This is a genomic window from Aquimarina sp. MAR_2010_214, assembly GCF_002846555.1.
In the GTDB taxonomy this organism is placed as follows: Bacteria; Bacteroidota; Bacteroidia; order Flavobacteriales; family Flavobacteriaceae; genus Aquimarina.
Genome location: NZ_PJMS01000001.1, coordinates 1,960,832 through 2,018,502 on the forward strand (window position 1 = coordinate 1,960,832; position 57,671 = coordinate 2,018,502).

Below are 57,671 nucleotides of genomic sequence, written 5' to 3' on the forward strand. Positions count from 1 at the left end.
TGGATTCTACGCTTACTAAAAATGCTAATGCTATTGTGAGATCTGAAGAAGTAGTTATTGAAATTAGTTCGATTCGATCAGTGACCGTAAAAACTAAAAGGATAGTTACGGTTCTTAATAAATTAGGTAATAAGCATGCGGATTTTTATGAACCCTATGATCCTGATACTAAAATCAAGCATGTTCAGGCTGTAGTATATGATGCTTCTGGAACAGAAATTAAGAAATATAAAAAGAAAGATTTTAGTGACAGAAGTATGTATGATGGTTTTTCATTGATAGGAGATAATAGATATATTTATTATGATCATACCCCAATAAGTTACCCATATACATTGGTATATGAAAGTGAAGTTGAATCTGCAAGCACTGTATTTATAGAACCTTGGTTTCCGATTAAAAACTACCGTCTTAGTATAGAAAAAGCATCTTATAAAGTGGTGAATCCTAAAAAGATTTCATTAAGAAGCAAAGAGAAATCGTTGGATAAATATTCAGTTTCTATAGAAAAAGAAGATCAGGAAGTATCCTATAGCTTGTCTAATGTACCGGCGTTAGAAAAAGAATATGGAAGCCCTTCTTTAACAGAATTGGTTCCATATGTAAGAGTTGCATTAGGAGAATTTTCCTTAGTTAATGTAGATGGTGTCGCACAGGATTGGAAATCTATGGGGAAATGGCAGTACCATAACTTAGTTTTTGGACGTGATGAATTACCAGAAGAGACCATTCAAAAAATAGGAGCTTTAGTTGCAGATGCAGCTACCAAAAAAGAAAAGGCGAAACGTATTTATGAATATGTGCAAAATAAAACACGATATATAAGCGTACAGCTTGGTATAGGTGGATGGATGCCAATGAAGGCCGCAGATGTTGATCGATTGGGATATGGAGATTGTAAAGCACTTACTAATTATACCAAAGCATTATTAGAAAGTCAAGAAGTATTGTCATATTATACAGTAGTATATGGGGATCGAAACAAAAAAAATATTGATCCTGAATTTGCATCTATGGAAGGTAACCATGTAATCTTAAATATTCCAGATGAAGAAGAGGATATATGGCTAGAATGTACCAGCCAGACGATGCCATTTAATTTTATTGGCGATTTCACAGATGATAGAAATGTTTTGGTAATAAAACCTGAAGGAGGCGAAATCAAAAGAACTAAAAAATATAAACCGGAAGAAAATAAACTTCATACAACAGCAACAGTGAATCTGGGAGAAGATAAATCTATGTCGGCAATTGTTAAAAGAATATCTCATGGATTAGAGTATGATTGGAATTATGGTGTTCAGTTTGAAACACCAAAAGATCAAAAACTGTATTATAAAAAAAACTGGGGGTACATTAATGGTTTAGAAATCAATAATATAAAATTGAGTGATGATAAAGATATAGTTGAATTTGTAGAAAATATAGATGTTTCGAGTGTATCTTATACTAAAAAAATTGGAAAACGATTATTGATATCTCCTAATCTTTTTAGTTGTGATCAAAGTAACTTACCTAAATATCAAGATAGAGAAACAGCATTGGTTATACCAAGAGGTTATGTCAATACAGACGAATATATAATTAATATACCAACAGGGTATATAATAGGTAATTTGCCAGAAAAAAAATCAATAGAAACTGAATTTGGTAGGTATTCCTGTCAATTAGAAAAATTGAATGATACACAACTCAAATTTACACGGTTTTTAAAAATTACTGATGGTACTTTTCCTAAAGAAAAATATGAGAACTATAGAATATTTAGATCTGAAATTAAAAAAACAGATAAATCGAAAATAGTACTAAAACAATCATGAAATCTTCACCAATAAGCTAATATGAAAAATAATAATAAATTGATAATATGTCTTGCTTTTATAGTGTCAATGACTTGTTATGCGCAAGAATATAAATTTGGGAAAGTTTCTAAAGAAGAACTTTTAGAAACCGTATACGATAAAGATAGCTCAGCAAATGCTGTAGTACTTTATGAAAAGAAAAATATACATTTTGAATATAATAAAAGTAATGGCTTTGAAGTAATAACAGAAGTTTTTAAAAGAATAAAACTATACAATAAAGAAGGTTATGAAAATGCTACTGAAGAAATTTATTTATACAAAAATAATAGTGATAAAGAAAGAGTAAGTAACCTGAAGGGAGTAACCTATAGTTTGACTGGAGGTAATGTAACAGAAACAAAACTTAAAAAGGATGGGATATTTGAAGAAGAATTTTCTGAAAACAGAGATTTGGTAAAATTTACGATGCCATCATTGCAGGAAGGATCTGTTATCGAATATAAGTATAAAATAATATCACCTTTCAATTATTATATCGATAGAATTTATTTACAATACAATATTCCTATAAAGAAAATATCGGTGAAAGTTGAAACTCCGGAGTATTTTAATTTTAAAAAGAGAACCGTTGGATATTTACCGATAAATTTAAAAGAATCTAATAGTAACGGAGAAATAAACTTTGTGTCTAAATATAGATCTACGGGAAGAACTAGTTCAACTTCATATTCAAATAGTACAGTAGATTATGTAATTAATGTAAATGCAGTTGGTAATACTAATGTTCCTGCATTTAAAAAAGAACCTTTTGACGGTAATTCGGATAACTATATTTCTTCACTAGTGTATGAACTACAATCTACAAAATTTCCAAATAGCACAGTGAAAAATTATTCTACCACTTGGGAAGATGTTGCAAAAAAAATATACAGTAGCTCTAAGTTTGGAGGTGAGTTAAAGAAAGTGAATTATTTTAAAGAAGATATTGATCAGTTAATTAGCGGAGTTAGTGACCCTAAAAAGAAAGCCGGACTGATTTATACATTTGTAAAAAAGAAGATGGTATGGAACAAGAAAAATAGAGTTTATGCCAATGGTGGAGTCAAGAAAGCATATAAAGAAGGTACAGGTAATGCAGCAGAGATTAATTTGATGTTAATGGCAATGCTTAAATATGCTAAAGTCGATACAAATCCGATATTAGTAAGTACTAGTGATAGGCTTATTTCTTTATTTCCAACCTTAAATGGTTTTAATTATGTAATAGCTCGTGTAAAATTACCAGATGGAAATATTTTATATTTGGATGCTACTGATAAACATGGGTTACCAAACATTCTTCCTAATAGAGTAATACAAGGTGCAGCAAGAATTATAGCTAAGAATGGTACATCGCAGTACCTGAACCTTAGACCTAAAAAAGCATCTGCTAATCAGTATAGTATGCAGTATGATATCGATGATCAAGGAACGGTAGTGGGAAAATTAAATATGCGCCATAAAGATTACCTTGCTCATAGTTTTAGAGTAAATAATAGTGAGAAAGATATTGAATCTAATACTAAGAGATTACAGAAGAGATACGAGATTACTGAGGTGAATCAATATACACAAAAAGGTGTTAAAGAATATGGGAAAGGTGTTAACGAACGATTTAGCTTTTCTTTGGATAATCAAGTCGAAGCTATAGATGGTGAAATGTTCTTTACGCCACTATTGTTTCTAAGAGATAAAGAAAATATATTTAAATCAGATGAGCGTAAGTATCCTATAGATTTTGCTTTTGGATATTCAAACGCTTATGTGGTAAATATAAAAATCCCCGAAGGTTATGAAATAGTAGAGTTTCCTAAGTCTGAAAAAATTAAAATGCCAGAAGGACTAGGAGAGTTTTCTTTTATATCTTCGGCAGGAAATGGATTTTTACAACTAAGAATAACTGAAACCATAAATTCGCCATTAATTCTGGCAGAACATTATCCGGTTTTGAAACAGTTCTATAATAAGCTTGTAGAAAAAGAAAATGAACAGGTGGTTCTTAAAAAAATATAGTGATGAATATTGTAAATGCACAACAGGCCGTTGATGATTGGATCAAGAATCATGGAGTTCGGTATTTTAATGAGCTAACCAATATGGCGCAGCTTACAGAAGAAGTGGGAGAAGTAGCTAGAATTATAGCACGACGTTATGGTGAGCAAAGTGAAAAAGAAAGTGATAAAAATAAAGATCTTGGAGAAGAATTGGCTGATGTTTTGTTTGTAGTGTTATGCCTGGCTAATCAAACAGGGATTAACCTTCAGGAAGCTTTTGATAAAAAGCTGGATATCAAAACAAAAAGAGACCATAATCGTCACCATAATAACGAAAAATTAAAATAATGTTTGCATCAATTCTTTCGTCAAAAAGATACTGGTCTACCGTGTTTTTTGTAGGATTTAGTTTTATAATTATTTTTAGTGTTATTGAGTATTTTATGCAATATAGTAGTGCTGCTTGGGATACTTTTATAGAAGAAAGAATCAATGATCAACAATGGGTTAGGTATATGATATCTCGAATCGTAGGAGGATTAGTATACGGGATGATCATGGGATATTATTTTGAATTAAGAAAACGGAAATCAAATCGATAAAATGAATTTGAAATTAGAACATATTCCGAATATTGAAAGCAATACACTGCAGATTACGGGATCAAAAAGTGAAACAAATAGACTGCTAATACTCCAGGCATTATATCCTAGTATAAGTATCGAAAATGTATCTAATAGTGATGATTCTGAGTTAATGCAAAAAGCATTGCAAAGTGATGAACTCATTGTGGATATCCATCATGCAGGTACAGCAATGCGTTTTCTTACGGCGTATTTTGCAATTAACGAAGGTAGAGAAACTGTACTCACAGGAAGTAAAAGAATGAAAGAAAGACCAATTAAAATATTGGTCGAAGCATTGCAACAACTAGGGTGTGAGATTAGTTATGAAAACGAACAGGGGTATCCTCCGATACGTATTCATGGCAAGCAACCCAAAACAAATTCTGTTTCTTTACAAGCAAATGTGAGTAGTCAGTACATTTCGGCATTAATGCTAATTGCTTCCTCTTTGCCCAGTGGATTAGAAATTTTATTAGAAGGAAAAGTAACTTCTGTGCCTTATATTAATATGACATTAAGTTTGTTAAATGATGCTGGTATTAAGGGTGTTTTTAAAGACAATAAAATTACTATTAATCCTTGTAAAGAAATTTCTCCTAAAAATATTGTAGTAGAATCAGATTGGAGTTCTGCCTCCTATTTTTATAGTATTGTTGCTTTATCTGATAATAAATCTGTCACTATTGGAAGTTATAAAGAACAGAGCTATCAAGGAGATGCTAAGCTTGCAGAAATCTACAAAAACCTAGGAGTAGAAACGACTTTTGATCAAAATACAATTACCTTAAAAAAGATATCGGGTAAACCCCAGGAGCTTCAGGATGGATTAGATTTGTCTAATTCTCCCGATATTGCTCAAACAATAGCAGTAACTTGTTTTGGATTAGGTATTGGATGCTACCTTACTGGATTGCATACATTAAAAATAAAAGAAACGGATCGTCTTGAGGCCTTAAAAAATGAAATTGAAAAATTAGGAGGGCAAATTCATATTACTGAGAATTCTCTTCGTTTAGAGCCTTCTGCATTAATGAAAAAAGATAAAACTGTTGCAACGTATCATGATCATCGTATGGCTATGGCATTTGCTCCTCTTGCACTTAAAACGTCATTATATGTCGAAGATGCTAATGTTGTTTCTAAATCCTACCCCGATTTTTGGTTAGATTTAGAGAAATTAGGATTTAAAATTTCAGAAGCATAAAGAGGGTTAAAGCTGGTTAGTAGGTGCTAGCTAAGGTGTTTTGAAGGCGAATTTTTATAGGATAATTAAAAAACAGTACCTCTGGATATGTAAATATATTCTAATTTACTTGACAACCCCTATCGCAAGATTGTATATTTGCACCTTCAAAAAATAAATACGAATGAAGCTATCACATTTCAATTTTAATCTTCCACAAGATTTATTGGCTGAGTATCCAGCTGAAAACAGAGATGAATCTCGCCTAATGGTTCTTAATAGAAAGGATCAAACCATAGAGCATAAACAGTTTAAAGATCTTATAGATTATTTTGAGCCAAATGATGTGATGGTTGTTAATAATACTAAAGTTTTTCCGGCCAGATTGTACGGTAATAAAGAGAAGACAGGAGCTAGAATTGAAGTATTCTTATTACGAGAATTAAATTCTGAAACAAGACTTTGGGATGTACTCGTTGATCCAGCTAGAAAAATACGTATTGGTAATAAACTGTATTTTGGAGATGATGAGAGTTTGGTGGCAGAGGTAATAGATAATACAACATCTAGAGGACGTACATTACGTTTTCTGTATGACGGTTCCTATGATGAATTTAGACAAAAACTTAATGATTTGGGAGAAACACCTCTGCCAAAATACATTAAAAGAGATGCAGAACCCGAAGATGAAGAAAGATATCAAACTATATATGCTAAAAATGAAGGTGCTGTTGCTGCACCGACTGCCGGACTTCATTTTTCTAAACATTTAATGAAAAGACTAGAAATCAAAGGAGTTGATTTTGCAGAAATTACATTACATGTAGGTTTAGGAACATTTAACCCTGTTGAGGTTGAAGATTTATCTAAACATAAGATGGATAGCGAAGAAGCATATGTAACAGCTAAAGCTGCGCATACTATTAATAATGGGATAGAAAATAAAAGAAGAATTTGTGCTGTAGGAACCACAGTAATGAGAGCTCTCGAAAGCTCGGTGTCATCTGACAGAACCTTAAATGAGTTTAGAGGATGGACCAATAAATTTATTTTTCCTCCTTATGATTTTAGTATTGCAAATTGTATGATTACAAATTTTCACACGCCTAAATCTACTTTATTAATGATGGTGTCGGCATTTGCAGGACATGATTTTATTAAAGAAGCATATGAAGAAGCAGTGAAAGAAAAATATAAATTTTATTCTTATGGTGATGCTATGCTAATCATCTAAAAGTATAAAATGAATAATATTAAAAACCTTGCTAAACCATAAAACCAGCAAGGTTTTTTTGTATGTTTCTAGAAATTAGTCTATTAAATTGCATTTTTCGCAAAAAAAATACTATTTTCGAGCCCTCAATAAATTACGGTAAAACCGTAATTTATTGAGGGTCAGAAAGCAGTTAATATAGATTTTTGACGAAATACATGCTAGATGAGGCTTATAAACGTACTTTTTATAAATTTGTATCGTTTTTTTGTATGTTCCAATTATGAAAAAAGAACTAAACCTAATTATAGAATGAAAGAAGTAATTTATTACGTAGCATTTTTTAGTATTGTTTTTTCTTATGCCCAAACTAAGGTTGGTAGTGTTAGCTTTAATGATGTTGATGTTTTTAATGAATCAGAGTTAATGCTTAATGGTGCTGGGTCGACAGAAAAATTATATGCTATGGCATTATATTTGGACTTTGAAGTGGATGGAGTAGAAGATGGGGTTATGGTAGCAGAAAAGGATGTTACTATGGCTATTACAATTAAGATTATTTCTTCAATTACTGATAGTGAGTTTAAAGGTATTATAAGAAATGGTCTAGAAAGAGCTACAGATGGTAATAGTTACTTGTTAGAAAACCAAATAAGAGATTTTTTAAATCTTCTTCCTAATGAGATAAATAGATTTGATATTTACAAAATTTTGTATGTCAAAGGCGGAAAATTAACTCTTTATAAAAACAAGGAATTGCTAGGAACAATAAATAGTAAGGAATTCAAAAAAGCCTTGTTCAAAATTTGGTTAGGAGAAAACCCTATTGATCTAAAATTAAAAGAAGATTTACTTGCTTCTTATGAGCCTAACCCTATACTAGGAAGGTGGAAAACATATGATAAAAAAACAGGGGTTGCTATTAGTATTGTTCAATTATATGTTATAGACAAAAAAGTGTATGGGGCAATACAGAGGATGATGCGTATATCAGAAAGAGACGCGATCTGTTATGAATGCCAGGGTGCTGATAAAAATCAAAATGTAGAAGGGTTGGTAATTTTGAAAGGGTTAAGGTTAAAAGGAAATAGATACGTAAATGGAAAATTTACAGATATAAAAAACGGTAAAGTTTCAGAATGCCAAATATGGATTGATGAGGATGAATCAAATATACTTAAAGTTAAGTATAAAGGTGGAGGTGGAGTCCATGAATGGAAAAGAATAAAAAAATAAGATAATCATTATAATATACTACTAAAATTCCCTGGATACTTTTTCCGGGGTTTTTTGATCGCTATAATAAAGAACGAAGATGTAGGCTACGGTACCATTTATCTTTATACTTTTGCAGAAGTTATGAATGTGAAGAAAAAAGACATAAGAACCTTAACCAAAGATCAGTTACGGCTTTTTTTTGAAGAAAATGGAGATAAATCTTTTAGAGGAAATCAGGTTTATGAATGGCTATGGAGTAAAGGGGCTCATAGTTTTAATGATATGACCAATATTTCTAAAGCTACTCGAAAAATACTTGAGGAAAACTTTGTGATCAATCATATTCGGGTTGACCAAATGCAACGAAGTACAGATGGTACGATTAAAAATGCAGTAAAATTACATGATGGATTAATAGTAGAATCAGTGCTAATTCCTACCCCAACCAGAACTACAGCTTGTGTGTCGTCTCAAGTTGGATGTAGCTTGGATTGTAAATTTTGTGCAACAGCTCGACTAAAAAGAATGAGAAACCTAAATCCTGATGAAATTTATGATCAGGTAATGGCGATTGATAAAGAAAGTCGATTATATCATGATCGTCCCTTGTCAAATATTGTGTTTATGGGTATGGGAGAGCCTTTAATGAACTATACTAATGTATTAAAAGCTATTGATAAAATTACTTCTCCAGAAGGATTAGCAATGTCCCCAAAAAGAATCACATTATCTACTTCTGGTGTGCCAAAAATGATTAAAAAAATGGCAGATGATGAAGTGAAATTTAAATTAGCAGTCTCATTGCATTCTGCAATAGATGAAGTAAGGACATCAATAATGCCTTTTAATGAAACATTTCCACTTATAGATCTTAAAGAAGCATTAGAATATTGGTATGAAAAAACAAAGAGTAGAATCACTTATGAGTATGTTGTTTGGAAAGGGATAAATGATAGAAAAGAAGATATAGATGCTTTGATACGATTCTGTTCTTATGTTCCATGTAAAGTAAACCTGATAGAATATAATCCAATTGATGATGGAGCATTTCAACAGGCATCAAACAAAACAATAGATAATTATATTAATGCACTAGAATCTCATGGTATTGTTATAAATGTTCGCCGCAGTCGTGGAAAAGATATAGACGCAGCTTGTGGTCAGTTAGCTAACAAATCCTAGCTATATTTTTAAATTAGGGTGATATTCTTGATATATAGCAGTATCAGTTTCAAAGAAAAACTATTTACATTATCTTCGCATTACTATAGAAAACAGAATCAAGTACAGCATATTGAAAGTTGTAGAACAAATAAAATTACCAATCATTGATGAAATGGAGCTTTTTGAACAAAAGTTTTCAGAATCAATGACATCTAAGGTAGCCTTACTCAATAGAATTACACATTATATTGTAAATAGAAAAGGTAAGCAAATGCGACCTATGTTTGTTTTTCTGGTTTCTAAAATGGTATCTGGAGGAGACGTAAACGAACGAACATATCGTGGAGCTTCGGTAATCGAATTGATCCATACCGCAACCTTGGTTCATGACGATGTTGTTGATGATTCTAATCAAAGACGAGGCTTTTTCTCTATTAATGCCTTATGGAAAAACAAAATAGCAGTTTTAGTAGGAGATTACCTATTGTCAAAAGGATTGTTACTCTCTATTGATTCTGGAGATTTTGATCTTTTAAAAATTATTTCGGTAGCAGTCAGAGAAATGAGTGAAGGAGAACTGTTACAAATCGAAAAAGCTAGAAATCTTGATATCACAGAAGAGATATATTATGAAATTATCCGCCAGAAGACAGCAACTCTAATAGCAGCATGTTGTAGCTTGGGAGCATGTTCTGTAGCCCCTGATTCTGATGATGTTGAAAAAATGAGAAAATTTGGAGAACTCATCGGAATGGCTTTTCAGATTAAAGATGATTTATTTGATTATGGTGATACAGCTATAGGAAAACCTACCGGGATTGATATTAAAGAACAAAAAATGACACTCCCTCTTATCTACACACTAAATCACTGCACTAAAGAAAAAAAGAAGTGGCTTATTAACTCGGTAAAAAATCATAATAAAGATAAAAAAAGAGTTAAAGAAGTTATAGACTTTGTAAAAATAAGTGGAGGATTAGAGTACGCTATTAAAATAATGCATCAATTTAAAAATGAAGCACTTTCCATCTTATCAGAATATCCAGATTCAGACTATAAATCTTCTCTAGAACTTATGGTTGATTATGTTATCGACCGAAAAAAATGATTAGAAACTTTTTAGTATTAAAAAAATGGAACGCAATGAGCGTACAATGAGTTTGTTAAGAAAAAAAGATTTCAATTACCTCTAGATATTTATAATGCAACACGAATTATTTTAAATACGAGGCAACCTTTTTATTTTTATTCTCGTCTATGTAAATAGAAGATCTAATTAATTGACTTTATATTGAAAGTTATTCAATTTTATAAAAGCGAAACCCAGCTCATTAAAAGGGCGGCAAAGCAATATCGCGATGCACAGCATCAGTTATATAATCAATATGCACCCAAAATGCTTAGTGTGTGCAGACGATATATTAAGGATATTCATTTTGCCGAAGAAGTAATGCTTGGAGGGTTTTTAAAAGTTTTTATGAATCTGAATAAATTTAAATTCGAAGGAAGTTTTGAAGGATGGGTACGAAGAATTATGGTTAATGAATCTATCTCTTTTTTAAGAAAAGAAAAACAGGTTCTTTTTACAGAAGAAATAACAAGCTATACTGAAGAATCCTGGAACAATATTAATACAGAATTGGAAGTAGAACAAATTCAGGAACTGATAGATAGTTTGCCAGAAGGGTATAGGATGGTATTTGTGTTATACGCTATAGAAGGATACAAACATAATGAGATAGCAAAGATGTTAGAGATTTCTGAAAATACTTCAAAGTCTCAACTGTTTAAAGCAAGGAGAACGTTACAGCAAAAGTTAAACCAACAAAATAAGATAAGTAATGGCGCCATTGAAATTTGAGGAAAAGATGAAAGAAAAGCTGGAGCAACGCCCTATAAAGCCTTCGAGTGATTCTTGGGAGCGATTAACAACGCAGTTAGACAGCGCAAGAAAACAAAAAAAAGAAAGTAAAAAAATCCAATGGTATAGTATTGCAGCAATCTTTGTTGGAGTTTTAATTCTGACTTCAATACTGGTGAACCAAAATCCAGTTTCAGAACAAGATAACACTCAATTTGTTGATAATAATAATGAGGTTATAAAAAAAGAAAGTACAGAGGTAGTCGAAAATAAGGAAACAGAACAAAAAGTTATAGAGAAAAGTGATTCTAAAGCTTTTGAAGAAAATCCAATATCGAATAATATTGTGACATCCTCTCTTAAAAAAGAAAAAGAAAGTCTTAAAAAGAAAAATGTTCCCTCAGAACTAATAATGCATGAGGATAAGACTGCAAAAAAGGTATTAGGAAATAGGAATTATGATACTGAGTTAGTAGAAAATCATAAAAATGCCAATACGATTAAAAACAAAATTTTACCGGTAGATTCTTTGATAATTGAAGATAAAGTAGCAGGAGTAGTGGCACAAATTCAAGAGCTTCAAAAAAACAATACTCAAGTAACCGATGATGAAATTAATAGGTTATTACTTGAAGCTCAACGGGAAATTTCAGTAGAAAAAATATTAAAATCTACTACAGTGAGTGCATCAAATCTTCTACAGGATGTAGAAGCAGAACTTGATGAAACTTTTAAACAACGTGTTTATGAAGCGCTTAAAACAGGTTTTCAGAAAGTTAAGACAGCAGTAGTAGAAAGAGATAATTAAAATCATTCATCAATCAAATAACCCGTAATCTCCCTATTATAATAGGGAGATTACAAATAAAATTCAAAAAAATGAAGACGATAGTTACAATAGCTACATTTGTGGCCATGGCACTTTTTGCCCAATTGTCAAGAGGGCAGGAAGTAAGTGATAATAAAGTAATAGAGCAATTGAAACAGCAGAAAGAGCGCGTTATCAATGCGGAAAAAGAAGCATTAAAAAGGGAAGTAGAAGAAATTAATGAAAAGTTTGTAAATAACGAAATAACCAAAGAAGCTGCACAAAAACTTAAAGAAGAAGTTGCTAAGACGCATGCTCTTAATATTGAAAATAGATTAGCTATTATTGATAATAAGATTGCATTATTAGAACGTAATGGATTAGAGAATGTAAATACCGAAGATCCTAAAATCTTTTTAGGTTTAAATACACAAGAAGAAAATGCAGATGTGATATTGGGATTAAAGATAAATACGGGAAAGGAAAGAAAAATAAAATATGATAGGCGTACATCATCAAATTTGGTAATTGCTTTTGGACTTAACAATGCAATTGTAGATGGGCAATCATTGGATGATTCTGATTATAAAATTTCTGGAAGTAGGTTCTTTGAAATTGGATGGGCCTGGAAAACAAGAGTATTTAGAAATACCAACTTCCTAAGAGTTAAATACGGAATTTCATATACTTCTAATGGTTTAAAACCTACAGATAATAGATATTTTGTAGAAAATGGTAATCAAACAACATTAGAAGAATTTAGAGTAGAATTGGATAAATCCAAATTTAGAATGGATAATCTTGTGATTCCTGTACATTTTGAATTTGGTCCGTCAAAAGTAACAGAGACAGAAAAAAGTATACGATATTCTACAAAAAAAAGATTTAGAATAGGTCTAGGGGGATATGCCGGAGTAAATATAAGTACTCGCCAAAAATTAAAATATAAAGAAAACGGCGATCGGGTTAAAGATAAAATTAAAAGAGATTATAATACTAGTGATTTGATATATGGATTAAGTGGATATATTGGTTTTGGGGATATATCTATATATGCCAAATATGATCTGTCTCCAATTTTTAAAAATGCAGAGGTTGAACAAAACAATGTGTCGTTGGGATTGCGTTTTGACTTTTAATCGATAAATAAATAGGTATACTTACCCGTATATTTTATAAAATTAATAAACTTTTATAGATGAAATAGTTTTTCTTTAATGAAGTAGAAATGAGTAATAATTATTTTAAAAGAGCGATATCATGATATCGCTCTTTTAGTTTTTAAGTTTTATTGGTTATTTGAGTTATGATTCTCATACCTTTATTTGAAGGCTACCCCATCAGGTCTATATGCTAAACATGTATGTTTTGTCGTTGAATAATTTACTAAAAATGATTTTTTGTTAAATATTTATATAAAAGCGCAACCCCTAATTTGATTATGGTTTTAACGTAATCATTTGATTGTAAGTATTTTATGACAATTTATTTTTTTGTTTCTGGATGAAATATTTTATATTTATCCAAAGTCATAGTTGAAATAATTCTTTCCAAATTAAATAACGATTCTATATTTTTTGCCTCAAAATGTAGACGTTGCTACTTATGTTGAGATTGGTGCAAAATTGAACAATTAACCAAATTTCACTCATATGAAAACTAAATTTTTTTATCTAGTATTGTTTGCGTTTTGCAGCTTCGGGCTGCTTGCTCAAAAGGGAACTCCTGTAAAAGCTAATTCTGTAAGTACAGCAGCTTATAAAAGAGATATCCCGGCATTTTCTAAAATGAAAAATATTATTTCTGCTAAAGGGCTTGATCATGTTGCCCCCAAAAAACGTAGAGGAAGTAATACTTTTGTTCCAGGAAAAGGATTCCCTAAAGGAAATGATCCACTTATCGAGCAACAAAAAAGCGCTCGTAAAATGGCAATTCGAGCTCCGTTAGCATCTTTTGATGCCCATGTTGGAACTGTATTAAATGATGCAACAGGGGCTATTGGCCCTAATCATTATGTGTATGCATTTAACTCTGGTTTTGGTATCCTCGATAGAGCGGGTAACGTTCTATTGGCTGAAGCCTCTTTAGGAACCTTGTTCCCTGGAGAAACATTAGGAGATCCTGTAGTGGTATACGATAACTTCGCCGATAGATTTATTATCATGGAGTTTAGTAACTCACCAAATGGATTTTTAATAGCAGTCTGTAAAGGACCAGATCCGGTAAATGATGGATGGTCTACCTATAGATTTAATACAGGAACATTTCCTGATTATGAAAAATTATCTATTTGGAGTGATGGGTACTACATTACTGCAAATAAGGATCAAAATGCTCCAGATACTAATGATGTAGTATTTGTAGTAGAACGAGATAAGATGATTGCAGGAGATGCATCGGCTCAAATGGTAAATTTTCCATTACCAGGAGCAAAAACCAATGGGTTTTATAGTCCAGGTGGATTTAATGCTACAGGTACAACACTTCCTCCGGCAGGTGTAGGTTGTTCTATCGTGTATATGCAAGATGATAGTTGGACTGGTATTTCAACAGATCACCTAAAAGTATGGACAACCAGTGTAAATTGGACGACTCCTGCGAATTCAACAATCTCACAACCGCAAGAGATTGCTACTGCACCATTTGATAGTGTATTTGATAATGGATCTTTTCAAAACCTTGACGAACCAGGTAGTGGACCAGACATAGATGCATTGCAGGCAACTATGATGTATATGACAAATTACAGACGTTTTGGAACTCATAACTCTGTGGTAATGAACTTTGTGGTAGACTTAAATGGTAATGATAGTCTAGCAGGTATTCGTTGGTATGAACTTAGACAAACGGCAGATGGGCAACCTTGGACTATTTATCAAGAAGGTACATATACACAACCAGATGGACTTAGTGCTTTTTGCGGAAGTATTGCTCAGGATTCACAAGGTAATATAGGGCTTGCATATACAGTAGTAAGCACTAGTGTGTATACTTCATTACGATACACAGGTCGATTAGCTAATGACCCAGTAGGAACGATGACTGTTGCAGAACAGGTTTCTGCAGACGGAGATAGCCAGAATAACAGAAGTGATGGCCGTTATGGAGATTATGGGCAAATGACTATTGATCCATTAGATGATAAAACTTTCTGGCATATTAGTGAGTATATGAAAGGACCATCTCCTAATGTAAGAAAGAGTCATGTTGTTGCTTTTAAAATTGAACCAGATATTCCGGATACAGAAGCTCCTACAGTTCCTGCTAATCTAACTGCATCTAATACTACTGATGTTTCTACTTCACTGAGTTGGGATGCATCTACTGATAATGTGGGAGTTACTGCATATGATGTATATCAAGGTGCTACAGTAGTAGCAACTGTAGCTACAACTACAGCGGATATTACAGGGTTAACAGCAAGTACATCTTATGATTTCTCTGTAAAGGCAAAAGATGCTGCAGGAAATGAATCTGCTGCAAGTGCAACACTTACTGTTACTACAGTTGCGCCAGATACTCAGGCACCAACTGTACCTGCAAATTTAACAGCATCTAATACTTCAGCAGGTCAGACGACCTTAAACTGGGATGCATCTACTGATAATGTGGGTGTTGCAGGATATGATGTATTACAAGATGGAGCGGTAGTTGCAACAGTAGCTACTACAACTACTGTAGTAACAGGACTTTCTCCTGAGACTACATATGAGTTTAAGGTATCAGCTAAAGATGCTGCAGGAAACGAATCAGCTGCCAGTACACCAATAAGTGTAACTACCCTAGCTGCAACAGGATGTTTAAATGGAGTTGCTGTTCCATATAGTGAAAGTTTTGAAACTAATTTAGGTGCTTGGACTCAGGATTCAGGAGATGATTTGGATTGGGCAAGAGATTCTGGTGGTACACCTTCTAATAATACAGGACCTTCAAGTGCAGATGATGGATCAACTTATATTTACGTAGAAGCATCTGGAAATAATACAGGATACCCAAACAAAAGAGCTATTCTTAATTCTCCTTGTATTGACCTTAGCGGTTCTACAGCAGCGGTATTTTCATTTAGTTATCATATGTATGGTGCTACCAATTTTGGATCACTAGATGTTGAAGCAAGTAATGATGATGGAGTTACCTGGACAAGCATTTGGAATAAAAGCGGAAATCAAGGGAACTCATGGCAGTCGGCTACAATAGATTTGGCAGCTTATCTTGGGGTTGGACTACGATTACGATTTAATCGTGTAACTGGGAATACTTGGCAAGCTGATGCAGCAATAGATAAAATATCACTTACTAGTGATGCTACCGGAAATTGCGCTACGGGTGATTTATCCCTAAGTATAACATTTGATAACTATCCAGAGGAGACTTCTTGGACATTAACAGATGCAGGAGGTACAACAGTAGCTTCAAAAAGTTACTCTACAGCAAATCCAGATGGATCTACTGTTACAGAAACTATTAGTGCACCAGCTTCAGGAAGCTATACCTTTACAATGTCTGATGCTTTTGGAGACGGGATTTGCTGTTCATATGGTAATGGTTCTTATACCTTGTCAAGCAGTGCAGGTACTATTGCATCAGGAGGAGAGTTTACAAGTTCTGATGCTACAGAGTTCTGTGTTCAGGGAACAAGTTTAAGATTAGACACTTATGAATTAACAGATGTTGATTCGAATGATAAACGATTTATGTTATATCCAAACCCAACTAAAGGTATTTTAAATATATCAGTTGGTAAGACACCAATCCAAAAACTAGAGATTTTCTCTATGTTTGGCCAAAAGGTTCGTAGCATTGATGATCAGGGAATTAAGCAAATCGATGTAAGTAACCTTACTGCAGGAACTTATTTTGCGAGAATTACTGCTAAAGAAACTATTATTACAAGAAGTTTTATTGTAACAAAATAATTTCTAAACAAATAAAAACTGATGTTAAGAGGTTGTCTTTTTAGACAGCCTCTTTTTTTATTAAATCAAGAAGAGGACGGTGTCTCAGGAATTATATTATTTTTGCGTTGAACTTGTTGATATAGATAAAAACAAATTTTTGTAGTAGGGTTCACAATAGAGTGTTTACTACCACATATTAATTATATAATACCAGATAATGATCCATAAGTCTACTATAGATGCTGTATTCGAAACTGCTCGGTTAGAAGAAGTAATAGGTGACTTTGTACAATTGAAAAAAGCAGGGAGTAATTTTAAAGGATTAAGCCCATTTAGTGATGAAAGAACCCCTTCTTTTATGGTGTCACCTGTAAAGCAGATTTGGAAGGATTTTTCTAGTGGAAAAGGAGGTAATGTGGTCGCTTTTTTGATGGAACATGAGCATTTTACATATCCAGAAGCCATAAAATATTTGGCCAAAAAATATAATATAGAATTTGAAGAAACCGAGCAAACAGATGAACAAAAACAGCAGGCAGATGAAAGAGAAAGTATGTACTTGGTTAGTGAGTTTGCTAATACTTTTTTTCAGAATTCTTTACTTAAAACAGAGCAAGGTAAAGCCATTGGTTTAACCTATTTTAGAGAACGTGGATTTACCGAAGAAACTATAAAAAAGTTTGGATTGGGGTATTCTCCTGATGTTTGGGATGCATTTACTGCAGCGGCTATTAAAAAAGGATATCAATTAAACTATCTGGAGAAAACTGGTCTTACCATAGTAAAAGAAGAAAAACAATTTGATCGCTTCAAAGGAAGAGTGATGTTTCCTATTCAATCAATGTCTGGTCGAGTTTTGGGCTTTGGAGGGAGAATTTTAACCAATGAGAAAAAAGCAGCAAAATATCTTAACTCCCCAGAGAGTGATATTTACCATAAAAGTAAGGTGCTTTATGGAATTTATCATGCAAAACAAACTATTGCCAAAGAAGATAACTGTTATCTTGTAGAAGGGTACACAGATGTTATTCAATTTAATCAAACAGGAGTGACTAATGTGGTTTCTTCATCAGGTACAGCATTAACATCAGATCAAATTCGCTTAATTAGCAGGCTAACCAAGAATATCACAGTACTGTTTGATAGTGATGCTGCTGGAATGAGAGCATCTATACGGGGGATTGATTTGATTCTTGAGCAAGGAATGAATGTTAAAGTCTGTAGTTTTCCTGATGGGGAAGATCCAGATAGTTTTGCCAAGCAAAATACACTAGAAGAACTAACCGAATATCTCGAAGAGAACGTTCAGGATTTTATTAGTTTTAAAGCGTCACTATTGCAACAAGAATCTAAGAACGATCCTATTAAGAGGGCAGAATTGATTAGAGATATGGTAACTAGTATTTCTAAAATCCCGGATGTGATCAAACGAGAAATTTATGTCAAAGAATGTTCTCGAATAATGGATGTTTCTGAAGATGTGTTGTTTGATACTTTGGCACAAATTCGTAATGTTGATGTAAAAGAAGATCGTAAACAGCAAAAACAACACCAGAAGTCACTAGAAGTTGTAAAAACAGAAGCTGTAAAGTCTCCAAAGGTCGATGAACAATATGAACTGGAGCGAAAGATAATAGAGATATTATTACTTTACGGAAACCGTGAAGAAGAGTTTGAAGATCTTGTCTTAAAAGAAAATGATGAAGGAGATCTTGTTTTAGAACCAGAAGTGCATACCACAAAAGTGTTTGAGAAAATATATCTCGATCTCCAGGATGATGAAGTAGAATTTACCAACAATAGTTTTAAAGATATATATGCTGTTTTGATTGAACAATTACATCAAAATGAGGAATTTAAAATCGAAAGCTTCATTAATCATATAGCCCCAGAAATAGCCTCAGAAATTACTGCTATCTTGATGAATGAGGAACGATATACATTGCATAGATGGGTAGATATGGAAATTCATGTAAAACAAAAGGATTTTACGATAGCTCAGTATGTAAGTGATATTATTTTAAATCTACGAAGATTCCTGATTAGTCAAAAAGTAGAAGAGCTCTCACAAGAAGTGAAAGCTCCAAATACCGATGCCGATAATAATCAAGAAACCATACAGGATATCATGGATTATCTGTCATTAAAAAGAATATTATCTGAGAAGCTAAATCGTGTAGTTTAGCTAATATGTAATAATCTGGATTGATGAATTAGATCAGCAAGATTATCCACTTTTAGTTTTTTGAGTAGTCGCGTCTTATACGTACTTACCGTTTTTTCATTAATAGATAATGTAGAAGCTATATCTTTATTGCGTTTTCCAGAAGATAATAGGTTGAGTACTTCTATTTCTCGGGAGGATAGTTTCTTATATTTAACGACCATATTGTTTTCATTAGCATTTCCATTTGCTAACTGTTGTGTAAGGTTGTCATTTAAATATATACCACCTCTAGCAACGCGTTCGATTGCTTTTTTAAGTGTTTTTGTTGGTACTGTTTTGGATAAGTATGCAGAAGCTCCTGCTTTAATAGCACTTAGAGCATACATTTCTTCAGGATGAGAACTAAAAATAATTACTTTGATTCTAGGAAATTCTTTTTTAATTGTTCTCAATGCCATAATTCCATTGATTTGAGGTAAATCTAACTCCATAATGAGGACATCTGGAGTACTAGCTTTCAAAACATCATACATCTCGTTTCCGTTACTTACTTTGCCAATGATCTCATAATCTTCTGAGTTGCGAAATAAAGAAACGATCCCCTTCCTTGTAATTGGATGATGATCTGCGATTAATACGGTTGTCATTCTTGTTTACGATTGTTTGTTAGTTTAATTTTAAGAGTTTAACATCTTAGGCTAGGGGTAATTTTTAAATCTTTGTGCAAAATTACTAAGAACTAGTCCTCGTAAACTTTTTTTTATGCGTTTATCGATAAAATGTTAATTATAATAGATTAACGGGTATTTTACACACCGGAATAGGGGTCATTTTGTGTTGGTTTACGGTATTTAGACGGATGAAAATTTTAAAAACCTCTTGCTCTCTTCCTTCAAAATCATCAATATCTTTGCCTTCATCTTTCATTTTCATAGCCCATTCTAATTCATCATAACTTGCTCCAATTTGATCTTCATCACTTCTGCTATCCCCAAATAAACCATCGGTTGGAGAGGCAATTTGTATAGAATTTGGAACTCCTAGAGCTTCTCCTATTGTGTAGACTTCACTTTTTAACAAATTTGCAATTGGACTTAAATCCACCCCGCCATCTCCATATTTGGTGTAAAAACCAACTCCAAAATCTTCAACTTTATTACCTGTTCCTGCAACTAGATATTTGTATAAACCAGCGAAGTAATATAATGTAGACATTCTTAATCGTGCTCTGGTATTTGCTAATGACAGATCAAGCTGTGCACTAGGAGTTGTTTCAGGAACAACAGATTTAAATTCTTCAAAAACAGGAGTTAGATCAACTCTAGTGTCAGAAACATTAGGAAACTTTTCTTTTAAATAAGCAATGTGCTCTTGTGCTCTGGTTACCTGACTCTGTGCTTGATGAATGGGCATTTCTACACAAAGTGTTTTTAATCCTGTTTTTGCGCATAAAGAAGAAGTAACAGCACTATCAATTCCTCCGCTTACACCAATAACAAAACCTTCTATGTTAGCATTAGTAGCATACTCTTTTAACCAGTTTACAATATGATCAATTACTTTTTCTGTTTGCATTCTCTGTTGTTTGTTAATGTTAATTTAAATCTGAATACTAAAATTATTTCAATTTTATACTTCGTATTTCGATCTTTGCCTGTGGTAATTTGATATCTTACCTTTGCGAATATAAAATTAATAAAAAAAGATGGCGTTTTGGAATAGTAGAAATTATTTAGAGAGATATTATAATTTTGGAATGAATAGTATTAAGTATTTAAAGTTTGCCATTGTTTTTTGTGTATTATTTTCTTGCTCAAGCGAAAGTAAAGTAGATAAAGAAGTTGCTGAAATCCCGGTAGAGATTAAAATTGAACGTTTTGATCGATTATTTGCTGAAGTAACGCAAGAAAACTTACCTGATCTTAAAAAAGAATATCCTTTTTTATTTTCAGAAAAGTATGCGGATAGTGTGTGGGTCAAAAGATCTCGAGATACAATACAGCAAGAAGTGAACAAAGAAGTAGAAAAAACTTTTTCTGATTTTTCTTCAGAGGAAAATGAATTGCATTCACTTTTTCAGCGTATTAAATATTATTTCCCAGAAATTAAAGAACCTAGAGTGGTTACAATTACCAATGATGTAGATTATCATAATAAGGTGGTACTTTCAAAAGGATTACTTATTATTTCATTGGATACCTATTTAGGTAAGGATCATCATTTCTATGAAGGAATTCAAAAATATTTAAGACAGCATTTTGATAGGCAATATATAGTGCCAGATGTAGCTTCTATGTATGCCAAAAATCAGATAGGACCGATCAGAGATAGAACATTTTTGGGTAATCTTGTATCCTTTGGAAAAGAACTGTATCTAAAAAATTTGCTTTTACCCGGTTTTAGCGATGCCAGAAAAATAGGATATACCGAAGAACAGTATGCCTGGGCAAAAGCTAATGAAGAACAAATCTGGAGGTATTTCATAGATCGCCAATTATTATATAGTACAGATAGTACTCTTATGCCTAGATTTTTATACCCTGGGCCTTTTTCAAAATTTTATTTAGAAGAAATTGATAAAGAAGCGCCAGATAGAATAGGGCAATTTATAGGATGGAGGATTGTAACTTCGTATATGAAAAATAACAATGTATCTTTGCGGCAATTAATAGTGGCAGATGCCGAAACGATTTTTAACAGATCAAAATATAAACCCAAAAAATAATGGCGAACAATCATAAATCAGAAATAAAAATAGATATAGAGTTAGATGAAAATAGAATTCCAGAAAAATTAAAGTGGACAGCACAAGATGGAGGTGTAGAGAACGAAGAGACCAAAGCAATGCTGCTATCTGTATGGAATAGCGAGAATAAAGAAAGTCTTCGTATTGATTTATGGACCAAAGATATGCCCGTAGACGAAATGAAGATCTTTTTTCATCAAACATTAGTCGCTATGAGCGATACTTTTTATCGAGCTACCCAAGACGAAAAAATGTCGGCAACTATGAAAGATTTTTGTGATTACTTTGCTGAAAAACTAGAGCTTAAGCAAAAATAATGATTTGTTTTTTTTTGAAATGTTTCATCAACTTTGTTGACTAAATGTCCAAAATCGAAACGTTGAAAAAAACTTTGTTTTTTGTGTATAATGCCAAGTCAGATATTTGGAATAAGTATCTTGATATTTTTCATAAAACTATGAGTCCGACTACATATTCATGTGACCTTTGTAGTCTTACTCATGGTAATTTTTCAGAAAAAAAAGTATGGAAAGATTTTAGAGAAAATTCTGATCATGAATTCGTGTTTATGTATAAAGATGAGTTTTTAGGCACGATTTCAAGCCTAGAACGCAAAAATCTTATTTTTCCAATCATTTTTCAAAAACATGGAGAAAATATTGATTTATTATTTGATTCTGAAAAGTTATCGTCTTTAAATTCTGTAGAGGAATTAATAGAATCTTTAAAAAAGAAAATAAGCTAAGATTTTTTTAGCTGCGAATTAATTTCTGCTATGTAGTTAAGTACATCTTCTTTCCCCAACCCAGAAGAAGATGAGGTGATAAAATAATTAGGCATTTCTTCCCAGTATTTGAGCATTTCTTCAGTATACGCACTTATTTGATTGGGTAACTTATTTTTTGAAAGCTTATCAGCTTTTGTGAAAATAATAGAAAATGGTATTTGATTTTCACCCAGCCATTGCATAAACTCAAGATCTATTTTTTGTGGTTCATGACGACAATCTACTAATACAAAGGCATTAACTAATTGTACTCGTTTTGAGAAGTACGCCGTAATAAATTTCTGAAATACTTTTTTTGAAGATTTTGATACTCTGGCATATCCATACCCTGGTAAATCAACTAAAAACCAAGTTTTATTAATGATAAAATGATTAATTAGTTGTGTTTTTCCTGGTCTTCCAGAGGTTTTAGCAAGGCTCTTCCGGCTGGTAAGCATATTGATCAATGAGGATTTGCCAACATTAGATCTGCCTATAAATGCATATTCAGGGAGTTTGTCCTTAGGGCATTTAGCAACATCACTATTGCTCATTACAAATTCAGCGCTACTAATCTTCATTGTATCAATTATGATTAGAAGTTACGTTCTTGTAACCAATTGTATAGTAATTGGTTAAATTCTTCTGGATGTTCCATCATAGCAGCATGACCACATTTGTCAATCCAATACAAGTCAGAGTCAGGTAATAAACGATTAAAATCATCTGCAACTTCTGGAGGGGTGACATTGTCATTTTTTCCCCAAATAATACAAGTTGGAGTATTCATTTTTGGTAAGTCTTTTGCCATGTTATGTCGAATAGCGCTCTTGGCAATAGCAAGAGTTCTGATTAACTTATTTCGATCATTAACAGTAGCGTATACTTCATCTACAATTTCTTTGGTAGCAATTTCGGCATCATAAAATACATTTTCAGCTTTAGCTTTGATATATTCATAATCACCTCGTTTAGGGTAGCTTTCACCCATGGCACTTTCATAAAGGCCAGAACTTCCGGTTATAATCAGACCTTTTACTTTTTCAGGAAACATTTTGGTGCATAAAAGAGCAATATGTCCTCCTAGAGAGTTCCCTAAAAGTATAACTTCTTTATCACCATATCCTAAGTGGTCTATAAAATCTTTAAGGTACCTGGCATAAGTACTAACTTTTGTTTTTAGCAAAGGTAAAGTGTATACAGGGAGTTCTGGAATCAGTACCTTATACCCATGTTCAGGGAAGTAAGAACCAACACCTTCAAAATTACTCAAACCACCCATCAGTCCATGTAAAATAATGATTGGTGTGCCTTTTCCTAAATCTAGATAACTAAATTTTCCGTCTTTTTTTAATTCGTGCTTCATTAATACTTCTTACAAGAATTAAAAGCAAATATAGCATTTTCATAATTAGTTTTGGGTTTTTTTATTAATACTACAGAATGAATTTTTATATTTTTTTTTTAGATCGATTATTTCTATCTCAAATTAGGTCAGAGCAAGAATTTACAAGTGTTTCCGTAGTGTGCTGATAAACAAAATCTTAAAGTTTTTGGCCGTTACGAGTTTACTGTTTAGAAGACAACTTATTAACAATGTGGTAAATTGTGGTAAAAAGTGGTAATTTTTTCAATATATTTGACTAATTAAACGTTTAGGGAAGTAAAAGTGGTAAATCTAATCGGTACATACGAGTGTAAGGCAGACGCTAAGGGACGTCTAATGATGCCTGTGGCTTTTAAGAAGCAACTCTCGCCTGTGTTACAAGATGGATTTGTATTAAAAAGAGCCGTTTTTCAATCTTGTTTGGAGTTGTATCCGATGGAAGAGTGGAATCTTTTAATGCAAAAAATGAATAAACTCAACCGCTTTAAAAAGAAAAACAATGATTTTATCAGAAAGTTTACTGCAGGTGTAAAAGTAGTAGAAATTGATGCAGCTGGTCGTCTTTTGATTCCAAAAGATCTAGTTGATTTTGCTGGAATTACTAAAGACTTAGTGTTGTCATCTGCTGTGAATATTATAGAGATTTGGGACAAAGATCAATATGAAAAGGCAATTGATGATGCAGCTGTAGATTTTGCAGATTTGGCAGAAGAAGTAATGGGGTTTGATGACGAAATAGATAATGATTAATAGAGGTTAAAACGCTTATTCTAATAAAGAGTAGTAGACGTTTAACTTTTGTTTAAGCTATTAGAAACTAGAAAAGAAGAGATGGAAGAGATGGAATATCATAACCCGGTTTTACTTAAAGAAACTGTAGATGGTCTGGCGGTAAAGCCAAATGGAATCTATGTCGATGTGACATTTGGGGGAGGAGGTCATTCTAGTGAAATTCTGAAACGATTAGGACCAGAAGGGAAATTATTTGCTTTTGATCAGGATCAGGATGCTTTGGGAAATGCAATTGATGATGATCGATTTACTTTAATAAATGAAAACTTTAGATTCATTAAACGATTCCTTCGATTCTACGGAGTTAAAAAAGTAGATGGGATTTTGGGGGATTTTGGGGTTTCTTCACATCAATTTGATGTAGCAGATAGGGGCTTTTCTACTAGGTTTGAAGCAGATCTGGATATGAGGATGAATCAAAGTGGAGAAATATCAGCTTATCATGTAATCAATGAATATGATGAATCTGACCTAAGAGTAATGTTTCTACAATATGGAGAATTGCGAAATGCTCCTAAGTTAGCAAGAGCAATAGTTGGAGCTAGAAAAGAAGGGAACTTAAAAACCAGCGTAGAGCTAAAAGAAGTTCTAAAGCCGTTTTTGCCAAAGCATAAAGAACATAAAATACTAGCTCAGATATATCAAGCGATTAGAATCGAAGTAAATCAAGAGATTGAAGCTCTTAAGGAATTTTTAATACAAACAACAGAGCTTTTGGACCCTAAAGGAAGGGTTAGTTTGATTTCGTATCATTCTCTAGAAGATAGATTGGTAAAGAGATTTATACGTGGCGGGATGTTTGAAGGAGAGCCAGAAAAAGATCTGTATGGGAATGTATCGGTGCCTTTTAAAAAAGTAGGAGGATTGATAGTTCCGGGAGAAGAAGAAATTAAGGAAAATAATAGGGCACGAAGTGCAAAACTGAGAATAGCTGAAAGAATTTGAAGCAAACAATTTATGACATATTAAAAGGTAAGTTTCTTATTGCAGATGATGCAATGAAGAATTGGAGGATGTTATTGTTTCTTTCTTTTTTGGCAATAATAATGATTGCAAGTTCTCATAATGCAGAGAGTAAAGTGCATGAGATTGCTAGATTGAATAATGAAGTTAGAGAGTTAAGAACACATTTTGTAGATGGAAAGACCGAATTAATGAGATTGAAGATGGAGTCATCAATAATAAAAAAGATGACACAAAAAGGATTAAAACGTCCTGAAAGACCTCCTAGAAAAATAATAGTAAAAAACTAAACTGTTGGCAATAAAAGAAAAAAACATATTAAACCGGTTGTATTTCATAGCAGCGTGTATGTTCGTCTTTGCAATAGCAGTATTGGCCAAGTTAGTGAATATACAGTTTGTAGAAGGAGATATGTATCGCCAGAAAGCTCAGGAGCGAGTTTTTAAAACTTTTGATATACCTGCAAATCGAGGTAATTTGTATGATAGCAAAGGGAACCTTTTGGCAACATCTGTCCCTAAATATGATATACGATTTGATGCACTGGCAGTAAATGATAAAGATTTTAGAGCGCATATTAAGCCACTTTGTACAGCATTATCCAAAGAATTTGGGAAACCAGTTTCATATTATGATAAGATTATAAGAACAGCAAGAGCTAATAAGAATAGATACTTGTTGCTACGAAGAAATTTAGGGTATTCTCAGTATATGAGGGTCAAAAAGTTTCCTTTGTTCGAATTTGGAGCCAATCGAGGAGGGTTAATAGTAGAACAACGCACAGTAAGAGAGCATCCTATAGGAAAGATAGCTGAACGTACTGTAGGGTATGAAAGAAGAGATGAGCAAGGGTATTATACCAGAGTAGGTTTAGAAGGAGCTTATGGGCCATTTTTAAGAGGGAAAGAAGGAAAACGAAAAAAACAAAAGATAGCAAAGAATCAATGGAAACCCATAGGGGATGCAAATGAAGTAGAGCCGCAAGATGGGTATGATGTTGTTTCTACCATTGATGTAAATATACAAGATATAGCGCATCACGCATTACTAGCTCAACTTGAAATATTTGAAGCAGAGCATGGTACTGTAGTCGTTATGGAAACTAAAACGGGAGAAATAAAAGCCATCTCTAATCTAGGACGTACTAATGCAGGAAAATATTATGAAAAACTAAATTATGCTGTTGGAGAATCTCATGAACCGGGGTCTACATTTAAATTGATGACAATGGTTGCAGCTTTAGAGGATAGAGTAATTGATTCAAGTTATGTAGTAGATACAGAAAATGGTCGTGTAAAATTTTATGATAGAATTGTGAAAGATTCAAAATGGGGAGGATACGGAAAAATATCTGTAGCAAAAGCATTTGAGTTATCATCGAATACTGCTTTCGCTAAAATGATTAATGAAAACTATAAAGATAATCCGAGAAAATTTGTAGATCGGTTAATTAATATGGGGCTTGGAGAAACACTTGGATTGGCAATTAAAGGAGAAGGGAAGCCTAAAATCCCTTATCCAGGAGATAAAGATTGGTATGGGACTACATTGCCATGGATGGCACATGGTTATGGTGTTGCAATTACTCCATTACAAACATTAGTTTTTTATAACGCAATCGCTAATGATGGCGAAATGGTAAAGCCCAGATTTATTAAAGAAGTGAAAACTTGGGATAAAACCAGAGAGCGATTTGATAAAGAAATTCTTAATCCAACAATATGTTCTAAAGAAACCGCAAAAATTGTTCAGGAGATGATGGAAAATGTGGTTAAGAGAGGAACAGCAGACAATATTCGTACTGAGAATTTTGGTATTGCAGGCAAGACAGGTACATGTTGGGGGAATTACGGAAGAGATAAAGAACGTGAATATATATCATCTTTTGCTGGCTATTTTCCTTCTGATAAACCTATATACTCTTGTATTGTAGTGATTCATAAACCAAATAAGAAAAAAGGATATTATGGTAGCGAGGTTGCTGCTCCAGTCTTTAAAACCATTGCCACAAAAATATATAATGATATACCAGTGATTGATGAGGTGTCTTATGCTGTTGTAGAGAGTAATTCAGTGGTTAATAGTTATGAAAAGTATTATCAGAATGCTCAAAAATACAAAACTATAATGCCTAATGTAACTGGTATGCCGGCAATGGATGTAATCTCTCTTTTAGAAAATATGGGGCTGAAAGTCGAATTAAAAGGATCGGGAAGAGTGAAAAAACAATCTATAAAGCCAGGAACTAAAGTGAAGATAAACCAAACAGTGAGATTAGAATTATCGTGATAGAGTTAAAAGACATTCTATATAAGGTAGCGATTAACGCCGTAGTTGGTAATACAACAATGAGCGTTAATAAGATTGAATTCGACTCAAGGAAAGTTGAACAGGATGATGTGTTCGTAGCTATCAGGGGTTCTATTTCTGATGGTCATGATTATATAGGAAAAGCTGTTGATCAGGGAGCCTTGGTTGTGATCTGCGAAAAGGCACCAAGTATTGTAGTTAGTGGTGTAACCTATGTAGAGGTTGAAGATACACAATCTGCATTGGCAATCATGGCATCTAATTATTATGATTCTCCTTCGGGAAATTTAAAATTAGTTGGGGTGACTGGTACCAATGGTAAAACAACGATAGCAACTTTACTATATCAACTTTTTAAGAAAGCTGGATTTAAAGTGGGGTTGTTGTCTACAGTAAAAGTTGTAGTAGATACCAAAGTGTATAATGCGACACATACTACTCCGGATTCTTTAGCTATCAACTACTACCTCAATGAAATGAATATTGCAGGAGTAGAATACTGTTTTATGGAGGTTAGCTCCCATGGAATACACCAAAAACGTACTGAAGGATTAGAGTTTGCTGGAGGGGTTTTTACAAACCTATCTCATGATCATTTAGATTACCATAATACATTCAAAGAATATCGTGATGTAAAGAAAGTGTTTTTTGATAATCTACCATCAAAAGCATTTGCACTAGTAAATAAGGATGATAAGAACGGAAGTTTTATGGTTCAAAATACTAAAGCAAAACAACATAGCTATGCCCTAAAATCCTATGCAGACTATAGAGGTCAAATTTTAGAGAGTAGTCTAGAAGGATTATTGCTAAAGTTAAATGACCATGAAGTTTGGGCAAAACTAATAGGTAGCTTTAATGCGTATAATCTACTGGCAATTTTTGGTACAGCCGAATTATTAGGGCTCGAAACCTTAGAGACTCTTCAACTGCTAAGTGATTTGCAAAGTGTAAGCGGTAGGTTTCAATATTTGATCTCTGATAAAAAAATTACTGCAATAGTTGATTATGCACATACACCTGATGCATTGAAAAATGTGTTAGAGACCATTAATGATATTCGAACCAATAATGAAACACTGATTACAGTTGTAGGATGTGGTGGAGATAGGGATAAAATGAAACGTCCTGTGATGGGGAACATTGCAGCAAAACTTAGTAATAAAACAATTTTTACGAGTGATAATCCCAGAACAGAAAATCCAGATCAAATTATAGAAGATATTGAGAAAGGAGTAGAACCTCAGGATTATAAAAAAACACTGGCAATTACAGATAGAAAACAAGCTATTAAAACAGCATGCCAATTAGCGAATAAAGATGATATCATTCTAATTGCGGGTAAAGGGCATGAAACCTATCAGGAAATTAATGGAGAGCGGACTGATTTTAATGATTTTGAAATTGTCAAACAAGAACTAAAGAAACTAAATAAATAAATCCTTTGCTCTCTTAAAAAAGAGTAAAAGGTAGTAACCTATGCTATACTATCTATTCGAATATTTGGAAAGCGAATACCAGTTCCCCGGGGCGACGTTGTTTCAGTTTATCACTTTTAGGGCAGCAATGGCAATTATTTTATCGCTATTGATCTCTACAATTTATGGTAAACGAATCATAAATTTTCTTAGAAAGAAACAGATGGGAGAAAGTATTCGCGAACTTGGTCTTGATGGTCAGGCTGAAAAAGCTGGTACGCCAACCATGGGAGGAATCATTATTATTTTGGCAACTCTGGTTCCTGTATTGTTGTTTGCTAAACTGGATAATATATATGTGATCTTATTGATCATTACCACATTGTGGATGGGGGTTATAGGTTTTACAGATGATTACCTAAAAATAAAAAGAAAAGATAAAGAAGGACTGGCAGGAAAATTCAAGATAATAGGACAAGTCGGACTTGGACTTATTGTAGGATGTACAATGTACTTTCATAATGATATTACTATCAAAGAAGAAAAAGTAAAATCAGAAACAGAGCAAATTGTAAATGCAGGAGAAGAGGTGTCAGATTTTAATCCGGCTATAAAATCTACAAAAACTACGATACCTTTTTTTAAGAACAATGAGTTTGACTATTCAGATTTGATAACATGGATTAGTCCCGAAATGGAAAAATATGCTTGGTTAATTTTTATACCTATTGTTATTTTTATTGTTACAGCGGTATCAAATGGAGCGAATCTCACAGATGGGATTGATGGTCTTGCAGCAGGTTCATCTGCAATAATGGTATTAACATTAGCTCTTTTTGCATGGGTGTCGGGTAATATTATTTTTTCAGATTATCTCAATGTGATGTATATCCCAAATTCTGGAGAAATGACCATCTATATTACTGCATTTGCAGGGGCATTAGTAGGGTTTCTATGGTATAATACGTATCCGGCTCAAGTGTTTATGGGGGATACAGGCAGCCTTACTATAGGAGGGATAATAGCAGTAATAGCAATCGCAATACGTAAAGAGTTTTTGATACCAGTTGTATGTGGCATCTTTTTTATTGAAACCGTATCAGTAATGATGCAGGTGAGTTGGTTTAAATATACCAAAAAGAGGCATGGAGAAGGAAGAAGAATTTTTCTAATGTCCCCATTGCACCATCACTATCAAAAAAAGGGGATTCATGAAAGTAAGATTGTTACTAGATTTTGGATTGTCGGCATTTTTTTGGCGATCATAGCAGTGATCACGCTTAAAGTGAGATAAGTAGATTGAAGATATGCGATTTTGGATTAACGATTTATGAAAGAAGTATTAAAAAATAGAACAAAAGCATTTGCAATTGATTGTTGGAATTTATGTAGAAAGTTTCCTGTAACAAGAGAATATGATGCCTATTGTAGACAATTAATTAGGTGTTCTAGTTCTGTTGGGGCAAATTATAGAGCGGCTTGTCGGGCAAAATCAAATGCTGATTTCATAAACAAATTGAAAATAGTTGAAGAAGAGGCTGATGAGAGTATGTATTTTTTGGAAATCTTTTTAGAAATATCTGAAAAAGAACATCAGGGAATAAAAAGATTGTTAAAAGAAGCTGACGAGTTATTATCAATAGTTGTTGCTTCAATCAAAACAATGAGAAATCGTAAATCGTGAATCGTAATTCAAAAATAAAAAAACGACTTGTCGTTTTAGGAGCAGGAGAAAGTGGAGTAGGAACTGCTATTCTGGGTAAAAAAGAAGGATTCGATGTCTTTGTTTCAGATAAGGGAACAATTACAGATCAATATAAAGAAGTTCTTAGAAATTTTGAAATTGAATGGGAAGAACAACAGCATACAGAAGTTAAAATTCTGAATGCAGATATCGTTATGAAAAGCCCCGGAATTCCTGATAAAGTAGCATTAATAGCGAAACTACATGAAAAAGGAATTCGTGTAGTGTCTGAGATAGAATTCGCTGTAAAGTACACAGCCGCTCAGATTGTGGGTATTACCGGGAGTAATGGAAAAACTACAACTACAATGCTTACACATTATGTGCTTCAGCATGGTGGTTTAGAAGTTAATATGGCTGGTAATATAGGAGATAGTTTTGCAAAACAAGTAGCAGAAAATGATGCTCCTTTTTATGTGCTTGAGCTAAGTAGTTTTCAGCTAGATGGAATAGAGGATTTTGCTCCGCATATTGCTGTTCTTACTAATATTACTCCGGATCATTTGGATCGATATGAACACCAATTTGAGAACTATATAGCGTCAAAATTCAGAATTGCAATGAATCAAAATGAAAATGATTATTTCATCTATGATGCAGACGATACAGTAATAACAGAATATTTAAAACAACATCCCGTTCGTTCAAGATTGTTGCCTTTTTCATTGACCAAAAAGGTAGAAAATGGAGCGTATTTAGAAGAAGAAAACATAACAATAATAATAGATAACAACAAAGTAATCATGCCAACAACAAATTTAGCATTAAAAGGAAATCACAATGTGAAAAACGCTATGGCCGCCGCTACAGTATCACAATTGTTAAAAATTAGAAAAGCAACCATTAGAGAATGCCTGGAAAACTTTCATGGAGTAGAGCATAGACTAGAAAGCGTATTGAAAATTAATAATGTACAATACATTAATGATTCTAAGGCGACAAATGTAAATGCTACGTTTTATGCTTTAGACGCTATGAAATCAGCAACTGTTTGGATTGTTGGTGGAGTAGATAAAGGAAATGACTACACAGAATTGTATTCGCTGGTTAATGAAAAAGTAAAAGCTATTATTTGTTTAGGAGTAGATAACTCCAAGATTATTAATGCATTTGGAAATTGTGTTGATAATATTGTGGAAACACAATCAATGAAAGAAGCTGTAAATATAGCATATAAAATAGCTGAGAGAAACGAAAACGTACTGTTGTCTCCAGCATGTGCAAGTTTTGATTTATTTAAAAACTACGAAGAAAGAGGAAGGCAATTTAAAGAAGCAGTAAGAGAATTGTAATAAAAAACACAAGAAATTAATAGTAAGAATGACTAAAGTATTAGCAAATATAAAAGGGGATAAGGCGATCTGGGCGGTAGCAGCTTTGTTGGCATTGTTTTCGTTTTTACCCGTATATAGTGCTAGTAGTAATTTGGCATATTTGTATGGAGGTGATGGAGATACTTTTAGTTTTTTGGTTAAACATTTTGCACATCTCGTTTTAGGTTTTTTGATCATGTATGGTGTACATAAGATACCTCACCATTATTTTAAAGGACTTTCTATTATTATGATACCAATGGTGATTATATTATTATTAATCACATTGGCACAGAATACGACGGGTGGAGGGACGAACGCAAGCAGATGGATTCGTTTGCCATTTGTTGGTGTAGGTTTTCAGCCTTCTACTCTAGCAGCGGTAGTTTTAATGGCTTATGTAGCTAGATATCTTTCAAAAATTAAAGATAAAGCCGTTACTTTTAAAGAAACATTATTGCCATTGTGGCTACCTGTGTTTTTGGTATTAATGTTGATTCTGCCTGCTAATTTTTCTACTGCGGCGATCATATTTTCTATGGTTATTGTTTTAGTATTTCTGGGGGGATACCCGCTAAAATATATTTCGGTGATCTTGGGGACTGGATTTTTGATACTTACTTTTTTCATTTTGTTTGCAAAAGCATTTCCGGGAGTTTTTCCAAACAGAGTAGATACCTGGGTGAGTAGAATAGAAAACTTTGCCGATGATAAAGATACACAAGAAGATTATCAGATAGAACGCGCAAAAATTGCAATTGCCAGAGGAGGAGTAATTGGTACTGGCCCTGGTAAAAGTGTACAGAGGAACTTTTTGCCACAATCATCATCAGATTTTATTTATGCAATTATTATTGAAGAATGGGGTTTTGTTGGAGGAGTTTTTCTAATGTTATTATACATATTGTTGTTGCTCAGATTAGTGATTGTAGCTCATAAAAGCGCAGATGTTTTTGGTAAGTTGTTGGTTATGGGGGTTGGACTGCCTATTGTTTTTCAAGCATTTATAAATATGGCTGTTGCTGTAGAGTTATTTCCTGTAACAGGACAAACACTCCCACTTATTAGTAGTGGTGGAACATCAATATGGATGACTTGCCTGGCAATTGGTATTGTATTAAGTGTAAGTAGTAAAAGAGAAACTAGTATAGAAGAAGAACGAATAAAAGAAAAAGAAGAAAACCCTTTAGAGGTTTTGAGTGAAGTTTTATGAGCAAAAAGCTAAGAGTCATATTATCAGGAGGAGGCACAGGAGGACATATTTATCCTGCAATAGCTATTGCTAATGAAATAATGGATAGATATCCAGATGCTTCTATTTTGTTTGTAGGAGCAAAGGATCGCATGGAGATGCAAAAAGTGCCACAAGCTGGATATGAAATTGTGGGATTGTGGATTAGTGGTATTCAGAGAAAATTAACGTGGAGTAATTTGTTATTTCCTATAAAGCTGTTAAGTAGTCTGTGGAGATCCAGAAAAATCATAAAAAAAATTAACCCTGATATAGTTATAGGAACCGGAGGATTTGCAAGCGGACCATTATTAAAAATGGCAAATTCAAAAAAGATTCCAACGGTGCTTCAAGAGCAAAATTCGTTTCCAGGAATTACCAATAAATGGTTATCGAAAGGAGCGCATAAGATTTGTGTTGCTTATGACAATATGGAAAAGTTTTTTCCGAAAAGTAAAATCATAAAAACAGGAAATCCTGTCCGTCAGGATTTACTAAAAACCAAAGAAAAGAGAGGTCAGGCAATTGTAAAATATAATCTTGATCCGGAAAAGAAAACGGTTTTGATTATTGGTGGGAGTCTAGGGGCAAGAAGAATTAATCAATTAATCGAAAAAGAACTTGGTTTTTTTGCAGGAAAAGAGGTACAGTTACTCTGGCAGTGTGGTAAACTATATTATTCAGATTATAAAGGATATACTGATCAAAAAGATGTGCAAGTGCATGAGTTTTTGGATACCATGGATTTGGCATATGCAGCTGCAGATGTTATTATATCAAGAGCAGGTGCAAGTTCGGTTTCAGAACTATGTATTGTCGCTAAACCAACATTGTTTATCCCTTCGCCAAATGTAGCCGAAGATCACCAAACTAAAAATGCTAAGGCAATTGTAGATAAAGGCGGAGCTGTAATGTTAAAGGAGAATGAATTAGATAAGAAGTTTCAGGATACCATTTTAGAATTATTGGATTCTGAAGATGTGCAAATAAAACTTTCTGAAGGAATAAAAAAATTGGCGTTGCCCAATGCTACCTCAGATATAGTAGATGAGATTGAAAAATTAATGCAAAATAAAGCAGCAAGAAATTAGAAGTATATAATGAACAAAGGTTTAGAGAACATACAGAATATATATTTTATCGGTATCGGTGGTATCGGTATGAGTGCTCTTGCCAGATATTTTAAATTCCTAGGCAAAAATGTGGCGGGATATGATAGGACTCCTAGTCAAATTACTTCTGATTTAATAGCATTAGAAATTCCGATTCATTTTGAAGATAACGTTGATAGTATTCCTAAGGCATTTTTGAATACTGAGAATACGTTAATCGTATATACTCCTGCTATTCCAAAAGATCATAAAGAATATGTGTATGTGCAGAACAATGGGTTTTTGATCAAGAAGAGAGCAGAAGTTTTAGGGATTATTACAAAAGATGTATACACACTTGCGGTAGCAGGAACACATGGTAAGACCACGACCACTGCAATTCTTGCACATTTGCTTAAAGAAAGTGGAGCAAAAGTGACTGCTTTTTTGGGAGGGATAAGTGAAAATTATAATTCTAACCTTGTGTTAGAAGGAAATGAAGTAGTTGTAGTAGAAGCTGATGAATTTGATAGATCATTTTTACAATTATATCCAGATATAGCAGGAATTACTTCGATGGATGCAGATCATCTGGATATTTATGAAAAAGCCAATGCATTAGAAGAATCTTTTGTCGAATTTTCTTCAAGAGCAAAGGATCATCTTTTGGTTCGTAATGGATTACCTCTTTCGGGCATCACTTTTGGGATAGAAGATGATTCAGATTATTGCGCTCAAAATATAAAAATAGATAATGGGACATATGTTTTTGATTTAAAAACACCACATGAACGTATTACAGATTTGCATTTAGACCTGCCAGGTAGACACAACTTGTTAAATGCTATTACAGCCTTTGCCATAGCGATGCTTTACGGCTCCCCGACCGGACCTTTGGCAAAGGCTTTATTTTCTTTTAAAGGGGTACAAAGAAGATTTAGTTACCAGATTAAAACAGATGATCTGGTGTATGTAGATGATTATGCGCATCACCCCACAGAGATTAATGCGCTGCATCAGGCGGTAAGAGAGATGCATCCTGGGAAAAAGATACTAGCTGTTTTTCAACCACATTTATATAGCAGAACAAGGGATTTTGCTTCAGATTTTGCACAAAGTCTTAGTCAATTTGACCAATTACTGCTTTTGGATATCTATCCGGCGAGAGAATTACCTATAGCAGGTATAACCTCGGATTGGTTGTTAAATATGGTAGATGCTAAAGATAAAAAACTGATACAAAAAGATAATTTGGTAGAAGCAATAGTAGATAGTAATGCCGAAGTAGTGTTAACTATTGGAGCAGGAGATATTGGAGAAGAAGTATATCGTATAAAGGAAGCTTTGTTAGTATGAAAAGAAGGATGTTGACATATTTAAAATTTAGCGGTCTGCTCATTTTAATGGTAGTTCTTTTTGCTTTTGCCAGTAAGCGTAATGAGCAACGAAAGATTAATGAAGTACTTATAGAATTTGTTGAAGAACAAGATCCTTACGTGAATGAAGTAACGGTTAATAAATTGTTAATACAAAATCAAGGTAGAGTTACGAACGTGGGTAAAGAAATTTTAGTTTTGAATACTGTAGAGCAAAAGCTCGATGCGCATAAAATGATTGAGCATTCTGATGTGTATCTTACTGTAAATGGAGAACTTAGGGCGAGAATCAAGCAACGCACCCCAATTGCTAGGGTTAATGCGGTTACTCCTTTTTATGTTGATGTTACGGGAAATACGATGCCTTTGTCTGATAGTTATTCGGCACATGTGCCAATAGTACATAATGTATCAGAACGAGAAGTTATTCAAGTTTTTCCTTTATTAAAAAAAATTCAGGAAGATGAATTTTTAAAAAAACATGTTGTAGGGGTTTATCTTAATGTTGAAGGAAATTATGAACTAGAGTTACGAGTGTACTCGTTTAAATTGGTTTTTGGGAAAATAGAAAATTTAGAGAATAAGATTAAAAACTTTAAGGCATTTTATCAAAAAGCATTAAGAGATAAAAGTCTTGAAAAATATAAAAAAGTCAGTTTGCAATTTAGTAATCAAGTGGTGTGTACAATAAAATAATACCAATATGGAAAGAGAAGTAAATGAAATAGCGGTAGGACTAGACATAGGAACAACTAAGATTGTTGCCATGGTAGGGAAATATAATGAGTACGGAAAGATGGAGGTATTGGGAATTGGCAAATCCAAAAGTTTGGGTGTACACCGTGGTGTAGTCAATAACATAACACAAACAATTCAGTCAATACAACAGGCAATTCAGGAAGCAGAAAGTGTTTCAGGATTAAAAATTAATGATGTAACGGTTGGGATAGCAGGTCAGCACATACGTAGTTTGCAACATAGCGATTATATCACTAGACCAAATGCAGATGCTGTAATAGATGAAGATGATATTGAAAAATTATGCAATCAGGTACATAAATTAGTGATGTTACCTGGCGAAGAGATATTACATGTATTACCTCAGGAATATAAAGTAGACGGGCAAGCTGAAATAAAAGAACCAGTGGGGATGTATGGAGGAAGATTAGAAGCTAATTTTCATGTAGTAGTTGGGCAGGTGACTTCAATTCGTAATATAGGGCGATGTGTAAAAAGCTCAGGGTTAGAATTATCAGATGTCACTTTAGAACCATTAGCATCGGCCAATGCAGTGTTAAGTCAGGAAGAAAAAGAAGCAGGAGTAGCATTAATTGATATAGGAGGAGGTACTACAGATTTAGCCATTTTTAAAGATGGAATTATTCGTCATACTGCAGTAATTCCCTTCGGTGGTAATGTGATCACAGAAGATATTAAAGAAGGGTGCTCAATTATCGAAAAACAAGCAGAATTACTAAAAATAAAATTTGGATCTGCGTGGCCAGGTGAAAATAAAGATAATGAGATCGTTTCAATCCCAGGACTAAGAGGAAGAGAGCCTAAAGAGATCACTTTAAAAAACCTTTCTAAGATTATTCATGCACGAGTGGTCGAAATTGTAGAGCAGGTTTTTTTAGAAATTAAAAATTACGGACATGAATCCCCAAAGAAGAAGTTAATTGCAGGAATTGTATTAACAGGAGGAGGATCACAGCTTAATCACCTTAAGCAGCTTGTCGAATATATAACAGGTATGGATACACGAATAGGATATCCTAATGAACACCTGGCAGGGAATAGCGATTCAGAAACTACAAGTCCTATGTATGCTACGGCGGTAGGATTAGTAATGGATGGATTAATACATATTAAGAAACAAAAGAAAATAAGTAAAAAAGAAGCGGTTGCAAGTGCTCAATCAAAACAAAAACACGAAACAACAGCTATAGATGATGATATTAATATTGAAGAAGAAGACCCAAGAGTTGATCTAAAACCAAGGAAGAATATTCTAGAGAAGTGGACAGAGAAATTCAAAGAATTCTTGGATAATGCAGAATAGTTAGAAGATCAAGTAATGTTCGTTTTTTTGAACAGTGAAAACATATAAAGATACAGTAGGAGAACCAGAAAATTAGCAATTATGAGTAAAAATGAGGAGTTCGAAAACATTTCGTTTGATTTACCAAAAAATCAATCTAATGTAATTAAAGTTATTGGAGTAGGAGGAGGAGGTAGTAATGCCATTAATCACATGTTCCAGCAAGGAATCAAAGGGGTTGATTTTGTCATTTGTAATACGGATGCTCAAGCATTAGAAAACAGCCCAATTCCTAATAAAATTCAGTTAGGAGTTTCACTAACCGAAGGGTTGGGTGCAGGAGCAAACCCAGAAGTGGGTGAGCAATCAGCAGTAGAAAGCTATGAGGAGATAAAAACAATGTTGGATACCAATACCAAAATGATTTTTATCACGGCAGGTATGGGTGGAGGAACCGGTACTGGAGCTGCTCCTATTATTGCCAAAATGGCGAAGGAGCTAGATATTTTGACTGTTGGGATTGTTACAATTCCTTTTCAGTTTGAAGGCCGTATGCGTAATGAACAAGCACAATTGGGAGTAGAAAAACTTCGTGCTCATGTAGATTCTTTAGTTGTTATTAACAATAATAAACTAAGAGAAGTTTATGGTAATTTAGGATTTAAAGCTGGTTTTTCTAAAGCAGATGAAGTTCTTGCCACCGCATCTCGAGGTATAGCAGAAGTAATTACACATCACTATACACAAAATATAGATTTACGAGATGCAAAAACAGTACTAAGCAATAGTGGTACAGCTATTATGGGGTCTGCTAATGCCTCAGGTAATAAACGTGCTCATGATGCTATTGTTAAAGCGTTAGATTCTCCTTTGCTTAATGATAATAAAATTACCGGTGCTAAAAATGTACTCCTGTTAATTGTATCTGGTAAAGAAGAGATTACTATTGATGAGATTGGTGAAATTAATGATCATATCCAGCAAGAAGCTGGTCATGGTGCTAATATCATTATGGGAGTTGGTGAAGATGAATCTCTAGAAGATGCAATCTCTGTAACTGTTATTGCTACTGGATTTGATGTAGAACAGCAAGATGAAATTGTTAATACAGAAACAAAAAAAATAATTCATACTCTAGAGGACGAACAACGTTCAGCAATACAAGACTTATCTCCTAAGTCTACAGGTAATGTTACTCCTATGCGTTCTCCTTTACCAAAGAAAAAAGAAGTAGAAGAACCATCAATTATAAAGCACGAATTAATTGAAGATGAAGACGTAGATGAGGATGCCTTATTGATACCGACAACAGATCTGCTAAAAAATATTGATGTATCCTACGAAGTGGTAGATTCATTTTCTTCAGATAATGATTTTGTGATTATTAATGCGCAGGATATTATTAAACAAATAGAAGTTAATGATGAAAAAGAAGTAAGTGCTGAAGAAGAGAAAGAAGATCAGTTTGCCCTAGCATTTGATATGCCTGTAGGAGGGAACGAAGAAGAATCTGTACAGATGCCAACAGCTTCTATCGATGAGCAGAAAATAGAAGAAGAGGAACAACCAATTGTTTTTGATCTTAGTGATGATATTCTTGATTTAGAAGTTAATGACGCAATAGAAGTGGTTCCTGTTGATGAAACTACATCCGGAGGAGTGCGTAAGTATAGCTTAGAGGATTATATGGAGGAAGAAAAACGATTAACTGAAGCACAACCCGCAGAAGTTATGGAAGAAGAAGATGAAGAGATCATTTTAGAAAAGAAAACTGTTGCTCCAGCTCCAGAAACAGAAAAAGCAGAAGATGTAGATCCTGTTAATCAACCTATTTCTGAAACCTTAAAAGCTAGAGCAGCAGAGCGAAGAGCTAAAATGAAAGAATTTAATTATAAATTTAGAAATAGCTCTTCTAAAATTGAAGATATCGAAAAAGAACCAGCTTATAAAAGAGCAGGGATTGATGTGGATTCTAAACCAGATGATTCTGGACTCTCAAGAACTTCTTTGGGAACCGATAGTAATGATGATATACAATTGCGCAAAAACAATTCCTTTTTGCACGATAATGTAGACTAATTTACATGATAATTAAAGCAATAGTATTGTATTAGGAATAAACCCGTAATTCTAGTACTTTGTTTAGATTCAGTGTAGACTCGACTAGAATTTATAAATAGATATAGTATTTAAACTAAACCGATAATCTACTGCTAGATTATCGGTTTATTTTTTATCTTCGCAATCCAAAGATAAAAATAGATTATCATGAGTTTAGAGCAAAAAGTAATGACTGCAATGAAAGAGGCTATGAAAGCCAAAGATACTAATGCATTGACATCATTGCGTGCTGTAAAGTCAGCTATTTTATTAGCTAAGACAGAGAGTGGAGTAAAGGAAGAACTTACCGAAGATCAGGAATTAAAATTATTGCAAAAACAAGTTAAGCAACGTAAAGATAGTGCTGCAATTTTTGCAGAACAAGGGCGTGATGATCTGGCAGATCCCGAACTGGCACAAGCAAAAGTGATTGAGCAATTTTTGCCAGAGCAATTAGGCGAAGCAGAGGTTGAAAAAATAGTAGTAGATATTATTGCTAAAACTGGTGCAGAGGGAATGAAAGATATGGGTAAAGTTATGGGGATGGCAAATGCTGCATTGACAGGAAAAGCAGATGGAAAAACGATTTCTACAATAGTAAAAAGTAAATTATCTTAATATAAGAAAATGGCCGCGTGGCGCAACTGAATAGCGCATCAGATTTCGGCTCTGAGGGTTGGGGGTTTGAATCCCTCCGCGGTCACGAATGAATCACAAAAAAGTGAATCATGAAGCGAGTTTCAAAAATGAGACTCGCTTCTTTTTTTGAAAATTGTGAAGTGATTCTTTTTGTGATTTTCAACGCGTAGCGTTGTAGGGATCAACTTTAGTTAATCCCTCCGCGGTTACTACAAGCAGAAAACCACGTCATTGATGTGGTTCTTTTTTTGGAGAAATCTGAAGCCAAAAGCTTCAAGGTTTCTGAAGAAAATAAAGAACTAGAGCATACTCCAAAACAGAGCATGGTTTCATTTATATCAATTATTGCTAAAGTCAATACCTTAATTTCGCTTCCGACTTAATTTTCAAACTGTATTTGGGAACATTTCGTAGCACTTGAATACAGACAATAAAATAAAACATCAGGATTTGTTTTAGAAGTTTGGACTCGATTATTTTCATAATCATAGCCATAAGTTGCAATTTCTTGAACTGGCAAAGAGCACATAAATATGGGGTATTTACCCTTTGTAATTTAAGAAAAGTGTTTCTAGATTTGATATCATATCGTTTTGTATATAAAAACAAATAATAATTAGCTTAATTATTGTTAGTTATTCTCTTCATTTAACCGGTTTATCGTATAAACCTAATAATTAATAAAACTAAATGAAATGGATCAATATATTTTCAGTATTTAGTGCGCTTTTTTTGATGCATTGTTCAGGAGTTTTTTCTCAAGAGCAAAATTCATACTATGTAAGACACTATGATATTTTTAATGGTTTGTCAAATAACTGGATATCAGAAATTTTTCAGGATCAAGATGGTTTCATTTGGTGTGCCACACAGAACGGATTAAATCGATTTGATGGTAAAGATTTTACAACCTATACCTATCGCCCAGGAGATACTATGAGTCTTGGGGCTAATTGGGTGAGGTCAGTCATTCAACTTAAAAACAAACAATTTTTTTTAGGTACTCATGGTAATGGCTTAAATCAAATGGATCCGTATTTAGAACTGTTTTCCAATCCATTATCTCAATCTAAAAACGAAAAAGAAATTGTTGTCATTAATAAATTAGCTAAAGATGAATGGGAAAATCTTTGGATTTCTTCTTCAAGCGGTGCTTTTTGTTATAATACTGAATCTAAAGATCTAAAACAGTTGTATAAACACAGAGTCTCGGATATTTCTGTGTTTAGCGGTGCTACTCCTTTGCTGACAACACCAAAAGGAATATTCATTGTAGAAAAAGACAGCACATATCAATTACCATTGTTAAAAGATAAAAATGTTACAACTGTTTTCAGGATACAAAAAGATAGTATTCTCGCTTTTGCAGATCATGCTTTATATCTTCTCAAAGAAATAGAGAATACCTGGTGTCAAGAGAATTTATCATTTAAAACCACATTTGCCCCAACAACATATAACAGACCATTTATCTTTCAGGATAAAGCTGATCAGATATGGATTAATGGAGGGCAATGGATATGGAGATTTTCTCATGACCTTCAATTACAAGAATCCTTTGAAGTATCTTCTTTATTACAATTTAATCTTTCAGATAGGTTAAATGCTCATTGTATGTTTCAGGATAGGGAAGATAATTACTGGATAGGGACTAATCTTGGAGTTTTTCAGCTTATTCCACATAAAACCTTTAGGCATCCAATTTTAGAGAAATTAGGAACCACTCTAGGAGGGGTTCGAGAAATTGTGGAGTGTAATGAGCAAGTTTGGTTTGCAACTTCAGAAGGTTTATATGTATGGAAAAAAGAAACTATGGAGCAACCGCAATTGGTCTACAAAGACAAAATAATAGCGATGCATTGTACTAGCGATGATTTTCTTTATGCAATTCCTACTGAAAATGCTAAGATAATATCGGTGCTGAAAATAGATACGATTACTAAATCTGTTGAAAAGATTCCTATAATATTACCATCTATTAGCTGTTGGCGAATCGTAGAAGATAAAAATAAACGGCTATGGATTGCCGAATGGAATTATATGGTTGCCTATGATCTAAAAGATCAGAGTTATTTTCCAGTCTCTCTAAAAAAGAACGGTGTTGATCTTGATCTTCGTATTATAGATATGCTAATAGATAATGATGATAACTTATGGATAGGGACAATGAGCGAAGGGCTTATCAAGATCCCAAATATTAGTACTCTCGATAAAAACAGATCTCCTATATATCAACAGTTTCTTTATGACAAAGACGATCCTTATAGTATAAGTTCCAATTTGATACAATCCATTCATCAGAGTAATGATGAAAAACTATGGATAGGAACAGATGGAGGATTAAATTGTTTTAATTCCCAGAGAGAGCAATTTCAACGTTTTATAAGAAATGATCAAATGCCAGATGATAAAATTCTAAATGTAACCAGTGATAAAAGTGGAACTCTTTGGTTAAGCACCGTCAGTAATGGAATTACCTCTTTTGAGCCGGGTAACAACAAATATTGCACCTATACTACAAGAGATGGTTTGTATGATAATTCTATGTTATTAAGTTCTGTTTTTCAGAATGAAAAAGGGTATATTTGGATGGGAAGTACCAGTGGATTGCAATATTTTCATCCGGATCAAGTGACACAACGGTCTACAATTAGACCTAATTTAAAGTGGTTGTCCTATACCAGGCATCAATCCGATACACTAGAAGTTTTTCGTTTTCCTTCAGAAGGAACTTCAAAAGAAAACCCTATTAGGGTTACATCAAAAGATCAAAGTATTACATATCAATTTTCTGCACTAACATACAAAGAACCAGAAAATGTTCGATATCGGTTTCAGCTAGAGGGATATCATAAAGATTGGTTGCCTATTCAAAAAAACGGGGTATTTATTATATCTAATGTGCCTAAAGGTACCTACAAGCTACTCGTAGAAGCATTTGATGTCAGTGATAATTGGCATAGCACCCATCGCCCAATTCATGTTCGGGTAATTCCTCCTTGGTATCAAACAAATTTGAGCTACTCATTATATGTATTATGTATAGTCATATTACTATTTATAGGATATCGTTTGCAATTACGAAAAAAAATAGCGGTTTCCGAAAAAATACATTTTAAAGAACTATCACAAACGAAAACACGATGGTTTACTCAGATTGCACACGAGTTTAGAACTCCTTTAACTGTTATACTGGGGGCCATAGATCAAATGAAACATAAATTATCTGGTCGACTCAATAATCAACTTGATACACATTTTACTCAAATACAAAATCAAACCAATCACTTATCAAAACAGGTGAGCCAGATTCTGGAAATTGCTCAAATGAATGAGAATCGACTAACAATACAAAATACTGTTGGAGATTTTATCGCTTTTCAACGTTATATATTAAAATCTTTTTCTTCGCTGGCTGCATCTAATGAAGTACAACTTCAGTTTTCTACATCCAAAGATATTTTATATGCTTCCTATGACGAAGATAAATGGCAGAAAATTACAGCAAACTTGATATCTAATGCCATTAAGTATACAAAAAAAGGAGGAAATGTAATGGTAACTGTTGATTTTATAGATGCTACACCACAACCCATGATTCAACTTTGTGTAAGTGATACAGGAATAGGGATATCCTCTGCATTCATACCCCATCTATTTGATTCTTTTACCCAAGAACGAACAGGAAGAATTAAAGGAATAGGTTTAGGGTTGGCATTAACCAAGGAGTTGGTGGAACTCATGGCTGGAGAAATTACCGTAAAAAGTAAAGAAGGAAAAGGAAGCAGCTTTAAGGTACTGATTCCGGGAACAAAAATAGCTTCTGAACCAAAAGTTATAGCAAAAACGAGTGTTCAGGTTTTAGAAGAAATGTCTAAATCCTTAATCCTTATTGCCGAGGATCATCATGAGGTTAGGGAATATATTAGGTTTTGTTTAGAGCCGGCCTACCGATTGCTTACTGCAACCAATGGCCGTGATGCTTGGCAATTATGCAAGAAACATATCCCCGACTTAGTTATTTCTGATGTAATGATGCCGGAATGGAGTGGATTGCAATTCGGGGTTGCAATTCGAGAACATATAGCTACTAACCATATCCCTCTTATCCTATTAACTGCAAAAACAAGTCATGATAACCAATTGGAAGGGCTAAAAATTGGTGCAGATGCTTACCTTACTAAACCATTTGATCGAGAAGAATTGTTGATACGAGTAAATCATTTGATTGATACCCAAAATAAATTACGAGAAAAATATCAACAAGGAGATTTTAGCCCAAATTCTAATCATAAAAACATTGATGCCTTTATACAATCAGTTATTAAGATAGTGCATAAAAATATGGATAATGATGATTTTAGTGTTCCTCAGTTAGCTGATCAATTAAATATTAGTAGGGTACATTTATTCAGAAAAGTTAGAAACATAACTGGTATGTCTCCTACCAAACTTATTAGAAGTGTACGATTACATGAAGCTAAGAGGTTATTGAGTAAAAAAGAACTAACCATTGCAGAAATTTCTTACCAAACTGGTTTTAAAGATCCTGCATACTTTACCAGAGTATATGGAAAGGAATTCGGAAAAACCCCTTCAGAGTACAGAAATTAATTCTCTTACGCCCTTATTTTATTATACTTTCCCTTACATGTAACTACAGTACAGGTTTTGGTAACCAGAGTACAATACACTACACCTCTTATTCACTAGCTTGCATACATTATTTATATAGAAGTTGAGATTTCTTTTTTTGAAATAATCCATACTCATCAGTTTTATTAAATAGTGACTTTTTAAAATTTAGTATTATGAGAAAAATGTTTGTACTATTAGTTTATGTTAGTTTGTTATTCTGTTCTTGTAATAAAGATGATGAAACTACATTTGATGAATCTTCAAAATTTAAATACGTCTTTACGGATAACCTGTTAAATAAAGAGAAAACCATTGAATACAAGTTTATTAATGGGGTAGACCCAAATCTTTTAAGCTTGGATATCTATTATACTAAAGAGACAGATAAGAAAAAACCAATTGTCATTTATGTTCATGGTGGTGGTTGGTGTTTAGGTGATAAAAAAAATAATATCGAGAAGAAAGTATCTTTGTTTCAATCACAAAATTGGCTTTTTATAAGCCTTAATTATAGACTTAGCCCATTCCCCTATCAATTATTTAATACAAACAGAGTAAAATATCCTGACCACAATAATGATGTGGCGGATGCCATAGAATGGATTCATGATAATATTGATCAATATGGCGGGAATTCAGAAAAAATAGTGCTTTTGGGGCATAGCGCTGGTGCTCATTTGGTATCGCTAACAGGAACAAATAAAAGTTTTTTAGAAAAACGAGGGGTATCATCTTCTGTTATTAAAGGAGTAGCTTCTATAGACACAGAAGGGTATGATATTTTAGAACAAATAATGAATACCAAATATAAAAACAGGTTATATATTAACTCGTTTGGAGTAAATCAACCTCAATATATAGATGCCTCACCCATACATAATCTTATAGATGATGCTTCTTATCCAAATTTCTTCATTGCTAAAAGAGGGTCTGTTGAGAGAAAAGCAATTGCAAATCAGTTTATTGAAGCATTGAAAAATATTTCTATTTCGGTTTTTCAAGTTGATGGAAGTGTTTATTCACACTCCGAAATTAATGGTGCTATTGGTGAAAAAAATGAAATGGTCATTACCCCACCTTTAATTGAATTTATTAAAGATTGTGTGGAATGAAGGTGTAGTTACAACAGAGTCATAATGAATATCCCTATTTATTAAAGATTAGAATGCTGTATAACCAAGCTATCACACTACATAAATAAAAATTGGATAGACTTCTTTCTAAACAGAAATTACTTATCAATCAGTTTCGTTAAATCAGAACTTTTAAGAATATAATAAAATGAAAAAAATAACTCTAATACTAATGCTATTATGCAGATGTATCACATTTGCCAATGCATATAATACAGAAACCATCAAGTGTCTTGATAATGATACAAAAGAGATTGAAACAGTGCCTTTTGTATTCAATGACGCTTTATTTAAGGAAGTAATTCATCAGAAATTATTCAATAAAGTAAAAGGATATTCTCTAGTTGTAGGCAATAAGAAAGGGATTCAAACCAAAGTATCTGGCGGCTGGGCAAAAATGCCAGGAGATGGAAATTTATCTATGAAAACGGATGTTGCCTCAGGAATAGGTTCTGTTTTTAAAACCATATCTGCCGTAGCCTTGCTAAATATTTTTAGCCGTCATATTCATTCTTCTAAAACGGTACAAGAACAATTAGATATGAAAATGATTCACCAACTTCCTGATCGATGGAAAACTAAATTTATAGGTACTGGGATTGAAAAAATTTCTTACCGGAACCTGCTCACTCACAAATCAGGAATCAGTAAAAACAAAGAGACAATAGAAAAAGTAGGGCAAATTGGACTTGCCTATGAAAAAGGGTTTTACCATTACTTAAATATGTCTTACGGTTTTAAAGAATCAAATGTTGGGGTTAAAAGAAAGTATGAAAACACAAATATAGGGCTCTTAGTGTGGTTAATTCCCTCGTTAGCCTATCCACAAAAAGTAAAGAATATTCAGAATACTTATAATCACATCAATGATCCCAAAAAGCATTCTCAAAAGATGATAAAAGAGTATGCAGTGCTTTATGAAAAATATATAAGAGAACATATTTTTAGCAAAGTAACACCCAAAATGAAACCTATTTATAAGCCAACAAATAATATGAAATATGCTAAAAATTATCAGGCAAATGGTTCGTCAGGAGTTATCGATAATTCACATGCACATGCGCAAGGAGGTTGGATGGTTTCTGCACAGGATTATGCCAATTTTGTTAGAACCTTTTACCATACCAATACATTTTTTGGTTCCGTTACCAGAAATTCACTTTATGTAGACGACACAGAACAAACCCGTGATAATATGATCGTATTTTCGGGACAGCTTTTTGATGATAAATTTGCAGATAGTACAAACTATTACCCTTCTCATAATGGAGCTGAAGATCAATATAGAGCTGTGTTTACAATACTTCCAAATGATTATTATGCTATCATTATGGTTAATAGTACCATATTGAAAAACATCAATGATAAAGAAACGGATATCACTAATAAAGTTATAAAGGATATAGTTTTTGATGCCTTTTATGAGGCAACCAGAGGAAAACCTATACATCTAAATAGACATGGTATTCCAGAGGCCGAATACTACAGGATTTTAAGGGTAATGGATAAAAATGGCTCTGCAGTAGTGTGGGCAGATTTTTACACTGTTAACGGAAAAACATATGTCAATGCCATTTTTAAACCTACTACAAAAAAATGGTTGTCCAGACACGATCTTTCAACTTCTGCCTATCAAAGCGTATATGATGAATATTGGGATCAGGGATACCGACCACTACATATTGATACCTATACAAAAAGAAGTCAGATTAAGTATTCTGTTATTATGAAAAAAACGAATACTAAAAACTATAAAGCTTTTCATAATAAAACCCTTACCGTATTTAAACAAAAAATGAACATCTATAAAAACGAGGGATATGTCCCAATGAATATCACATGTAGTTCTAATGGTGAGGATGAAATATTTACAGCCTCATTTAAGAAAATACCAAATTCTAATTGGAAAGTGAAATATTCTTTACCTATATCAAATCTGAAACCAACAATAGACGATATGGAAAACAAAGGAATGATTCCCATATCTGTAAATGCCTATACTCATAAAGGTAAAAACTATTGTACTGCCATTTTTATAAAGCAGCAACAGAAATACAGGTACGTTGTTGGTAAAGGGCCAATAAAATATTTAGAAACTTTCGAAAAGCACAGTAAAGAAGACTATGATCTAAAATCAATAACTGGTTATGGCGAAGGGTCTAAGCATCGATTTGCAGCACTATGGTGGAAATAAACAAATGTATTACCGGTAATTTTTATAAATATTAACTTTTAAAATCATACACTTATGAAAACAATTAAAATCATAGATATTATTCTTATGTTAGTTATACTTGGTTTCCTTTCATGTGAAAAAGCCGATGTAATGAGAGAAGATACTATACGACAATCTCTTGAGGAGGATCAAAATGTTTCGATAACTCTAGAAAACGAAAATAAAATTTCATTCTTCAAACATGATATAGATGAGGTTTTTATTCTCGAAGAGAGCAATTGTTCTAATTGCTCGGTTCTCGAAAACATTATTGCTATTACAGGAAAAGAATTATCCGAAGCAGAAATTTTTTGGGCATTATCCAAACCAGAAGATGTAGTTCCAGCATTTTTACAGATGAATCAGGTTCTGAGCAAAACCTCTTCCAAGCCTCAGGGATGGGCAAGGAATCAGGTTCAAAAATATACTAAAGGGTTCGAAAACCCTACACCAAGTCCTGTGATTGCGTGCAAAAACAGTAATTTTACCAGTGCTATTGCTGGAGGATTTTTAGGAAACCCAGAATTTGTAAAATTAGACAAAAAACCACTTACATATTCTAATTTTACAAATGACTGCAATAACCTTTCTGATGATATGTGTCAAAAAGGGAAGAGATATCGTTACTCGGCTACTTTTAACAATATTAAAAAATGGAGGGGAAAAATATGCGCTAGATCTGTTCAGAATTCAAACAATGATCATTATCTTCCTAATATTATTTGTGATAGTCCTCCTTGCACAGCATATCGTGGCCCAGTATTGTATTTCGAATTTAAAAAAGATGGTGTTTGGAAACCAATTAAAGTGTCAATCCAACAAGGCATTGAAATACCCACAAACAAAACCAAAGCATATAGTTTTTATAAAAATGCATCAAAAAAAAGATCTTATAGAATACGGGTAAAAAATGCTATGAAACTTGATGAATTTGATTTTATGATGGATAAAGCGGGAACAGATTCTTCTGGAGGTGGAGGTTCTACCCAAAATGAAGACGTTATCCCTGATTACATAAGTATAAACGATAATAACAAAATCATTGTCGACTTCACTAACGCTCCTGATGATATTTTGACTCCTCAGATAAGTATTCATAGAGATGCATTGAAAAGTAATGATTCCCTATACGATTACTTTGATAATAATGGAAATCTTAATCTTCCTAAAAACTTTTGTGGGATCAACTTTAGTTAATCCCTCCGCGGTTACTTTTAAGACAAAATTTACCAAAGCGAGACAATATTGTCTCGCTTTTTTGTTGGAGATTATTACTTTTCTGTTCTAAATGTATAGTTAGTAAGGTAACTATATACCCAGATATTAAGAAATATAGTTACCTTGGTACTTATATAACATTGTTAACAATAATTACGAAATGGGATGGACGCAACAAGGTTATAATGCTCAAGGATTTAACCCCTCTTTTGGAATTAAATCTAACTTCTGGTATGTAGAATGTAATGGTGATGAAGATGACGAGATTGAAAAATTTGATGAATTAAAAGTTGATATAAACAATTGGGACGAGAAACTTAAAATAGTTTATGGGACGTCTGGCAGAGAATATTTTAGAGGTTATATATTAACTAATGATACCAAAGCTGCTAAGTTCTTACTTGACAAGTTTCATAGATTTTTGGTCTATGAAGGGAAGTATGGAGGAGAGAAAGAATTTGATTCTAATAAGTTAACATTAATACCTTTTTTGAACATTATTATTTTTTTTGAAACCAATGCAAAAAGATATTTAATAGATGAAACCGTACCTCTAGCCGAAATAGCAGAAGAAATTTTTAAAGAATTAATGTTTGCTGTTAAACATGGGTTCATCAGTGATCTTGGAAAATCTCGAGAAGAAATTTCGAAAGAAATGAAAAGTAAAATATTGTTAACACAAAATAAACCCTATTAAAACGAGGGTTTATTCAAACCGTTACCCAACAAAAACAATTGAAATCAATGAATAAAAAAAATACAACCAAAATTATCAGTCTAATTTTCAGTCTGCTTGTCCTAGTAACTCACAGTTCTTACGCTGCAAATGCTAATTCTGATTTTGTAGTAACCACCATTACTCAAAACGTGTATAGCATTGTTTCGCCCTCAAAAGGATTACCTACTCCTGAAAACAAAGGTTGGAATTCCAATGTTCACTTTGTAGTTACGGAAAAAGGGGTGCTACTTTTTGATTCTGGGTCTTCCGAATCAATTGGTAACAAAATAAAAAAAGCTATTAAATCGGTTACTGACCAACCAGTTCGTTGGATAATTAATTCACATAGTCATGCAGACCATTGGTTTGGTAATGCCGCGTTTACAAATACTGCTTTTGAAATTATTACAAGTAACAAAGCATTGGTAACAATGAAAGAGCATGGACAACCATCTTTGGAATTTTATTCTAAAGTGACTAAAGGCACCATTGGTTCTACTCAACTTGTGTATCCTACAGTAATATTATTGCAAGGAATAAAGCGAAATTTTGGAGGGATAGACGTAGAGTTTATTCTTTCTAATGATGGGCATTCCCCAGGGGATATATTAATTTGGTTACCAAAACAAAAAATCATAATCGGTGGAGATGTATTAAGTTCTGATTGGATGCCAATGATTACTGGACATGGAAATGTTCCTAATTTAATTAGCATGCTTAACACTGTAGCAAAGTTAAATCCGACCATTGTCTTAACAGGTCATGGAAAAGCAACCAATGTAGAATCGGTAATACGAGATGCTGATTTATTGTCAAGTGTTTGGAAGCAGGTTAAATCTGATTATGAAAAAGGAAAAAAACCTAATGAAACTCTTAAAGATATTGAAGCTAAATTGACGCTTAAATACAAGCTCTTATATAACGATTTTAGTTCGGAAATTGAAAGACATGTTAATCTTATGTATAAATTACAGTAATTAGACATTTTTTCAAAGATTTCTTGGTTTCAGAATGAGTTTATTCATTTTCTATGAATGAGATATGAAAAACAAATATACGTTGGGTAACAACGTGTCCTATGTAAAGCCCTTTCCCAAGTCTTAGGTTAAAAATACAATATTTTATTATTTTAATTATCTCATTCTAATGATTTTAGATTGTTGGATTGTTGGCAACGCCATTAAAGCGTTGTCAATACTTCAACAATAGCCCATTATAACTCCGCATCCTATATGTGGTATGATACAAAATCATCCACCAGCATCACTATGATTATGATTGGCAAACAAGGCAACTTGCTATAAAATGTGATAACGGTTTAAAGCTTCACCCACGTTGTTTAGTTGTCCTTTTTTGTGCCAAAAGTATTGTCGAGTTTTTAGGCTTATATTTTTTATTTTTTTCAACTTACCACTCCTATCTGATAGGGGGTTTCTGTTCTGATAATAGCATGAATACGGCTCAGTAATTTTCTGGCCACCTTTACTAAAATCCTTTTCACATCTTTTCCCTTATGAGATCGGTAATATGCTTGCATCACAGGATCAAACCGTAAAGCAACCCAAGTAGCCTCTACCAGGTAACTTCTCATAATTCTGTTTGCTCTGGGAGTAAGGCCAGAAGTAGTCAAACTATCACCACTCTGGTGAACAGATGGAATCAAACCAACATAACTAGCCAACTGCTTAAAATTCTTAAACCTTCGTAAATCGCCTAACTCACAAATGATCCCACATGCTACAATAGGACCTACTCCTGGAACACTCCTTAGTAAATAATAATCCTTCTTGTAATGTTTACGACAATAAGCGCGTAGTTTAACACTCACGTCTCGTTGTTGCTTGTCTACAAAATCAAAAGATGCTAATCGGGTCTGCAAACAATAATCCATCGTGGTATAATCAAAGGATAAATTCTTTAGCCAATTTCTAAATTTATGAGACCAATGGGGTTGATCTAACTCTTTGGGAATCTCAACTCCTAAATACAATAGTTGCATCTTGATTTGGGTTTTGATCTTACGCAGTTCTTTAACTAGATCATTACGCCTACGAAATAGACATCGTAAGTACTCCCGCTCAATATCTGGAACATGAATCCCTCGTAAACGACCATCTTTTAACTCCCTACATAATAATCGAGCATCGATCTTATCGCTCTTCTGAAATTGTGCCTTGGCTGGCCGGTGAACATCAGCCGGGTTAACCACCATAGAACACCAACCAAAAGATTCAAATAAGCGATGATGACTAAAACCACAACAACCAGATTCATAACAACAATATACCTGATATCCTGTAAAATGTTTGTCTACATATTTCTGTAATGCATAAGCATTGGGAGGAATCGTCAAATCTGAGCCATCAAAAAGGTCGGTAGCTGTATGAATTTTCCAACTTCTCTTGTGTACGTCAATACCAATAAATAACTTTGAGTCTGTAGTATCCTTTGTTTTCATAATAAATTAGTAGTTTGATTCATTATATAAACTTAGGATACTGCTTTTACATGGTTGCTATAATTAATTGCTTAGGGCAGTGTTACTCGGAAAATCCGAAGGTTCGGTTTCCTTTTGGTAAATTAGTTGCGAAACAATCGCAACTAACCATATACAAATCCGTTGCCATTAATTATGGAAAAACCTGAAAATCCTAATAAAAAACTTGAATTAGTAATCAAAGATTCTGATTTACCTTCTCTATCCAAAGCATTAATTTGGGAACCACCTATCAAGTAAAAATTTTATTTCTAATTCTCAAGAATTGCTTTGAATAAAACTATTTTGTATTTGCTTCGTAATAAGCATTCATTGTAGCTACAGATACATTTGGGTTTCTATGATGCTGTACAATTCTTTTGATTTTCAATTTCTCATCACGGACAAATTCTATAAACTGTTTTTCAACGTCAGATAAATGTGTCGCAATAGAATTATCTGCTGGAATTTCTAAAAAATCACCTTCATAAATTAGTTGTTCTTTTTCAAAATAGACAAAACTTTGCTTTAAGCTATGATTATTTTTTAACACATAAAAACGAACCCCATTAATGTTTTTCTTATTTGTAAGTGTTTCAAATTTAAAGGTTTCTATTGTTTTATTAAATGCGGGAAAGTTTTGTATTGCATCAATAGTATAATCGTCTGCAAGTATGGTTATTCCTCTTTCTGCGTAAGCAGGTAAGCCACCAATATGGTCGTTATGTGGATGAGAAACAAATACAGATTGGATTGTTTTCATTGGAAATTTTTCACTAATTAAGTGCACAACTTTTTCAGTAATTTCATCATTACGAGGGGCTCCAAAAACCATAATATCATTCTTAATAATTTTTAAAAGAATAAATCGACTATTATTTGCCACGTTAATTATGTAAATATCATTTGCTATTTTAGTGATTTTAGGTTCAGATTTTGCTGTTTTTTCTGGTATTTTATAACCATTTGGAACCATAAATTTTGAAGAGGGGATTCCCATCGTTGTTTTAAAATTCTCAATAGAAACCGATGCACTAAATTTATTAGATCTATAAATATCTTGTTTTTCTGCATATTCAACACCATCTTTTGAAACAAAATCTCTATACTCGACAAAAGAATCATCTTCTGTACTTTTTAATTTTTTAAGTTTTAATGTAGACGACTCAAAAGTATATGTATTGGTTATATCTTTATTAACTGTTTGTGTTAGTATTACAAACGTTTTTCCAACTTCTATTTTTAAAGGTTTCCCCATTTTATGGTTTGTTAATAAAATGTGTACCTGCTCAAAACTTAAGACATCACCTGCTCTTTTACGTTGTTTTTCATAGGCATTTTTATCTAATTTTTTAAGTACTTTTCCTCTAATAACACCATTTACATCGTATGAAACAGCTTTTTTGCTATTTTGAAAATGTTTGAATTCAAAAATAAAATTCCCTGGGAATTGACTTTTATCATGAGTGAAATATTCTTTTTTTTCCTTATCAACATCTATTGTATAGATACCAAATCGATTAATTTTAGCTTCTGGATGTTTATAATCATGACTTTGATAAGGGTTTAATCCCGTGAACTTATAAGTCACTGTATATTTTTTTAGACCTGTTGTAAACTTGTATTTTTCGTTTAACATATCAATAATGTTGTCTGAAGTAATTTTTTGACCACAGGATGATAAAGATGTTAAAATTAAAAGTGCAAGAATATTTACACGTATTAGTTTGCTTGTTCTCATTTTTTTCATTCTTTTTTAATGATTAATTTATGTATAGTAACTTTAGCATTACGTTAACTATCACTGCAAATATAGAATCAGATATATTTAATTATTTTAGCCAAACACCTGTAATGCCTTCAAACAAGGAGTTATTGTACTGAAATACGTGTTAAGAAAATGCAAAAAAAAATTCAACACTCAATTTTAAGAAATCCTATATACATTTTAGGTTGTTATTCTATTTTGTTACTTCCTGAATTTATTAATTCTTGTAGTCATAAAGCTATAGTCACCTCTTTTTGGAATAATATTCCTTTGTGTAGTAAAGAATTTGTGTTTGCTCAGTTTTTAGGAAACTCTATCTGGTCAATATTATTATTAGTTTTTGTATTTGAATCATTTAAAATTGCAAGTAGGTATTTTAAAATAACTTCATTCCCTACAAAAATAAAAGAATGGTTGTTGTTTGAATTAAAACTAGTTCTTTCTTCGGTTATTGCTTTTTTAAGTTATTTGCTTATTGCCTATATATTTGCATGGTTTAATAAATCTATAGAAGAGATAGATCCTTTTAGTATTTTCTATAAAGCTATGGTTGTTGCATTTGTTGGTGTTCATGGAATAATATTTTTAAGTCATTTAAAATTTGTTAAAAACCCTTTAATTCAAAAAATTGATGTAGAAGGGCCACTAGGTAAAATGCCAATAACAGTAAATGAAATTGTTTATTTTGAAAAAATTGAAAGGTACTATTATGTGAATTCGGCTGATGTATCATATAAAATTAACTATAACTTATCAGATATAGAAAAAATGCTAGATAAAGCACACTTCTTTAGAATTAATAGAACCGTTATAGTAAATGTAGAAGCAGTAGAGAGTTATTCTAGATGGGAGAACGAAAAATACATCGTTACTTTAATTAATAAAAAAGAGTTGGTTGCTACTAGAAAGCGTATTGTTGAATTAAAAGATTTAATAAAGAATTTAAAAAAACGGATTGACCTGTATTAACCCTATCTAAAATATTAGAATAAAAGCTATTTTTTTTCCTATAAACTCAAGAATAGCAACCTGAAAGAAGTTAATCAATTTATAGAGAAAATAAAAAACTAATGCCAACACCGTATAAAATTAATTGCTAATTTTAGCTTATTTACAAAAGTTCTCGCGGACTTTCTATCTGTGTTTATTTACTAATTTTAGTGCTTGAAACACGCAACTAATCTTATACAACAACGTTGTCATTTACCATGATGGATAACCCTTTTTGTAGCTACTTTGATATAAAATATTTCTAACTTAGTACGTTTAATTTCAATATATTGTTAATACTTTTTGCTAACCTATGCTTACTAATATTTTTTCTTTCTTTCTTAAAATTTCTCCACGACTGAAGCGAGCGGTCTGGAAAAAACTATATGAGTATCTGTCAAAGAAGTATCCAACAGAGGAGTGGATTTATATGAACTATGGATACGAATCTTGCAATGAACCTATTGGAATCCCACTGAAAGAGGAGGAAGAGCGTGACCGGTATATGATTCAGCTATACCACCATGTGGCAACAGCTGTAGACCTTGTGGATAAAGACGTATTAGAAGTTGGTAGTGGACGTGGAGGAGGTTCGTCGTACATCAAACGATACCTTAAACCAAAGACGATGATTGGAATTGATTACTCTAAAAACGCAATCAAATTCAGCAATAAACATCATTCGGTAGAAGGATTAACCTTTATTCATGGTGATGCGGAGAACTTATCGTTGGGGAATGAAAGTGTAGATGCGATTGTAAATGTAGAATCGTCACATTGCTACGGGTCCATGAAAAAGTTTGTGGAGCAAGTTAACAGAGTGCTTCGTCCTGGCGGGTATTTTTTGTTTGCAGACTTACGTCCCTCAGAAAAGATCGAAGAACTTGATAAGATTTTCAATGATGCAGGATTTGAAGTGCTTAAAAAGGAATTGATCTCGAAGGAAGTGGTCAATGCAATGGATGCATTTCACGAATTCAAGTTAGAATTCTTTCAAAATATGGTAAAGGGTTGGTTAAAAAAGCCGTTGAATGATTTTGCAGGAGTTAAGGGGTCGAACATCCATAAGGAATTGAGTAATGGTAAGGTGGTTTATTATCATTATGTGTTAAGAAAATGATAAGCCTCTGCTTACTCCAACAGGTTTATCTAGACGCAGTATTAAATTGAAAAACTAAGCACAACAGAATATATAAAAATGCTTAAGATTTGGCTATCTTTGAGTTCTTCTCTACTTTTAAAACAAATCACGGCTGAAAAAACCGTCTCCCAAAAAGACGCACTTTTCATATACAAAACCGTTGTGTATCATTTTACAACTTGTCGCCAAAATTCAACAATTCAGAATAAAAAAAATTGTAGGCCTCAAAAAAAAGCGGAATTTTGAAAATAGATATTTAAACTAATTTAATTAATAATAAAATGGAACATTTAGCTACGATAGGTATTTTTTTTGCTGGTTTGGGAACTTTACTATGCAGTTTTGGAATCTTTTGGTTTGCATCGATTTATCAAAAAGTAAACGCGCCAAAGGAAGATAAATCATAAACGACTACACAACACCGTGTCCTATAAAACATAGCTAATAAGTGCAAATCGAAAGGTTTGCGCTTATTTACAAA

The 57,671-nt window shown here is 33.1% G+C and carries 47 protein-coding genes and 1 tRNA gene (1 of these 48 cut by a window edge); 41 read left to right on the plus strand and 7 right to left on the minus strand.

Annotated elements, in window-relative coordinates; genetic code table 11:
* From ATE84_RS08210 to ATE84_RS08265, 12 genes are all read left to right on the plus strand, one after another.
* Positions 1-1,820 carry the 3' portion of a DUF3857 domain-containing transglutaminase family protein gene (locus ATE84_RS08210; RefSeq protein ID WP_101447491.1) on the plus strand. It extends 97 nt beyond the left edge of the window, so 1,820 of the gene's 1,917 nt are visible here — the last part of the coding sequence; the start codon falls outside the window, past its left edge; it ends in the stop codon at positions 1,818-1,820.
* 21 nt (positions 1,821-1,841) lie between these two features.
* The gene (locus tag ATE84_RS08215) at positions 1,842-3,857 is read left to right on the plus strand and encodes a DUF3857 domain-containing protein (protein ID WP_101447493.1); all 2,016 of its coding nucleotides are present in this window, start codon (positions 1,842-1,844) and stop codon (positions 3,855-3,857) included.
* A 2-nt stretch (positions 3,858-3,859) separates the two neighbouring features.
* On the plus strand, positions 3,860-4,186 hold the full coding sequence (locus ATE84_RS08220) for a nucleotide pyrophosphohydrolase (RefSeq protein WP_101447495.1): 327 nt from the start codon (positions 3,860-3,862) through the stop codon (positions 4,184-4,186).
* Positions 4,186-4,440: a hypothetical protein gene (locus tag ATE84_RS08225; protein ID WP_101447497.1), complete on the plus strand. Its 255-nt coding sequence runs from the start codon at positions 4,186-4,188 to the stop codon at positions 4,438-4,440. Before ATE84_RS08220 ends, ATE84_RS08225 begins: the two co-directional genes overlap by 1 nt.
* A 1-nt stretch (position 4,441) precedes the next feature.
* Positions 4,442-5,668: a 3-phosphoshikimate 1-carboxyvinyltransferase gene (locus tag ATE84_RS08230; protein WP_101447499.1), complete on the plus strand. Its 1,227-nt coding sequence runs from the start codon at positions 4,442-4,444 to the stop codon at positions 5,666-5,668.
* 163 nt (positions 5,669-5,831) lie between these two features.
* The gene (gene queA, locus ATE84_RS08235) at positions 5,832-6,881 is read left to right on the plus strand and encodes a tRNA preQ1(34) S-adenosylmethionine ribosyltransferase-isomerase QueA (RefSeq protein ID WP_101447501.1); all 1,050 of its coding nucleotides are present in this window, start codon (positions 5,832-5,834) and stop codon (positions 6,879-6,881) included.
* A 291-nt stretch (positions 6,882-7,172) separates the two neighbouring features.
* The gene (locus tag ATE84_RS08240; protein WP_158237208.1) at positions 7,173-8,096 is read left to right on the plus strand and encodes a chalcone isomerase family protein; all 924 of its coding nucleotides are present in this window, start codon (positions 7,173-7,175) and stop codon (positions 8,094-8,096) included.
* Between the two features lie 123 nt (positions 8,097-8,219).
* Positions 8,220-9,260 carry a 23S rRNA (adenine(2503)-C(2))-methyltransferase RlmN gene (rlmN, locus tag ATE84_RS08245; RefSeq protein ID WP_101450924.1) on the plus strand — a complete coding sequence of 347 codons (1,041 nt, stop codon included), beginning with the start codon at positions 8,220-8,222 and terminating at the stop codon, positions 9,258-9,260.
* Between the two features lie 112 nt (positions 9,261-9,372).
* On the plus strand, positions 9,373-10,350 hold the full coding sequence (locus ATE84_RS08250) for a polyprenyl synthetase family protein (protein WP_101447505.1): 978 nt from the start codon (positions 9,373-9,375) through the stop codon (positions 10,348-10,350).
* A gap of 183 nt (positions 10,351-10,533) precedes the next feature.
* The gene (locus tag ATE84_RS08255) at positions 10,534-11,103 is read left to right on the plus strand and encodes an RNA polymerase sigma factor (protein ID WP_101447507.1); all 570 of its coding nucleotides are present in this window, start codon (positions 10,534-10,536) and stop codon (positions 11,101-11,103) included.
* Positions 11,084-11,911, plus strand: a complete 828-nt coding sequence (locus ATE84_RS08260) for a hypothetical protein (protein ID WP_101447509.1) — start codon at positions 11,084-11,086, stop codon at positions 11,909-11,911. Before ATE84_RS08255 ends, ATE84_RS08260 begins: the two co-directional genes overlap by 20 nt.
* Before the next feature lie 71 nt (positions 11,912-11,982).
* Complete coding sequence (locus tag ATE84_RS08265; protein WP_101447511.1) at positions 11,983-13,050, plus strand: hypothetical protein; 1,068 nt, start codon at positions 11,983-11,985, stop codon at positions 13,048-13,050.
* Positions 13,051-14,419: 1,369 nt separating this feature from the next.
* Here ATE84_RS08265 and ATE84_RS26800 read toward each other — a convergent pair.
* Positions 14,420-14,527, minus strand: a complete 108-nt coding sequence (locus tag ATE84_RS26800; protein WP_369828563.1) for a hypothetical protein — start codon at positions 14,525-14,527, stop codon at positions 14,420-14,422.
* A 554-nt stretch (positions 14,528-15,081) separates the two neighbouring features.
* On the opposite strand from ATE84_RS26800, the gene ATE84_RS26805 reads away from it, so the two are divergent.
* Together ATE84_RS26805 and dnaG are read left to right on the plus strand one after the other, a co-directional pair.
* Positions 15,082-16,827, plus strand: a complete 1,746-nt coding sequence (locus ATE84_RS26805) for a T9SS type A sorting domain-containing protein (RefSeq protein WP_369828564.1) — start codon at positions 15,082-15,084, stop codon at positions 16,825-16,827.
* 199 nt (positions 16,828-17,026) lie between these two features.
* Positions 17,027-18,994 carry a DNA primase gene (dnaG, locus tag ATE84_RS08275; protein ID WP_101447515.1) on the plus strand — a complete coding sequence of 656 codons (1,968 nt, stop codon included), beginning with the start codon at positions 17,027-17,029 and terminating at the stop codon, positions 18,992-18,994.
* Here the strand turns inward: dnaG and ATE84_RS08280 are convergent.
* Both ATE84_RS08280 and nadE read right to left on the minus strand, forming a co-directional pair.
* The gene (locus ATE84_RS08280) at positions 18,991-19,623 is read right to left on the minus strand and encodes a response regulator transcription factor (protein ID WP_101447517.1); all 633 of its coding nucleotides are present in this window, start codon (positions 19,621-19,623) and stop codon (positions 18,991-18,993) included. The two genes, dnaG and ATE84_RS08280, sit on opposite strands and share 4 nt — an antisense overlap.
* 139 nt (positions 19,624-19,762) lie before the next feature.
* Complete coding sequence (nadE, locus tag ATE84_RS08285; protein WP_101447519.1) at positions 19,763-20,551, minus strand: NAD(+) synthase; 789 nt, start codon at positions 20,549-20,551, stop codon at positions 19,763-19,765.
* 181 nt (positions 20,552-20,732) lie between these two features.
* On the opposite strand from nadE, the gene gldB reads away from it, so the two are divergent.
* From gldB to ATE84_RS08300, 3 genes are all read left to right on the plus strand, one after another.
* A complete protein-coding gene (gene gldB, locus ATE84_RS08290) occupies positions 20,733-21,701 on the plus strand; it encodes a gliding motility lipoprotein GldB (RefSeq protein WP_101450926.1) in 969 nt (322 codons plus the stop codon).
* On the plus strand, positions 21,701-22,039 hold the full coding sequence (gldC, locus tag ATE84_RS08295; RefSeq protein ID WP_101447521.1) for a gliding motility protein GldC: 339 nt from the start codon (positions 21,701-21,703) through the stop codon (positions 22,037-22,039). Before gldB ends, gldC begins: the two co-directional genes overlap by 1 nt.
* Positions 22,040-22,101: 62 nt before the next feature.
* On the plus strand, positions 22,102-22,467 hold the full coding sequence (locus ATE84_RS08300; protein WP_101447523.1) for a GTPase: 366 nt from the start codon (positions 22,102-22,104) through the stop codon (positions 22,465-22,467).
* Here the strand turns inward: ATE84_RS08300 and yihA are convergent.
* Together yihA and ATE84_RS08310 are read right to left on the minus strand one after the other, a co-directional pair.
* Positions 22,464-23,069: a ribosome biogenesis GTP-binding protein YihA/YsxC gene (yihA, locus tag ATE84_RS08305; RefSeq protein ID WP_101447525.1), complete on the minus strand. Its 606-nt coding sequence runs from the start codon at positions 23,067-23,069 to the stop codon at positions 22,464-22,466. The genes ATE84_RS08300 and yihA overlap by 4 nt on opposite strands.
* A 14-nt stretch (positions 23,070-23,083) precedes the next feature.
* Positions 23,084-23,854: an alpha/beta fold hydrolase gene (locus ATE84_RS08310; RefSeq protein ID WP_101447526.1), complete on the minus strand. Its 771-nt coding sequence runs from the start codon at positions 23,852-23,854 to the stop codon at positions 23,084-23,086.
* Positions 23,855-24,157: 303 nt separating this feature from the next.
* Between ATE84_RS08310 and mraZ the strand changes: the two genes are divergently transcribed.
* The 22 genes from mraZ (at position 24,158) to ATE84_RS08420 (ending at position 51,792) form a co-directional block, all read left to right on the plus strand.
* Positions 24,158-24,625 carry a division/cell wall cluster transcriptional repressor MraZ gene (gene mraZ, locus ATE84_RS08315; protein ID WP_101447527.1) on the plus strand — a complete coding sequence of 156 codons (468 nt, stop codon included), beginning with the start codon at positions 24,158-24,160 and terminating at the stop codon, positions 24,623-24,625.
* 90 nt (positions 24,626-24,715) lie between these two features.
* Positions 24,716-25,612: a 16S rRNA (cytosine(1402)-N(4))-methyltransferase RsmH gene (gene rsmH, locus ATE84_RS08320; RefSeq protein WP_101450928.1), complete on the plus strand. Its 897-nt coding sequence runs from the start codon at positions 24,716-24,718 to the stop codon at positions 25,610-25,612.
* Positions 25,609-25,920 carry an FtsL-like putative cell division protein gene (locus ATE84_RS08325; RefSeq protein ID WP_101447528.1) on the plus strand — a complete coding sequence of 104 codons (312 nt, stop codon included), beginning with the start codon at positions 25,609-25,611 and terminating at the stop codon, positions 25,918-25,920. Before rsmH ends, ATE84_RS08325 begins: the two co-directional genes overlap by 4 nt.
* A 4-nt stretch (positions 25,921-25,924) precedes the next feature.
* Positions 25,925-27,919, plus strand: coding sequence for a penicillin-binding protein (locus tag ATE84_RS08330; RefSeq protein ID WP_199176864.1), 1,995 nt, complete (start codon positions 25,925-25,927; stop codon positions 27,917-27,919).
* On the plus strand, positions 27,916-29,379 hold the full coding sequence (locus tag ATE84_RS08335; RefSeq protein ID WP_101447530.1) for a UDP-N-acetylmuramoyl-L-alanyl-D-glutamate--2,6-diaminopimelate ligase: 1,464 nt from the start codon (positions 27,916-27,918) through the stop codon (positions 29,377-29,379). Before ATE84_RS08330 ends, ATE84_RS08335 begins: the two co-directional genes overlap by 4 nt.
* 40 nt (positions 29,380-29,419) lie before the next feature.
* Positions 29,420-30,652, plus strand: coding sequence for a phospho-N-acetylmuramoyl-pentapeptide-transferase (gene mraY, locus ATE84_RS08340; protein WP_101447531.1), 1,233 nt, complete (start codon positions 29,420-29,422; stop codon positions 30,650-30,652).
* Between the two features lie 36 nt (positions 30,653-30,688).
* A complete protein-coding gene (locus ATE84_RS08345) occupies positions 30,689-31,042 on the plus strand; it encodes a four helix bundle protein (RefSeq protein WP_101447532.1) in 354 nt (117 codons plus the stop codon).
* Positions 31,043-31,056: 14 nt separating this feature from the next.
* A complete protein-coding gene (murD, locus tag ATE84_RS08350; RefSeq protein WP_101450930.1) occupies positions 31,057-32,394 on the plus strand; it encodes a UDP-N-acetylmuramoyl-L-alanine--D-glutamate ligase in 1,338 nt (445 codons plus the stop codon).
* A 28-nt stretch (positions 32,395-32,422) separates the two neighbouring features.
* On the plus strand, positions 32,423-33,628 hold the full coding sequence (locus ATE84_RS08355; RefSeq protein ID WP_101447533.1) for an FtsW/RodA/SpoVE family cell cycle protein: 1,206 nt from the start codon (positions 32,423-32,425) through the stop codon (positions 33,626-33,628).
* Positions 33,625-34,737, plus strand: coding sequence for an undecaprenyldiphospho-muramoylpentapeptide beta-N-acetylglucosaminyltransferase (gene murG, locus ATE84_RS08360; RefSeq protein WP_101447534.1), 1,113 nt, complete (start codon positions 33,625-33,627; stop codon positions 34,735-34,737). Before ATE84_RS08355 ends, murG begins: the two co-directional genes overlap by 4 nt.
* Positions 34,738-34,746: 9 nt before the next feature.
* Positions 34,747-36,093, plus strand: a complete 1,347-nt coding sequence (gene murC, locus ATE84_RS08365; protein ID WP_101447535.1) for a UDP-N-acetylmuramate--L-alanine ligase — start codon at positions 34,747-34,749, stop codon at positions 36,091-36,093.
* A complete protein-coding gene (locus ATE84_RS08370) occupies positions 36,090-36,809 on the plus strand; it encodes a cell division protein FtsQ/DivIB (RefSeq protein WP_233195770.1) in 720 nt (239 codons plus the stop codon). Before murC ends, ATE84_RS08370 begins: the two co-directional genes overlap by 4 nt.
* Positions 36,810-36,816: 7 nt before the next feature.
* The gene (ftsA, locus tag ATE84_RS08375; protein WP_101447536.1) at positions 36,817-38,175 is read left to right on the plus strand and encodes a cell division protein FtsA; all 1,359 of its coding nucleotides are present in this window, start codon (positions 36,817-36,819) and stop codon (positions 38,173-38,175) included.
* Between the two features lie 81 nt (positions 38,176-38,256).
* Positions 38,257-40,233, plus strand: a complete 1,977-nt coding sequence (gene ftsZ, locus ATE84_RS08380; protein ID WP_101447537.1) for a cell division protein FtsZ — start codon at positions 38,257-38,259, stop codon at positions 40,231-40,233.
* A gap of 189 nt (positions 40,234-40,422) precedes the next feature.
* Positions 40,423-40,872 (plus strand): GatB/YqeY domain-containing protein, encoded by a 450-nt coding sequence (locus ATE84_RS08385; RefSeq protein ID WP_101447538.1) that lies wholly within the window; start codon positions 40,423-40,425, stop codon positions 40,870-40,872.
* Positions 40,873-40,883: 11 nt separating this feature from the next.
* Positions 40,884-40,957: transfer RNA gene (locus tag ATE84_RS08390), tRNA-Arg, on the plus strand.
* Between the two features lie 626 nt (positions 40,958-41,583).
* Positions 41,584-45,507 carry a hybrid sensor histidine kinase/response regulator transcription factor gene (locus ATE84_RS08395; RefSeq protein ID WP_101447539.1) on the plus strand — a complete coding sequence of 1,308 codons (3,924 nt, stop codon included), beginning with the start codon at positions 41,584-41,586 and terminating at the stop codon, positions 45,505-45,507.
* Positions 45,508-45,704: 197 nt separating this feature from the next.
* Positions 45,705-46,643 carry an alpha/beta hydrolase gene (locus tag ATE84_RS08400; protein WP_199176865.1) on the plus strand — a complete coding sequence of 313 codons (939 nt, stop codon included), beginning with the start codon at positions 45,705-45,707 and terminating at the stop codon, positions 46,641-46,643.
* Positions 46,644-46,812: 169 nt separating this feature from the next.
* Positions 46,813-48,858 carry a serine hydrolase gene (locus tag ATE84_RS08405; protein ID WP_101447540.1) on the plus strand — a complete coding sequence of 682 codons (2,046 nt, stop codon included), beginning with the start codon at positions 46,813-46,815 and terminating at the stop codon, positions 48,856-48,858.
* Between the two features lie 54 nt (positions 48,859-48,912).
* On the plus strand, positions 48,913-50,076 hold the full coding sequence (locus ATE84_RS08410; RefSeq protein ID WP_101447541.1) for a hypothetical protein: 1,164 nt from the start codon (positions 48,913-48,915) through the stop codon (positions 50,074-50,076).
* Positions 50,077-50,257: 181 nt separating this feature from the next.
* Positions 50,258-50,794 carry a hypothetical protein gene (locus tag ATE84_RS08415; protein ID WP_101447542.1) on the plus strand — a complete coding sequence of 179 codons (537 nt, stop codon included), beginning with the start codon at positions 50,258-50,260 and terminating at the stop codon, positions 50,792-50,794.
* Positions 50,795-50,841: 47 nt separating this feature from the next.
* The gene (locus tag ATE84_RS08420) at positions 50,842-51,792 is read left to right on the plus strand and encodes an MBL fold metallo-hydrolase (protein ID WP_101447543.1); all 951 of its coding nucleotides are present in this window, start codon (positions 50,842-50,844) and stop codon (positions 51,790-51,792) included.
* A gap of 425 nt (positions 51,793-52,217) precedes the next feature.
* On the opposite strand, the gene ATE84_RS08425 is transcribed toward ATE84_RS08420, so the two are convergent.
* Both ATE84_RS08425 and ATE84_RS08430 read right to left on the minus strand, forming a co-directional pair.
* A complete protein-coding gene (locus tag ATE84_RS08425) occupies positions 52,218-53,273 on the minus strand; it encodes an IS110 family transposase (RefSeq protein ID WP_101447544.1) in 1,056 nt (351 codons plus the stop codon).
* Positions 53,274-53,592: 319 nt separating this feature from the next.
* Complete coding sequence (locus ATE84_RS08430) at positions 53,593-55,032, minus strand: MBL fold metallo-hydrolase (protein WP_158237209.1); 1,440 nt, start codon at positions 55,030-55,032, stop codon at positions 53,593-53,595.
* A 159-nt stretch (positions 55,033-55,191) separates the two neighbouring features.
* On the opposite strand from ATE84_RS08430, the gene ATE84_RS08435 reads away from it, so the two are divergent.
* On the plus strand, positions 55,192-56,028 hold the full coding sequence (locus tag ATE84_RS08435; RefSeq protein ID WP_101447546.1) for a LytTR family DNA-binding domain-containing protein: 837 nt from the start codon (positions 55,192-55,194) through the stop codon (positions 56,026-56,028).
* A gap of 451 nt (positions 56,029-56,479) precedes the next feature.
* Positions 56,480-57,169, plus strand: coding sequence for a class I SAM-dependent methyltransferase (locus ATE84_RS08440; protein WP_255412051.1), 690 nt, complete (start codon positions 56,480-56,482; stop codon positions 57,167-57,169).
* Positions 57,170-57,671: the final 502 nt, after the last annotated feature.

What these genes read in the sequence shown, in the direction of transcription:
- ATE84_RS08215 (WP_101447493.1), top strand. Translation starts at nt 1,842, where the DNA reads ATGAAAAATAATAATAAATTGATAATATGTCTTGCTTTTATAGTGTCA.
- ATE84_RS08220 (WP_101447495.1), top strand. Translation starts at nt 3,860, where the DNA reads ATGAATATTGTAAATGCACAACAGGCCGTTGATGATTGGATCAAGAAT.
- ATE84_RS08225 (WP_101447497.1), top strand. Translation starts at nt 4,186, where the DNA reads ATGTTTGCATCAATTCTTTCGTCAAAAAGATACTGGTCTACCGTGTTT.
- ATE84_RS08230 (WP_101447499.1), top strand. Translation starts at nt 4,442, where the DNA reads ATGAATTTGAAATTAGAACATATTCCGAATATTGAAAGCAATACACTG.
- queA (WP_101447501.1), top strand. Translation starts at nt 5,832, where the DNA reads ATGAAGCTATCACATTTCAATTTTAATCTTCCACAAGATTTATTGGCT.
- ATE84_RS08240 (WP_158237208.1), top strand. Translation starts at nt 7,173, where the DNA reads ATGAAAGAAGTAATTTATTACGTAGCATTTTTTAGTATTGTTTTTTCT.
- rlmN (WP_101450924.1), top strand. Translation starts at nt 8,220, where the DNA reads ATGAATGTGAAGAAAAAAGACATAAGAACCTTAACCAAAGATCAGTTA.
- ATE84_RS08260 (WP_101447509.1), top strand. Translation starts at nt 11,084, where the DNA reads ATGGCGCCATTGAAATTTGAGGAAAAGATGAAAGAAAAGCTGGAGCAA.
- ATE84_RS08265 (WP_101447511.1), top strand. Translation starts at nt 11,983, where the DNA reads ATGAAGACGATAGTTACAATAGCTACATTTGTGGCCATGGCACTTTTT.
- ATE84_RS26805 (WP_369828564.1), top strand. Translation starts at nt 15,082, where the DNA reads ATGAAAGGACCATCTCCTAATGTAAGAAAGAGTCATGTTGTTGCTTTT.
- dnaG (WP_101447515.1), top strand. Translation starts at nt 17,027, where the DNA reads ATGATCCATAAGTCTACTATAGATGCTGTATTCGAAACTGCTCGGTTA.
- ATE84_RS08280 (WP_101447517.1), bottom strand. Translation starts at nt 19,623, where the DNA reads ATGACAACCGTATTAATCGCAGATCATCATCCAATTACAAGGAAGGGG.
- nadE (WP_101447519.1), bottom strand. Translation starts at nt 20,551, where the DNA reads ATGCAAACAGAAAAAGTAATTGATCATATTGTAAACTGGTTAAAAGAG.
- gldB (WP_101450926.1), top strand. Translation starts at nt 20,733, where the DNA reads ATGAATAGTATTAAGTATTTAAAGTTTGCCATTGTTTTTTGTGTATTA.
- gldC (WP_101447521.1), top strand. Translation starts at nt 21,701, where the DNA reads ATGGCGAACAATCATAAATCAGAAATAAAAATAGATATAGAGTTAGAT.
- yihA (WP_101447525.1), bottom strand. Translation starts at nt 23,069, where the DNA reads ATGAAGATTAGTAGCGCTGAATTTGTAATGAGCAATAGTGATGTTGCT.
- ATE84_RS08310 (WP_101447526.1), bottom strand. Translation starts at nt 23,854, where the DNA reads ATGAAGCACGAATTAAAAAAAGACGGAAAATTTAGTTATCTAGATTTA.
- rsmH (WP_101450928.1), top strand. Translation starts at nt 24,716, where the DNA reads ATGGAATATCATAACCCGGTTTTACTTAAAGAAACTGTAGATGGTCTG.
- mraY (WP_101447531.1), top strand. Translation starts at nt 29,420, where the DNA reads ATGCTATACTATCTATTCGAATATTTGGAAAGCGAATACCAGTTCCCC.
- ATE84_RS08345 (WP_101447532.1), top strand. Translation starts at nt 30,689, where the DNA reads ATGAAAGAAGTATTAAAAAATAGAACAAAAGCATTTGCAATTGATTGT.
- ATE84_RS08355 (WP_101447533.1), top strand. Translation starts at nt 32,423, where the DNA reads ATGACTAAAGTATTAGCAAATATAAAAGGGGATAAGGCGATCTGGGCG.
- murG (WP_101447534.1), top strand. Translation starts at nt 33,625, where the DNA reads ATGAGCAAAAAGCTAAGAGTCATATTATCAGGAGGAGGCACAGGAGGA.
- murC (WP_101447535.1), top strand. Translation starts at nt 34,747, where the DNA reads ATGAACAAAGGTTTAGAGAACATACAGAATATATATTTTATCGGTATC.
- ATE84_RS08370 (WP_233195770.1), top strand. Translation starts at nt 36,090, where the DNA reads ATGAAAAGAAGGATGTTGACATATTTAAAATTTAGCGGTCTGCTCATT.
- ftsA (WP_101447536.1), top strand. Translation starts at nt 36,817, where the DNA reads ATGGAAAGAGAAGTAAATGAAATAGCGGTAGGACTAGACATAGGAACA.
- ftsZ (WP_101447537.1), top strand. Translation starts at nt 38,257, where the DNA reads ATGAGTAAAAATGAGGAGTTCGAAAACATTTCGTTTGATTTACCAAAA.
- ATE84_RS08385 (WP_101447538.1), top strand. Translation starts at nt 40,423, where the DNA reads ATGAGTTTAGAGCAAAAAGTAATGACTGCAATGAAAGAGGCTATGAAA.
- ATE84_RS08395 (WP_101447539.1), top strand. Translation starts at nt 41,584, where the DNA reads ATGAAATGGATCAATATATTTTCAGTATTTAGTGCGCTTTTTTTGATG.
- ATE84_RS08400 (WP_199176865.1), top strand. Translation starts at nt 45,705, where the DNA reads ATGAGAAAAATGTTTGTACTATTAGTTTATGTTAGTTTGTTATTCTGT.
- ATE84_RS08405 (WP_101447540.1), top strand. Translation starts at nt 46,813, where the DNA reads ATGAAAAAAATAACTCTAATACTAATGCTATTATGCAGATGTATCACA.
- ATE84_RS08410 (WP_101447541.1), top strand. Translation starts at nt 48,913, where the DNA reads ATGAAAACAATTAAAATCATAGATATTATTCTTATGTTAGTTATACTT.
- ATE84_RS08415 (WP_101447542.1), top strand. Translation starts at nt 50,258, where the DNA reads ATGGGATGGACGCAACAAGGTTATAATGCTCAAGGATTTAACCCCTCT.
- ATE84_RS08420 (WP_101447543.1), top strand. Translation starts at nt 50,842, where the DNA reads ATGAATAAAAAAAATACAACCAAAATTATCAGTCTAATTTTCAGTCTG.
- ATE84_RS08425 (WP_101447544.1), bottom strand. Translation starts at nt 53,273, where the DNA reads ATGAAAACAAAGGATACTACAGACTCAAAGTTATTTATTGGTATTGAC.
- ATE84_RS08430 (WP_158237209.1), bottom strand. Translation starts at nt 55,032, where the DNA reads ATGAGAACAAGCAAACTAATACGTGTAAATATTCTTGCACTTTTAATT.
- ATE84_RS08435 (WP_101447546.1), top strand. Translation starts at nt 55,192, where the DNA reads ATGCAAAAAAAAATTCAACACTCAATTTTAAGAAATCCTATATACATT.
- ATE84_RS08440 (WP_255412051.1), top strand. Translation starts at nt 56,480, where the DNA reads ATGAACTATGGATACGAATCTTGCAATGAACCTATTGGAATCCCACTG.